The organism is Acidovorax sp. SDU_ACID1 (assembly GCF_045291395.1).
GTDB lineage: Bacteria > Pseudomonadota > Gammaproteobacteria > Burkholderiales > Burkholderiaceae_C > MR-S7.
In genome coordinates this window covers 4,982,501-5,038,055 of the sequence record NZ_CP152342.1, presented here as the reverse complement: position 1 = coordinate 5,038,055, position 55,555 = coordinate 4,982,501, and the positions used below count along the sequence as shown (strand labels likewise).

The window sequence follows — 55,555 nt, the reverse complement described above, 5'->3', positions numbered from 1 at the left end:
TCACCGGCGCCGTCAACCTGAGCGGCGCACGCACACCGCTGCTGTGCGCCGGCGCCGCTGCCGAAGAGGCCGCGCGTCTGTTGGCGGCGTGCGGCGCACCCGTGCAGGTGGTGGGCGAGCGCCCCGGCGACGCCGCCGAGCTGAAGCTGCTGCGCAGCATCTTCACCAAGGGCCTGGAAGCGCTGTCGGTGGAATGCCTGGTGACCGCCGAGCGCAAGGGCCTGCGCGAGACGCTGTTCCGCGTGCTCGCGGACATCGACCAGGGCTCCCTGCGCGAGACGATGGAATCCATGGTCCGCACGCACATCGTCCACGCCGGTCGGCGCCGCAACGAAGTCGTGGAAGCCCAGCGGCAGATGGCGCAGGCGGGCGTGCCCGCCATCGTGCTCGCGGGTGTGCAGCAGCGCTTCGAGCACACGCTGGCGCAGCAGCAGGCCACGCCCTACGCAGGCCAGACGACGGCCGATGCACTCGCCTGGCTCGGCGGCCCCGCGCGGCCCTGACCCGTCCTTTCCTTCCCTTTCCCCTACCGGAGACATCACCCATGCGCATTTCACGCCGCCTCATCCTGGGCGCCAGCCTGCTCGCGGCCTGCACGGCCACCCTGGCGCAGGACTATCCCAACAAGCCGATCCGCTTCATCGTGCCCTTCCCGCCCGGTGGCGGCACCGACAGTCTGACGCGGCTGGTGGCGAACAAGCTCACCGAGACCCTGAAGTGGAATTTCGTCGTCGAGAACAAGCCCGGCGCCGGCGGCAACGTGGCGCTGGACACCACGGCCAAGGCCCCGCCCGACGGCTACACGCTGGTAATGGCGCAGACCGACAACGTGGTGCTGAACCCACTGCTCTACTCCAAGCTCACCTACGACCCGGTCAAGGACCTGGTGCCCGTGGGCCTCGTCGCCAGCGGCCCCGCCGTGCTCGTGGTGCGCGCCGACTCGCCCTACAAGACGCTGGCCGACGTGGTGGCCGCCGCCAAGGCCGAGCCCGGCAAGCTCACCTTCGCCTCGCCCGGCCTGGGCACGGTGTCGCATCTCATCAGCGAGCTGTGGCAGAAAAGCTCGGGCATGAAGCTCACGCACGTGCCCTACCGCGGCCTGTCGCAGGCGCTGCCCGACGTGCTGAGCGGCCAGGTGGACATGTACATGGGCTCCATTCCCACGCTGCAGGGCCACATCAAGGGCGGCAAGGTGCGCGCGCTGGCCGTCACCACCGCCAAGCGCTCGCCCGTGCTGCCGCAGGTGCCGACCTATACCGAGTCGGGCATCCCCGGCGTGGAGCTGGCCAGCGTCTGGGGCGTGATGGCGCCCGCCGGCACGCCGGATGCGGTGATCCAGCGCATCAACACCGAGCTCAACAAGGCGCTGCAGCAGCCCGACATGCGCGAAAAGATCCTCGCCAGCGGTGCCGGCGTGCTCGGCGGCACGCCGCAGGAGATGGGCGCGCTCTACGCCAGCGACCGGCAGCGCCTGGCGCCTGTGGTGCGCGACTCCGGCACCAAGCTCGACTGATCACACTACCTGGAGACAACCATGCTGAAAGTACGCACCTTCTTCACCGGCGCCTTGTTCGCGGTCCTGTCGGCAGGCGCCGCGGCGCAGGATTTCAAGAGCCCCATCAAGATCGTGGTTCCCTTCGCCCCGGGCGGAGCGACCGATGCGCTGGCCCGGCTACTGGCCCCGCGCCTGGGCAAGGAGCTGTCGCAATCCGTGATCATCGACAACCGGCCCGGCGCCAGCGGGCAGATCGGCACCGCAGCCGTCAAGGCCGCCGTGCCGGATGGCTCGACCTTCCTGCTGGCACTCGACCACTCGGTGGTGATCGTCCCGCTCATCACGCCGAGCGCCGGCTACGACGCCGTGAGGGACTTCGTCCCCGTGGGGCAGGTGGCCCGCTTCCAGTGGACTTTCGCCGTGCCGCTGAGCAGCCCGGCCAAGACGCTGCCCGAGTTCGTCGAGACAGTGCGCAAGGATCCCCGGCTGGGCAACTACGGCGTGCCGCTCATCGGCGGCGTTCCTGACATCATCGGCGCGGCCATCAGCCGCAAGGCCAACGTGACGATGGAGCCCATCGCCTTCGGAGGCTCCGGGCAGATGATGCCGCAGCTGATCGGCGGGCAACTGGCTTCGGGCGTGACCGGAGAGCCCGAGGGCGTCACCATGCACCGGGGAGGCAAGGTGCGCATCCTGGCCATCTCGGGCGGCAAGCGCTCGGTCCTGCTGCCTGACGTTCCCACTTTCGAGGAGTTGGGCTTCACCGGTGTGAACGTCAACAGCTTCAATGCCTTCTTCGCGCCCAAGGGGCTGCCGCGCCCGCTGGCCGAGAAGTTCAACGGGGCGTTGCGAACCGTCCTGAAAGACCCGGAGGTGCAGGAGCGGATCAAGGACATGTCCCTGGAGCTCGCGCCCACGGACCTGGACCAGGCAGCGGCCGAGCTTTCCAAGTCCTATAACTTCTGGCACACCCCTCGGAAGAAGTGATGACGGCCGCGCCGCACTCCACCGGGACAGAAGGTCCGCAGTTCGAAGTGCCTCCTGGTGCGTGCGATTGCCACATGCACCTGTTCGACCCGGCGCTGCCCTTCGCACCCGGCCCGGTCTTGCGCCATGCCGAAGCCAGTGTGGCGCAGTACCGGCAGCTCCAGCACCGCCTGCGAACGGAGCGCTGCGTGCTCGTGCAGCCTTCGAGCTATGGAAGAGACCACCGCGTTCTTCTCGCCGGCTTGCAGCACCTGGGCAACCGTGCGCGAGGCATTGCCGTCATCGACCCATCGTCATCTGCGCAGGAGCTCGAGGAACTGCAGGCCCATGGCGTCGTGGGCGTGCGGTTCAACCTGGTGCAGGCGGGCGCGACGCACGAAGGAATGCTCGAACAGGTCGCCCGCCTGATCCAGCCCTTCGGCTGGCACGTGCAATTGCATGCCCACCCTGCCGATCTGGTGGCCCTGGCGGATCGTCTCCTCGCGCTGCCCGTCCCGGTGGTTCTCGACCACTTTGCGCGCGTTCATTGCGATCCGGCGATGTCCCGGCAGGTTGTTGGCACCGTCTCGCGACTGCTTTCCAGCGGCAAGGCATCGCTGAAGCTGTCCGCGCCCTACATCGCCAATCCGGGTTCGCAAGCCCAAGATGGACTGGATGGCTTCGTTCGCGGGCTGGTGAGCGAACTCCCGGATCAACTGGTCTGGGGCTCGGACTGGCCCCACGTCACCGAGTCGGCCAAGCCCGACGATGCCGCGCTCATGAACCTGCTCGCCCGCTGGCTGACTGCCGGCGAACTGCACCGCGTGCTGGTGGAAAACCCTGCCCGGCTGTACCGCTTTCCCTTCAGCGACTGAGTCGCTTCCTCTCATCCCACCCAGGAGTTCCGCACCATGATCGGCCTTCAAATCCTCCGGCGCCAGCGTGCCGTCAGCCTCGACCTCGCACGCCAGTTCCTCGATGTTCCTGTCGCCAACGTCAGCGACTGCATGTCCCGCATGACCGCCGGCGGCGCGCGCCTGCGCCCCATGCACGGCGGCGGCCGCATGGCGGGCCCCGCCCTCACCGTGAAGACCCGCCCCGGCGACAACCTCATGGTGCACAAGGCACTGCAGCTCGCCGTGCCCGGCGACGTGATCGTGGTGGACGCGGGCGGCGACCTCACCAACGCCATCATCGGCGAGATCATGGTGGGCGACGCCGTGCTGCGCCAGTTCGGCGGCATCGTCATCAACGGCGCGATCCGCGACGCGGGGGCGCTGCGCGCGGGCGACTTCCCGGTGTTCGCAGCAGGCGTGACGCACCGCGGCCCCTACAAGGACGGACCGGGCGAGATCAACGTGCCCATCGCCATCGACGGCATGGTGATCGAGCCGGGCGACCTCGTCATCGGCGATGAAGACGGCCTGCTGTGCGTGCCCTACGCGGAGGCCGCGAACCTGCTGGCCGCGGCCCAGGCCAAACAGGAGGTCGAGGCGCGCATGGTGGCCGGCATCGCCGACGGCAGCTACGACCGCAGTTGGATCGACGCTACGCTCAAGCGCCTGAACTGCCAGATGCCGGAATGACCTCGGCGGGCCGCACCCGCTGCATCTCGAAACGCAGGAACGACGCGCGCAGGTGGAAGGCCATCGCCTGCTCGGCCATGCGCCGGTCGCGCCGGCGGATGGCCGCCACCACCTGCCGGTGCTGGCTCACGCTGTCGAGCATGTCCTGCTGGCTGTAGAAATAGAACGAGCCGATCATGATCGGCATGTCGAGGAAGTTCTGCAGCAGGCCCGTGAGGCGGCCCGAATGCGCCGCCTCCACCAGCAGGTGGTGGAAGCGGTTGTTCACTGCCTGCACGCGCGCCGCGCGCTCTTCGGCCTCGGCCAGCGCACAGGCTTGCATCTCGTCATTGAGCACGTCCATCTCGTCGATCTGCCCGGGTGTGGCGCGCTCGGCCGCGAGCCCGGCCGCGTGCGGCTCAAGCAGGATGCGCAGCTCGAACGCCTCGGCGATGTCCCACTGCGTCCAGCCCGCCACCGTCGCACCGCGCGCGGCGGCGACGAGCAGGCCGTCTTCCACCAGGCGCTGCAGGGCCGCGCGCACGGGCGTGCGGCTGACCTGCATTTCCTGCGCGACGGATTCCTCGCGCAGCCGCTCGCCGGGCGCGTAGCGGCCGGACATGATGCGCCGGCGCAGCTCGGCATAGAGGGAATCGGAAATCTTGGCCATGGTGACAGGTAGCGATTGTCTCCCAGAGCTACACCGCCAGCGGCAGCTCGGTGGTCGACAGCACACTGCGCAGCACCATGAACGAGCGCACCTGGCGCACGCCGGGCAGGTAGAGCAGTTGCTCGGCATGCAGGCGGTTGAAGCTCTCGCCGTTCTGCGTGCGGATGAGCATGAAGTAGTCGAACTCGCCCGTCACCACGTGGCACTCCATGCAGCCCGAGATCTTGGCCGCCGCCTTTTCGAAGGCCGCGAACGATTCGGGCGTGGAGCGGTCCAGCACCACGCCGATCATTACCAGCATGCCCGCACCCACCGCCTGCGGGTTCAGGCGTGCGACCACGCCGTCTATGAAGCCCAGGCGCTTGAGCCGCTCCACGCGCCGCAGGCAGGCCGGCGGGCTCAGGTGCACCTTGGCCGCGAGCGCCACGTTGGACAGTGATGCATCGCGCTGCAACTGCCGCAGGATGGCCCGGTCGGTGCGGTCGATGTCGGCCGGCTCGGCAATGGCATTCTTTGCACGAACTTTTGTTGCACTCATGGCTTTATCTACAAAATTTCAATAACAAGAATAAACATATTGCCAGTTATTTGTCTGCTATTCACGAATTTTTCACAACCCTGTTAATGGTCCATTTTCCTACGATGGCATGGCATCCACCACCCATCGGAGTCGTTCATGAACCTGCAGAAATTCCCCCGCCACCCGCTCACCTTCGGCCCCACGCCGATCCAGCCCCTTGCGCGCCTGTCGGCCCACCTGGGCGGCAAGGTGGAGCTGTACGCCAAGCGCGAGGACTGCAACTCGGGCCTGGCCTTCGGCGGCAACAAGACGCGCAAGATGGAGTACCTGATCCCCGAGGCGATCGCGGGCGGCTACGACACGCTGGTGTCCATCGGCGGCATCCAGTCGAACCAGACGCGCCAGGTGGCCGCCGTGGCCGCGCACCTGGGCATGAAGTGCGTGCTGGTGCAGGAGAACTGGGTCAACTATTCCGACGCGGTGTACGACCGCGTGGGCAACATCGAGATGAGCCGCATCATGGGCGCCGACGTGCGCCTGGACGCCGCGGGCTTCGACATCGGCATCCGCCCGAGCTGGGAGCAGGCCATGGACGACGTACGCAAGGCCGGCGGCAAGCCCTTCCCGATCCCGGCGGGCTGCTCCGAGCACCCGTATGGCGGCCTGGGCTTCGTGGCCTTTGCCGACGAAGTGCGCCAGCAGGAAAAGGCGCTGGGCTTCCAGTTCGACTACATCGTGGTCTGCTCGGTCACGGGCAGCACGCAGGCCGGCATGGTGGTGGGCTTCGCGGCCGATGGGCGTGCCGACCGCGTGATCGGCATCGACGCCTCGGCCAAGCCGGAGCAGACACGCGCGCAGATCCTGCGCATCGCGCAGAACACCGCGCAGTTGGTGGAGCTGGGCCGCGACATCACCGAGGCCGACGTGGTCCTCGACACCCGCTACGGCGGCCCCGAGTACGGCCTGCCCAACGAGGGCACGCTGGAGGCCATTCGCCTGTGCGCGCGCCAGGAGGGCGTGCTCACCGATCCCGTGTACGAGGGCAAGTCCATGCACGGAATGATCGACAAGGTCCGCAAGGGCGAATTCCCCGCAGGATCGAAGGTGCTGTATGCGCATCTGGGCGGCGTGCCTGCCCTGAACGCATACAGCTTTCTTTTCGCAACGGATGAAGCCGGCCTGTCGCGGTTCCTGTCCCAGGCATTGATCTGAAAGGTTGCACCAAATGACCCAGCACATGACGCGCAGAAACGCAGGCGCCATCCTCGTCATGGCGGCCATCGCCGCCACGGGTTCGTTGCACACGGCCCACGCGCAAGCCTATCCCGCCAAGCCGGTCCAGCTCATCGTCCCGTTTCCGCCCGGCGGCGCGGTGGACATCGTGGGCCGGCTGGTCGGCAAGAAGCTGGGCGACCGCCTGGGCCAGCCCGTCGTGATCGAGAACAAGGCCGGGGCGGGCACCATCGTCGGCGCCAGCTTCGTCGCCAACGCGCCGGCCGACGGGTACACGCTGCTGATCAGCTCGGGATCGACGTTCACCGCCAATCCCGCGCTCAACGCCAGGCTGCCCTACGACCCGGTCAAGAGCTTCGACCCCATCGGCATGGTGGCGCGTGTGCCGCTGGTCCTGCTGGCCAACGGCGAGGTGCCCGTGAACAATCTGCGCCAGCTGATCTCCGCCGTGCAGGCCACGCCAGGCAAGTATGTCTACGGGTCGTTCGGCAGCGGCACCACGGGGCACTTCGCCGCGGAGCTGGTGTGGGCCGCCACCGGCATCAAGCTGCTGCACGTGCCCTACCGGGGCAGCGCGCCGGCCATGAGCGACCTGATCGGCGGGCAGATTCCCTTCACCATCGACACCGTGGCGGCGGCGCTGCCCCAGTTGAAGGCCGGGAAGATCAAGGCTATCGCCGTCACGGGCGAGTCGCGCGCGACGCAGTTGCCGAATGTGCCCACGGTGGCGGAGAGCGGCTTCCCCGGCTTCTCGGCCGACTCCTGGCTGGCCATCGTGGGCCCGCGCGGGCTGCCGGCCGATGCCAAGGCCGCGCTGCAGAAAGCGCTGGCCGAGGTCGCGGCCGATGGAGAGACACGTGACAAGCTCGTCGCCAGCGGCCTGCAGGCGGCCTGGGAGCCCGCCAACGCCGTGGCCGCGCGCATCGACGACGAACTGCCGCGCATGCGCGCCAACATCAAGGCGCAGTGACCATGGCGCACGACCCCAGCCTGCCCGAGCGTTCCGCCGTCGAGCTGCGGCAACTGATCCAGACCCGGCAGATCTCGCCGGTGGAGCTGCTCGACGCCTGCATCGCCCGCATCGAGGCGGTGAACCCCTTCGTCAATGCCGTCACGGCGACCTGCTTCGAGCGCGCGCGCCGCGAGGCCCGGGCCGCCGAACGCGCCGTGCTGGACGGCGGCCCGCTGGGGCTGCTGCACGGGCTGCCCATGGGCGTGAAGGACCTGGAGGCGACCGAGGGCCTGCTGACCACCCTGGGCTCGCCGCTCTACCGCAACCACGTGCCCACGCAGGACAACGTGCTCGTGGCGCGGCTGCGCGCGGCCGGCGCCATCGTGGCGGGCAAGACCAACGTGCCGGAGCTGGGCGCGGGCGCCAATACGCGCAACGCCGTCTGGGGTGCCACGGGCAATCCGTTCGACCCCCGGCTCAACGCCGGCGGCTCGTCGGGTGGCTCGGCCACGGCGCTGGCGTGCGACCTGCTGCCCGTCTGTACCGGCTCGGACACGGGCGGCTCGCTGCGCATTCCCGCGGCGCTGTGCGGCGTGGTGGGCTTCCGCCCCTCGCCGGGCCTGGTGCCCAGTTCGCGCAAGCTGCTCGGGTGGACGCCCATCTCGGTCGTCGGCCCCATGGGGCGCACCGTGGCCGATACCTGCCTGCAACTGGCCGCCTCGGTGGGCGCGAGCGTGGGCGACCCGCTCAGCTATCCGGTCGATCAGGACGGCTGGCTGGAGCCGCCGCCGGTAGACCTCGGCCGCCTGCGCATCGCTTGGACGGAGGACTTCGGCGTGTGCGACGTCGATCCGATGATCCGCGCTGCCTTCCGCCGCAAGATCGCGGCGATGCGGCACCTGTTCGCCCGCTGCGACGAGGTGCGCTTCGACCTGGGCGACGCGCACCGCTGCTTCGACGTGCTGCGCGCCGAGGCCTTCGTCGCCGCCACGCGCGATGCCTACGAGCGCGACCCCGCAAGCCTGGGGCCGAACACGCGCGCCAATTTCGAGCTGGGCGCGGCCATGAGCCTGCTCGACAGCGCCTGGGCGCAGGCGGAGCAGACGCGCATCCTCGCGCGCTTCGACGCAGCCATGGCCGGCTACGACCTCATCCTGGCCCCCACCACGCCCGTGTCGCCCTTCCCCTGGACGACGCTGTACGCCGACACCATCGACGGCAAGCCCCAGGCCAACTACTACCGCTGGTTGGCGCTGACCTACGTGGTCACGCTGACCACGCTGCCGGCCATCAGCCTGCCCTGCGGCACCGACGCTGCGGGCATGCCGTTCGGACTGCAGGTGGTGGGCCGCTTCCGCGCCGACCGCCATGTGTTGGGGACAGCGGCGGCGCTGGAGCAGGCGTTCTCAGGCGTGGACGAGCTGCGCAGGCCCCGCCCCGCACTCGGCCGCCTGCGGCCCGTGGAGCCGGCGCTAACCTCCATCATCACCACGCCGTCAGGCGAGCCTGGAGCCGATGAGGGCACACCCATCCCTACGTCGGCAGCCTAGGGGCCTAGCCACGGGCTGGCGCCCGGCTGGAGGCAGCCTTGCTTCTGCTTTTGGCCGCAGCCTTGGGTTTGGCAGCCGCGGTGTTGGATGTACCGGCGCTTCTGCTCTTCCCCCTGGCCACCGATGCACCGTTACCTTGTTTCGATGCGGATTCACGGGCATCGCGCGCCTCCAGCTGGGCGACGCGGGCTTCGAAACGCCCCAGCACTTCCTGCAGGATGTCGGCCTTGCGCTGCGTGCGCTCGTTGTCGGAGCCCACAGGAGAGCGGCCTTTGCTATTCGGGGCCGAACGCACGGCCACCGTCTGGCGCCGATACAGGTCGCGGTACTTGTCGCGCAGCGTGCGTGCGCGAGTGACCTTGCCGCGCAAGCGGGACAGTGTCAGGGCCTTGATGGGCTCTGTGCGGCTTTGGTCGAACAGCTCCAATTCTGCAGCGGTGAGAAGGGGGCGGGCCTGGGTGATGGTGTATGCCATGGTCAGTCTCCTTTGCGGTGCGTTGGCAAAGCTGCACCGTAACCCGCCCCACGGCGCGCGGGTGTGGGACAGAGGGCCGTCCCGCGGTCGGTCCCCTCGCTCCCGCTGCGGTGGACGGCCTCAAGCGGCCAGCAGCGCCTGCACGCGTTCGCGCAGCAACGGGGGCTGCACGTCGTGCGCCGCCACGGGCGCGCCCACGTTCAGCCCCACGCGGTTCCAGATGCCGCGCCGGAAGGGCCGCACCATCGCGCCGCCCTGTTCGATGCGGCTGAAGAACGAGCCCCAGAGATTGGTCAGTGCCATCGGCACCACGGGCGCCTCCACGCCGTCGGCGCGGGCGCGCTCGATGATCTTCATGATGCCGCCCTTGAAGGGCTGCAGTTGCCCGTCGCGCGTGATGCCGCCCTCGGGGAAGATGGCGAGCAGGTCGCCTTCGCGCAGCACCTGCGCCGCGCGGGCGAACGCAGCCTCGTAGGTGGCGGCGTCTTCCTTCTGCGGCGCGATGGGGATGGCCTTGGCCAGGCGGAACAGCGCGCCCAGCACGGGGATGCGGAAGATGCGGTGGTCCATCACGAAGTAGATGGGCCGGGGGCTGGCGGCCATGAGCAGCACCGCATCGACGAAGCTGACGTGGTTGCACGCGAGGATGGCCGCGCCCGTGGTGGGGATGTGTTCGTCGCCGCGCACCTTGAAGCGGTAGATGCAGCGCGAGAGCACCCAGGCCACGAAGCGCAGCAGGTATTCGGGCACCAGCAGGAAGATGTAGAACGCCACCAGCGCGTTGGCGATGCCCGTGAACAAAAAGATCTGCGGCACCGTGAAGCCCGCCGAGAGCAGCGCGCCCGCGAGCACGGAGCTGGCGATCATGAACAGCGCGTTGAGGATGTTGTTGGCCGCGATGATGCGCGCGCGGTGGGTGGGCTGGCTGCGCATCTGAATCAGCGCGTACATGGGCACGCTGTAGAGGCCCGCGAACAGCGAGAGCAGCAGTAGATCCAGCATCACGCGCCAGTGCGCGGGCTGGGCGACGAAGGCCGCGAGGGTCAGGCCGTCGGCGGGCGGCAGCGCGCGCGAGGCGAAGTACAGGTCGATGGCGAACACGCTCATGCCGATGGCGCCCAGCGGCACCAGGCCGATCTCCACGTGCCGGCGCGAGAGCACCTCGCACAGCAGCGAGCCGATGCCGATGCCGACCGAGAACACCACCAGCAGCAGCGATGCCACCTGCTCGTTGCCGTGCAGCACGTCCTTGGCGAAGCTGGGGAACTGGCTGAGGAACACCGCGCCGAAGAACCACATCCACGAGATGCCGAGCAGCGAGCGGAACACGACGGGGTTGCCGTGCGCCAGCTTCAGGTTGCGCCACGTCTCGCTCACCGGGTTCCAGTTGACGGTGAGGCCCGGGTCGGTGGCGGGCGCGCTCGGGATGAACTGCGCCACCAGTCGCCCGGCCAGCGCCAGCAGCACACAGGCTGCCGCCACCGAGGTGTGGCCGATGCCTGGCAGCGCTACCAGCAGCCCGCCCGCCACGTTACCCAGCAGGATGGCGACGAAGGTGCCCATCTCCACCATGCCGTTGCCGCCCGTGAGCTCGCGCTCGCTCAGGGCCTGCGGCAGGTAGGCGAACTTCACCGGCCCGAACAGCGTGGAATGCAGCCCCATGAGGAACACGCAGGCCAGCAGCACGGCCGCGCTGCCCGCGATGAAGCCGGCGGCCGCCACCAGCATGATGGCGACCTCCAGGTTCTTCACGAAACGGATGATGCGCGTCTTCTCATACTTGTCGGTGAGCTGCCCCGCGGTGGCCGAGAACAGCAGGAACGGCAAGATGAACAGCGCCCCGATCACGAGGCCCGCCATCGCCGGGGGCATCCACGACACGCTGAGCTGGTAGGTCACCATCACGGTGAACGCGAACTTGAACAGGTTGTCGTTCGCCGCTCCGGCGAACTGCGTCCAGAAAAACGGTGCGAAGCGGCGCTGGCGCAGCAGGGCGAATTGGTTGGGGTGTGGCTCACTCATACGCGGGCTGAAGGGTGGAGAGGTGCCGCGCATTGTGCGCACAAACCCGCAAGCGGGCGGCGGTGCCACGCGACGTGTGGCGCAGGCACACTGGCGGTATCGCCAACAGATACTCTGCCGCCATGAGCACCACCGCCGACCTCGTCACCGCGCTGAAAAAGGAACTGAAGGCCGCCCAGATGACCTATGCCGACCTGGCGCAGGCCATCGGCATGGCCGAGTCGAGCGTCAAGCGCATGCTGGCCAGGGGCGACATGCCGCTGTCGCGCATCGACGCCATCTGCCGCGCGCTGCGGCTGGACTTCGCCGACCTGGCCCGCCGCGTGGCCGACAGCCAGCCGCTCGTTACCGAGCTGACGCTGGAGCAGGAAAAAGCCGTGGTGGCCGACAAGAAGCTGCTGCTGATGGCGATCTGCGTGCTGAGCCAGTGGACGCTGGAGCAGGTCGTGGCCGCCTACCGGCTGAGCGAGGCCGAGGGCATCCGCTACCTGGTGCAGCTCGACCGCATCGGCATCATCGAACTCAAGCCCCTCAACCGCTACCGCCTCAAGCTGGCCAAGACCTTCCGCTGGCGCCCGCACGGGCCGGTGATGCACTACTTCCGCGACCACGCGCTGCTGGACTATTTCTCAGGCGGCTTCGACGGCGCGGGCGAAGGCGTGCTGCTGGTGCACGGCTCCATCAGCCGCGCGCTCGCCCCTGCCTTCATCGAGCGCATGCAGCGCGTGGCGCAGGACTTCGCGCAGCAGCACCTGGCCGACCAACGCCTGCCCGAGGCCCAGCGCGAGGGCTACACGCTGCTGCTGGCCATGCGCAGCTGGGAGTTCGAAGCCTTCGGCGCCATGCGCCGCGCGGCGCCCGGCACCCACTCCTGAATCGATAGCTACTGGCGCTTTACGGGTAAGCGCTGGAGCCGTTTTCGGCTTGAATTCCCGCCGCCGACACACCTGTTCACAACACTTTGCCAAACGGCCACCAATGCCCTCCAAGCGTTGACCAGCGCACCCCACCATGGGCACCAGACGACACGGCTCCCGCCATATCGCCACCCACCAGGAGAACACCATGGCCCGCACCCTCTTCACCGCCGCCAGCCTGGCCGCACTAACGCTCGCGGCCGCGGGCGCCGCCCATGCCGCCACGAACGCGACCGTCGTGATCCAGTCCGGCATGCCCCATTACCAGGTGCAGTCCACCTACCCGCTGCCTCCGCCTCCGCCGCGCTACGAGCGCGTGCCCCCGCCGCGCCGCGGCATGGTGTGGTCGCAAGGCCACTGGGAATGGCACGGCAACCGCCATGTGTGGGTGCCCGGCCAATGGGTGCGCGTGCGCCAGGGCTACCACTACCGCCAGCCGCACTGGGAGCAGCGCGGCAACCAGTGGCACTACGCGCGCGGCGGCTGGGACCGCGACGGCGACGGCGTGCCCAACCGCTACGACCGCCGGCCGGACAACCCCTACCGCCGCTGACGGCCCCGTTCCCGCGGCGCGCTTTCGCTGGTACGATGCGCGCCGCAGGAGAGCGAACGGCAGCGCGCCGTTCCACCGAAGGCGCAAACTCCCATACACGCTCAGGTTCCGTACTGCACACCAACACAGCCGTCTGGAGAGCCGCCCTGCCATGCAGGGCGCACCGAAGGAGCAAGCACCGCGCGAGGACCGCGCGGCGTGAATCTCTCAGGTACCGAGGACAGGGGGAGCGGCAGCCAGACACTGGCGCCCGCTCGCTCCCAAAAGAGTAGCTGCTCGCGCGCGCCCGGTCTGCGCAAACCTTGAAAAAGGCTTGTAAAACCATGCGCGTGATCGTTCTCGGCGCCGGCGTCGTCGGCACCACTTCCGCCTATTTCCTCCAGCAACTCGGCCACGAGGTGACCGTCATCGACCGCCAGGCCGCGCCCGGTGCAGAGACCAGTTTCGCCAACGGCGGCCAGATCTCGGTGAGCCATGCCGAGCCCTGGGCCAATCCCGGCGCGCCGCTCAAGGTGCTGCAGTGGCTGGGCAAGGAGGATGCACCGCTGCTTTTTCGCCTGCGCGCCGACATGCGCCAATGGCTCTGGGGCCTGCAGTTCCTGCGCGAATGCACGCCCGCGCGCACACGCCACAACATCGAGCAGATCGTCAGCCTGGGCAGCTACAGCCGCAGCACGCTGCAGCAGCTGCGCGAGGACACGGGCCTGCAGTACGACCAGCGCACGCAGGGCATCCTGCACTTCTACACCAGCGCCAAGGAGTTCGACGCAGCCCTGGCTCCCGCAGAGCAGATGCGCGCGCTGGGCTGCCACCGCCGCGTGGTGAGCGCCGACGAGGCGGTGCGCCTCGAACCCGCGCTCGCGCACATCCGCCCGCTGCTGGCCGGCGCCACCTACACGGCCGAGGACGAGTCGGGCGACGCCAACCTTTTCACGCGCGAACTGGCCCGCGTGGCGCGGGCGGCGGGCGTGCAGTTCCGCCTGGGCTGCCACATCACCGCGCTGCACCAGGCGGGTGGCGCCATCGACCACGTGGAGATCACCGACGAGAACGGCCGCTACGAGCGCGTGCAGGGCGACGCCTACGTGCTCGCGCTGGGCTCGTTCAGCCCGCTGCTGGCGCAGCCGCTGGGCCTGCGCCTGCCCATCTACCCGGCCAAGGGCTATTCGGTGACGCTGCCTGTGCGCGATGCGGCCGCGGCCTATGAGGTGAGCCTGACGGACGACGAATACAAGCTGGTCTTCTCGCGCTACACCAGCGCACAGGGCGACCGCCTGCGCATCGCAGGCACGGCCGAACTGAACGGCTACGAACGCGCGCTGAACACCGTGCGCTGCGAGGCCATCGTGCACCGCGTCGAGCAGCTCTTTCCCGGCGCGGGCGATGCGAGCCAGGCCCAGTTCTGGAGCGGCCTGCGCCCGGCCACGCCGAGCAACGTGCCGCTGATCGGCAGGACGAAGTACGGCAACCTGTTCCTCAACACCGGCCACGGCACGCTGGGCTGGACGCATGCCTGCGGCTCGGGCAAGTCGCTCGCGCGCATCGTGAGCGGGCTGGTGCCGGAGCTGGACTTCGCCTTCTGCGGCATGCCCCGGTCCGCAGCCGCCACGCGGCCAGCGGCGCTGACCACCTGACTGCCAGGCAATGCTGCTTTTTTGATAGCTGGCAGCGCTTTACCAGCAAGCGCCAGAGGCCAAAAAGGCTTGAAACTAAGCGGTAGCGCCCGTGAACACGGTGAGCACCCCCGTGTAGCCGTACAGGCGGTGCGCGGCGATCTCGCCGCCTGCGAAGAAGCCGGTAAGCGGCACGTCGCCCAGCGCGTGGCGCACGATCTGCAGCTCGGCGCCCGGGCCGCCGAAATGCGGTCCGCCCCGGCCCGAGCAGCTCACGTAGACGGCGCCGGCAATGCGGCGCCCGCCCGCGGGCTCGGCCGCCGCGCCGTGCGCGGGCACGGCTTCCAGCTGAGGGGCCAGCTCCTCGCGGATCTCGGCGCAGATGCGCACCAGGTCGGCGCGCGCAGCGGCCACATGGCGCTGGCAGAACGCGAGCCGCATGCCTGCCTGCACGCGCTCGTCCAGGGCCACGCCGCGGCGCGTGGCATCCAGCCCCACGATGTGGCGCACGCGCACGTCGGCGCCGAAATGGCCGGTGCGCTGCGCATGCGGTGCATCGGGCTCCACCAGGCCGGCCAGCGTGGCGCGCACGGCATGCAGCGCGGGCTGAGGGTCGCCCTCCAGCGTCACGCCCAGGGTGTCCAGCAACACGTCGAGCGCGGGCCGGCCGTCCAGCGCCAGCACCACGTTGTCCTGCGCGGCGGTGATGGCGGCCTGCGCGCCGATGGGCTGGCAGCCCTGCGTGACGCGCGAGACCACGCCCACGTCACGTGCGAACGCCACGCCCGACAGGCCGCCGCCGAACACGCCCGGCCCCGCCGCGCCGCTGCGCGCGAACTGCACGCTGCGCGTGCGGCTGGCTGCGAGGCCGCCGAACAGGTAGCCGCTGTGCGTGCGCTCCGCCAGCTCCTCCACCAGTTCCGCCAGCTCGGGCGCATGGCCGTCGGCATGGACCAGCGCCGTGTGCGCGGTGAACGCCGCATCGCGCGGCAATGGCGCCACGCCGGAGAACACGCGGTATTGCGCGCGGGGAATGTCGCAGAGCATCACCGACAGCGAGGGCTCGTCGAAATGCTCCACGCCGTTGCCCGCCACGCCCACGCCCACCGTGCCGCTCCAGTCGGTGACGGAAGGCAGCGCGGCGGCCAGGTGGGCGAGCAGCGCCTCGGCTTCCGGGGCGTAATGGCCGGTGATGTAGAGCAGCCCCAGCGCGGGCGCAGCCGCGTGATCAGGCCCTGCCATCTGGGCGTGGAGCTGCTCCAGCACGCGCGCTGCCGCCACCCGCCATTGCGGATGCGCGGCATGCGCGTGGGGAAAGGGCTTCATCTCATCCGGAGCGCTTGGCGCGGGGCGATGCGGCGCGCGGTGCGGCCTTCTTGGCGGGCGCCTTGCGCTTGGCCGCCGGCTGCTTGGCCGCGGCGGCCTTGGGCACGCCCGGCATGCCTTGCGTTGCGAGCTTCGCGGCCATGTCGGTTGCGGTCTTGAACGCGCCGCTGGCCATGTCGCGCGTGGCCTCGAAGGCCGCCTGCGGCGGCGGGGCCTCCTGCATCGCCTTGGCCGCGATCTGCTGGAACTGGCTGGTCAGCGCGCTCCACCACTGCACCGGGTCCACCATGGGCGGCGCCGCAGGCGCCTCGCGCTGCGGCTCGGCGGACTCAGGCGCTGCTGCAGCGGCCTCGCCCGCTGCGGCAGCCGGCGCGGCCTGGGGTGGCGCAGGCTCCGCGGCCGGAGCCTGCGCGGCGAACGCCTGCGCCCCCTTGCCGAAGGCGTCCGCGATGTCTCCCATGGCCACGTTCATGCCCTGCAGGGTGGACAGCGTCATGCGCTGCACCTCGAGCGCCTGCACGGTGGCCGTGAGCGCGCGCGCGTTCTGCTCCAGCCAGAACTGCACGGCCTTGAGTTCGGCGATGCGCTTGTCGAGCTCCTCCACGCTCACCGTTGGAGCCACCCAGCCCGACAGCGAGGGCATTGCGGGCATGCCCGCGGAAGCGCCTTTCGCGAGGTTTTGCATGAAGTCGAAACCCGGGACGAAACGCCCGAAGCCGAAGGGGGATGTGTCGCTCATGGCCGCTCCTGGATATGCATGTGGGTTGATCGGTGGCCGACAGCTTACTGCCAATGCGCTGCCGCACCAATGGCGCGCAAAGGCCCTGCACGCGCGGCCCGCGCGTGGTATTTGCCACGCATCTGCGCACGCATGCAGGCCCTGCGCGGGCAACACGCTCTAGAATTCCACCGCCAGCACGTCTGGCGTGTATTCCTATTTCAAAAGAAACAACCAACATCATGGCAACTGCAAAGAAGACCACCGCTCCGGTGAAGAAGCCCGCCGCCAAGAAGGCTGCGGCACCCGCCAAGAAGGCCGCCGCGCCGGCGAAGAAGGCTGCTGCTGCGCCCGTAGCGCTCAAGCCCGTGAAGGAAGCCTTCACGAAGACCTCGCTGGTCGCCCACCTGGCCGCGCAATCCGGCGTCGAGCCCAAGGCTGCCAAGGCCGTGCTGGCCGCGCTGGAGACGGCCATCCTGGGCTCCGTGCACAAGAAGGGCTCGGGCGAATTCACGCTGCCCGGCCTGCTGAAGATCGGCCTGCTGCAAGTGCCCGCCAAGAAGAAGCGTTTCGGCAAGGACCCGTTCACGGGCGAGGAGCGCTGGTTCCCGGCCAAGCCCGCATCGGTCAAGATCAAGACCCGCGCGCTCAAGAAGCTCAAGGACGCGACGCTCTGATCGCTGTGCAGCCTCTCGAAAAAAGCAGCCTCCGGGCTGCTTTTTTTCATGGACGCCGCTCAGAACGTGTGAATGAATCCGGCGTGGCCGAGCAGCGCGTCAAAACGCGGCTGCACTAGGCGCAAAGCGCAGCCATAGCGCGGGCTATGGCGAGCATTTGCAACGACGGGCAGGCGTGTTTTGGCGTGATGAGCGGGCATGGCGGATTCGTTCACACGTTCTCAGCCCGCAGGTGCTTGCAGGTACAGCGCATGCAGGCGCTCGCGCGCGGCCGCGTGCAGGCCCAGGCGCTGCTCCAGATAGCGCTCGACGCCGCCATGGTCGCGCTCCACCGCATGCAGCGCTGCCTGCAGGAAGTCCTCCTGCACGCGCCAGATCACATCCAGCACTTCGCTGGGCGCCGTATTCGCCAGCTCCACAGGCCTGCGGTAGAGGCCGTTGGTGAGCAGGTAGTCCTGCATCACCACTTCGCGCGACACGCCCAGCGCCAGCAGGATCAGCGCGGCCGCGAAGCCCGTGCGGTCCTTGCCTGCCGTGCAGTGAAAGACCAGCGGCGTGTCTTCATCGAGCAGGTGAGCGAACAGCGCGGCGAACTGCTGCGTGTTGTCGGAGACGAAGGCGCGGTAGGTGTCCTGCATCAGTCCCACGGCGATCGGCGCCGTCATCCGCTGCCCTGCCGCCGCCATCTCCTTGGCGCGCTGCACGACGGTGGGCTCGATGGGCAGCGCGTGGTAGCGCACGGCGGGCAGCGCGTAGGCCAGGGCCGAGCTTTCCGCCTGCCCGCGAAAGTCCACGGCGCGCGCCAGGCCCAGGCCCTGCAGCACATGCGCGTCCTGCGGCGTCAGCCGCGCCAGGTGGTCGGAGCGGAAGATCCGGCGCCAGCGCACCACGCGGCCATCCTGCCCTGCATAGCCGCCCAGATCACGGAAATTGGAGGCACCCGACAAAGAAAGGGAACGAGAGAAATCATCCATGCCGGTCACTGTATGCGAAAGCATCCCTACATTGCGTCACAGAAAGGCGGCGTGGGGCCATTGCCGCGCGCGGCATCGTCCGACGAGACATGCGGGGCGATGGGCGTACAAACAGCCCAGGAGGTTCCACCATGCCCACCCCGCCACCGCCCCCCGTTCCGCCAACGCCTGTGGATCCGGGCGACATGTCGCCCCCCAAACCCATCCCCATCGATCCGCCCGCCCACACGCCGCCCGTGGATCTGCCAGGCAATCCCATGCAGGAGCCTGTCTGAGAGCGGCCTGGAGACAACCATGACCCGCCGAGAAGATCCGCCCATCGAAGATACCGATCCGCCCATCCATCCACGCAAGGTTCCCGCTTCGCTGGACCGGCGTCGCGCAGGCTGGATCATCGTGGCGGCAGTCGTGATCTCATTGCTGATCGGCGGCTTGGCGCGGTTGCTGACGCCCGACGCCGATCCGTATCTTCCGGAAAGCAGAACCGCCACAGGAGCCGAAGCGCCAGCGATCCCGGTGCCGCCACCGCGTGGGGCCACCAAGTAGTGCCGCTCTGCCGGTGAAAGACCTGCAACGCCCCCCGCCGAGCAAGGCTTGGATGAATCAACGGGGGTGCTAGAGTGTTCGAGGTCGATCAACAGGCGTCTGCTACTCGCATCGCGCCTAACCAAAACATTCATGAACACCGAAGCACTGAGCCAGTTCGCTTACTACAGCCATCTGGCCGATGGCCACAAAGCCAATTGCGTAGGAACCATCATCAAGTCCGCGCGAGTTTTCAATGCCTCGCACGGCATCACAGGCGTGCTTCTGTTCGACGGAGAGCGCTTTTGCCAATACATCGAGGGAGCATCCGCAACGCTTGACGCGCTGGTGGAGCGCATACGGCAAGACGATCGCCACCAGACAGTGATCACCCTGCTCCACGGCCCGCTGCCGGGTGGCAGGCGCTATCCCGACTGGTCCATGGCCTTCTCGGATGTAGACGGCGATGCGATCATCGATGAAATGATCTCCAGCACGCCCCATGAGGCGCTGGCCCTGCTCAAGGACAGGCACCTGACGCTGGATATCGGCTGAGCCCAGCCTCTCCAACACCCACTTCCAAATACCCAGAACGCTTCGGGCGCTACTTGCGTTGTCCGGAGGGCCCGTCTTTTGTGACCCAGGGCACGACCGCGAGCACCATGAGGGCCAACACCGTGCAAATGAGTGCGGCAGACTCCTTGCCTACGCCCACGGCGACCCCGATAGCCGCAGTGAACCAGATGCCGGCAGCGGTGGTAAGCCCTTGGATGTGCTCATGGCCGTCCTTCGAGGACTTCAGTATGGCTCCAGCTCCCAGGAAGCCTACCCCTGCCACTACCCCTTGAATCACGCGGCTGAGTTCATTGGCCTGGGCCCCCATCAGCTGAGAGATCATCACGAACATCGCTGCTCCCATAGCCACCAGCATGTGCGTACGGATGCCCGCAGCCTTGCCGCTGGCCTCTCGCTCGAATCCCAGCGCCCCTCCGAACAAAGCCGCGAGAAAAAGCCGGGTGGCGACCCTGGTCGCCTGCTCGATGTCCGACAGGTCCGCGAATTCCTGGGCAATGGTCCGAAAAACCGTATCAGCGGCTGAGGCCTGGTCGCTCATGGGGATCAGCAGAAGTGTTCACGGCATCGTCTGCCCGTTGCACATGCCCGGCAGAGGAACCGCCGGCGCGGTTGCCATAGCTGGACACATCGCCACCTGCTCCGAACCTCCGCGCATTTTCGCCGTTGCCCGGGTTCTCCCCTTCCACTGCACCGCCGCCTCGGGGGTCGTCACGCATTCCATACTGGCTGAAATGGCCGCGATCGCGGGCACGCTCTCGCTGCGCTGCGACAAGCTTTTCGGCCACAGAATCCTTTCCAAACACCGCTTCGTCTGACATGGTCTACTCCTGAAGAGAAGCTTAAAATGCTAGGTAGACGGGTGTGCGGCCGGCGTAGGACTGCGCTGTATTCCCTGCACTGGGAATAAAAAAAGCGCCGCAGCTTGATTGCTGCGGCGCTTTTGTTTGACTGGTGGCTGCATCGCCCCCAGGTCGAACGCGCCCAGCGCCTGCACCTGCGGCCGCGCATCGAACTCCGGCAGTTGCTCGGCCATCGCCTTGAGCCCATCGAGGATGAACGCCCAGCGCGCGGCCGCTATCTCAGCGCGCATGGCCGGCGAGCTGGCAGGCCGCCCCAGCGCATCCTCGTGGATGCTGTCGCTGCGCGGCGCATGCGCGGCCAGCGCCATGGCCCGCGCCAGCTGCTCCCCGCCTTCCTGCAACGCCCGATAGCCCTCGGCCTGCGCGTGCGCGACGTAGGCGCGCTCATACGTGCCCGCATAGTCGCGCGCCTGTGTGCTGGCCTCGGCCGCCAGCGCCTGCAGCTCCTTGGCGCCCCTGGCCAGCGCCGCGCGCAGCGCCTCGGCCATGGCCTGCGCATCGTTCTTGCGGTTGAGCTGGGCGCGCGTGGCCTCGTCGCGCTCGAAGCCCGCGGCCGAGAACGCCGCCTGGAACGCCGCATCGGCCGCGGCCGCCTCGCCCTCGGCCGCCTCGATCTTGGCGGCCAGCGTCGCCTGCGCGGCCTTGGCCTGGGCGAACCGCGGGCCGGCGCCGGTTTCGTAGGCGCTGCGCGCCCGCTCCAGCTCGGCCAGCGCAACGTGCAGCGCGGCCTGGGCGCTGCGGGCGTGTTCGTGGATATCGAATGCCATGCTCTGCTCTCCTTTTCAGCAATCGGCCTGGGCCTGGGGTGGAAGGGCATCGACGGCCTGCAGCCCGGCGCATGCGCTGCTGAACAGCAGGCTCAGCGCCGGGTCGGTGCCGACGGCCTGCCCGGTGATGCGGTGCAGCTGCGCGCGGGCGGTCTGGTACGTGGCCAGGGCCGCCTGCAGTTCGCCGCGGGCGGCGTTGAATGCCTTGCGGGCTTCGGTTTCAGTCATGGGTTGCTCCTTGGGACTGGGTTAAGGACTGGGTTAAAAAAACACGTGGGAAGACAGGCGCGATGGCGCGGCAAGGGCCTCGGCCGGCGGCGGCCGCTCCAGCCACTGCCCCGCCCCGCAGCCCTGCAAGTGCCTGCGCGCCACCTGCTGCGCAGCCGGACTCAGCTGGGGCAGCAGGGTGCGCACCGCCTCGCGCAGCTGCTGCAGCTCGCCCTCGCCTGCCTGCATCGCCTCGATGCGCGCCTGCAGCGCCGCGGCCGTGCGCGTGGCCTTGTCCAGCTGGGCGGCCAGGCGCTGCGCCTGGGCAGCGCCCTCGCGCTCCTGCGCCGTGGCGGGCACCACGGCGCGCAGCGCCTGCAGCTCGGCCCGGCGCTTGTCGCGGTGCCGGCGCTGGCGCTCGGCGCCGGTCATAGGGGTGGCTTTGCTGCGCATGGTCAGTACGGCAAGGCGCAGAACAGGTGGCAGCGCTGCAGCGCATCCTTGGGCGGCAGGTACCACGCGGGCACGCCCGGCAGGCGAGCCTGCGCGGCCATGGCGCAGTTGCCCCTGTGCTGCAGGTGGTAGCAGTCGCGGCAGCGGTGGCGGTCATCGGCCAGCACGTCCGCGGCCGGGGCCGACAGCAGCGCCAGCAGGCCCGCCTTGTGCTGCGCGATGGCCTCGCGCGTGGGCCCATCGAGCCATTCGGCGGGCCACGCCTGCAGCGTGCCCGCGGGCGTGGCCGACAGGTGCAGGCCCCTGCATTGCAGGCGCTCCAGCAGCGCGGCGGCGTCGGTTCTTGTGTCGCTCATGCTGCGCCCTTCAGAACACGGCCACATCGCCGGGCGCAGGCATCGGCCGCTGGCCCGCCGCCTGGCGCACCGCCCAGTGCAGCAGCCCGGCGCGGTGCCCGATGCGCACGAAGCGCTTACCGTCCACGATGCGCCCCTGCATGCGCTCGATCCAGCGGCCCAGCATGCGCGAATTGATCTTGCCGGCCTGCCCCGCGATGTCGTCCATCGCCATGGCCAGCAGCGCGTCGGTGTCGCCGCGCCGGATGGCGCCGCCCACGGTGGCCTGCTCCGGCCCAAACGCTGCAAACCACGCTTCGGCCAGCGCGCGCAGCTTGGTGGTTTCCGGGTCCTGCTCGAAGGCGCGCGCGGCCGCTTCCATGGGGTCAGCCAGCGTGGGCAGCCCTGCCCCTTCGGGTGTGCCAGCGATCGCGGCCACCTGCTGCGCCAGCCAGCAGATGGGCTGGCGCACCAGGTCGTCCCAATGCTCGAAGCTCGCCGTGCGCCCCTTGGCCATCTTGGGCCGCCCCGCGGCGATGTACGCCCGCACGATGGTCAGCGCCGCCACCACGTAGGCCAGGCGGTCGGCCTGCACCATCTGCGCGGGGTCGAACGCGAAGTCGCGCGTGTAGGGCGTCTCGCTCTGCGCGTCGATGCGCGCCGTGAGCACCCTGCGGCAGGTGTCGGACGTCATGCGCAGGTTGTTGCCCGTGGCGATGAACAAGGCCCGGTTGGGCAGGGTGACGGTTTCGCTGCTGCCCAGCACCCGGTCGGAGAACGTAGGGGCCGTGAGAAACGCATCGAGCGAGGCCGAGCCCAGCGGCTCGCGCACGTTGTCCCACAGGACCACGCGCTGGCCTTCGCGCAGCACGGCGAACAGGCGCTTGCGCGTTTCCTCGTCGGTGTCGGCCGGGGGAAGAATGGACGGCTCCGAGCCCATCGCCAGGATGCCGATGCAGCGCGCCAGCAGGGTCTTGCCGCTGCCCGCGGCCGGGGCGTCGAAACCCACGCCGGGGGCCGTGGGCAGGCTGGCGCGCAGCGCGGCCGACAGCAGGCCGTGCAGCGCCACGCCATTGGCCACGGCATCGACCAGCGGGAACAGCGCCAGCGGCGCCCACAGGAAGCGCAGCGCGGCCAGGGCGTCCTGCACGGTCGGCTTAACCGGCACGCGCGGCGGGTTCGGGTGCTCGCAGTAGAACAGCAGGCCCGAGGCCTCGTCGTGGCCGGGGCGGTCGAGGATGCTGCCGTCCATGCGCAGGGTGGGCGCGGTGACCACGGCCACCAGCTTCTTGAACCCACGTTCGCCATGCTTGGCCAGGATGGCGCGGGCCACCGAGAGGGGCGCATCCTCGGGGCCTTCTTCGGGCGCCTCCTCCCCGTCGGCCTTGCGGCGGTGGCGCACCGAGTAGAACTCGCACACGCGGCCCATGTGGTCGGCGAGCCAGTCGGGCGTGACAGGCCGCGCCTTGCCGTCGCTCACATAGGCCACGGCGCCCTCGCCGTAGTCGAACAGCTCGCCGCGTTCCTGCAGCACGGCCAGCACCGCATCGGTGGTGGCCACGCGCATGCCGCGCCCTACCTGGATGCGCGCGCTCTGGCGCAGCAGCTCGAAGCGCATGCCGCCATGGCGGTGGGTGAACAGGTACGGCCGCTGGCCGCTCTTGAGGTTGACCACGGCCACGCGGGTGTCGCCGTCGGGGTCCAGCGGGTCGGCGAACTGCGCGTTGTGCCAGCGCCCGGGGCGGTCGAGGATCTCGCCCACGGACACGGGCTTGCCCTGTTCGCTGGTGAGCACGAAGTCGCCCATCAGCACCCGCTGGGCGCTGGCGCGCTGCAGCACGTCGCGGGCCTTGTCCAGGGTGATGCCGCGGCGCTTGGCCAGGCCCGGGGCCTGCTGCGCCGCCCAGCGCTCGCGCTGCGCCGCGCACTGGCCGGCAAGCTGCTGGCGGGCGGCCTTCTTGAGCGCCTGGGCCTGCTTGTGCGTGTCGGCATCGTGCGGGATCAGCGCCAGGTCGAACAGGGCCAGCGGGTCGCCAAAGAGGCGCGGCGCGGCGTGCGGCCGCTGCAGGCTCTTGCCCAAGAGGGGCGGCGCGCAGAAGTCCAGGCGCTCGGGCTGCCACACGCTGGCGTCGATCAGGGTGCGCTCCAGCGCCTGGCCCGCGCGGCCTACGTCGAACCAGCCATGGCCTGCGGCCCACAGCAGCTGCGCCAGCGCCCTGCCCGCCTCGGGAATGCGCGAGGCATCGCGCACGGGAATGTAGAGGCGGTGGCGCGTGAGGGCCGACAGCGCGCGGCCATCGGCCGTGCACACGCCGGCCGAGCAGCTCGGGCGCCAGAGCATGGGCGCATCGGCCAGGGCTGGGCAGGCCTCGGCCAGGCGCTGGCGGAACACGTCTGCCGTCAGCTCGCCATCGGGCGCACCGTCGTGGTCGAGCATCAGCACGCCGGGGCCTGCGGGGTAGGCGAAGTGCCTGCGCGTGCGGGAGATGGCGCCGGGGATGCCGGCCGCTTCGCGCTCGGGCACGATGGGCACGCCCTGGCCTGCGGGTGCGTCGCACACGCCCCAGCTCGTGGCCTGCGCGGGGCCGAGCGCTTCGAGCATGTCCGCGAGTTCCTGCAGGCCGTGGACCACGGTGCGCACCGCCGTGCCCCGCAGCATGTTGGCGGCGCTTTCCTTGTGCAGCGTGCCGTCGGGAGCCAGGGTGAGCACCTTGGTCAGCCGCTCTGGCACGGTGGCGGTGAAGACGGTGAACTGCAGTGCGGGGTTTGCCGCGCCCGAGCCTGGTGCGCTGGCCTTCTTGGTTGCCATGGTGGGGTCTTCTCTAAAGCCGGGTGGCGGTGAATCGGGGCGTGCCGGCCAGGTCGGCCGCCATCGCGTAGACCTGCAGTCCGCAGGCGCAGGCCTTGCGGGCCAGCTCGGCGGCGCCCTGCCATTGCGCGGGGTCGCTGGCGTCCGCGAACACATGCAAGTGGCGCAAGCCGCGGGGCCAGCGCGCATGCGCCAGGGCCTGCGCATCGGGCACCGCCCACACGGGCATGCGGGCGGCCTGGGCGATGCGCAGGGCCTGCACGATGCCTACGGCGATGCCCAGCGCGCCGCGCGTGCCGTCCACCGGGGCCAGCCGGGCGCAGGCGCCCAGCGCGGGGCCGGCCGTGCCGGTGAGCTTCACGGGGGCCGGCACTGCGGCCGGCGCGCCGTCGGTGGCAAGGTAGATGCGCTGCAGCGCTACCGCATGGGCTTCGGGCGCGCAGCGCACTCCGTGCGGGTAGGTGTCCAGCTCGAACAGGGCCAGCAGCGCGGGGAAGCTGCCCAGGCAGGCGGGCGTGCCGCCGCGCTGCTGCCAGTAGCCCAGCGCAGGGTGCAGGCGCAAGGCGGCCGGCCGTGTGCCGTGCGCCACGCCGCTGCGCGCGAGGAAGCACGCTGCAGCGTCGCCGGGCGACAGCGGCCGCGCCTCGGCCCACAGGCCGGCGATGCGGGCGCGGTTGGCCTCGTAGGCGTGCCTTGCGCCTGCTGCGCTCATGCTGCTGTGCCTTCCTGCACGGGCGCTGCCGTCAGCGCTGCATGCAGCGCGTCGAGCATGTCGTCCATGGCTGCGGCGCGCCCGTGCATCGCGTCGGCCATCAGGCGCAGGGCGGCGGCCAGGTTCTCGCCGGTGAGGGTGTCGGCCGCGTAGGGCACCATGCAGGCGACGGCCTGCCATGCGAGCTGCACCTGGCGCAGGATGGCGAGCTGGTCGCAGGCATCGAGCGCCAGGCTGATGTCCTGGCCGCGCTCCGGGCGGCGGGCCAGCGTGGCGCGGATGGTTTCAATGAGGGTGTGGATGGCGTCCAGGCGCTGCTCCATGGCCTCGCTGTGCAGGTGCAGCAGCTCGCCCAGCCCATCCATGCCGACGGCCGCGCCGGGGTTGCTGGCCCCTGCGGCCAGTGAGGCCACGGCGTGGCAGGCGCGCAGCACGGTGCGCAGGGATTCGGTGTGGTCCTGGCATTGCAGGACGTGCTGCGCCAGGCAAGGCTCCGCCTGCGCTGCCTCACGGGCAGCGTTGTGGGTGGTCGCGTGCATGGCTTACCCCTCCAGGCTCAAGGCAACGTCCAGGCCGCGCAGGGCGGCCAGGGCCTGGGCCACCTTGCGGCGGGCGTGGCCCACGTCGAGCTGCGGCTGGCGCAGGTGGTGCAGCGCCGTGTTCAGGGCGTTGTGCGCCTGGGCGTGCAGCCGGATGGGGTCGGGGGTGCCCGTGGCGGGCGACGAGGTGGGCGAGACGGTGCGCGCGGCAAGTGCGCGTGCGGGGATGCGGTCAGCCATGATGGCCTCCAAGAGGTGCGGTTTGCTACAACCGACGTCATCGCTGTCAAACGATGGCGGCGGCTCGAACGGGTTGACAGACCGGGCACCTCTTGCGAGAACCGGCGAGCCTTGCGGCTCCCCGTCCGAGCCACCAAAAAATGGAGGCGCGAACAAACAAGCCGCAGGTGCTCTGCGGAAGAGGCTGCGGCTTGCGTCGCAGAGGTGCATCGGGCTGTCAAACCCGATCACGCCTTTTTTTGACGTGACGGCGCAGTGTAGCGCGCTGCCGGCCTGGGGGGCAAGTGGGGCCATGGCGGGGGTCCTCAAGTCGCCGCGCCTGCATGCGCGCGCAGGTGCTTGTCGGCTCGCGCCAGCACGTTCGCAAGCGCCTGCGGCGACTGCGGCAGGTTGATGGCCGGGTCGGGCTTGCCCGAGGGCGAGAGCGTGCGCACCGCTTCGGCATGCACGACGAAGCTGTAGCCGCATTCCGGATCGTCGCACTGGTAGATCAGCTCGCGCAGCGTGGCCGACAGCCCGCGGCTGTTGCGCGTCTTGGTCTTGCCCTTGCAGTGCGGGCAAAAGAAGGTCAGGCGCGGGTAGCCGCCGCTCATGCCGCACCCCCTGCTGCCGGGCGCGCCTCGATCCAGGCGTTCACGTCGGCTTCGCGCCAGGCCACGCAGGTGCCGTGCAGCTGCACCGGCCGGGGAAAGCTGTTGGCCTTGATCCTGGCGTAGACGGTGCTGCGCCCCAGGCCCGTGGCAAAGCACACGTCGGCAATGCGCAGCAGCCGCACGCGCTGGACCGGGGGCGCCGCCGGCACTGCGGCTGGCGAGTGGGTTGTCTGTAGGGATTCATGCATGTCCCTATGGTCTTGTGGGGACAGCTCAAAGCCAAGGAACCTGCGCTGTGGCTGCGCCAGCCACAGCAGGGGGTGGAAGAAATGGGCGCCAAAACGACGCGCGCGCCGTGGCTCCGCGCGGAGCGCGGTGTGGGTTAAACGTCAGGATGAGCGGTCGGTAGTACATGTGCGCCAAATGGCGCACAAAGGGAGGCGAGACTAGAGCGTGTTATGAACTTGATAGCGCGTGCGGTAGATTCGCCACATGGCAAGGCGCAAGCAGTACCCCACGGATGTCACGGATGAGGAGTGGGGCTTCGCGGCGCCGTACCTGGCACTGATCGACGAGAAGGCAGCGCAACGCCAGCACGAACTGCGCGAAGTGTTCAATGCCTTGCGCTGGATGGCCCGTGCGGGTGCGCCCTGGCGCAGGCTGCCTGGGGACTTCCCGCTGTGGGAGGCGGTCTATCAGCAAACACGCCGCTGGTTGCAAGCAGGATGCTTTGAGGCAATGGCCAACGACCTTCGCTCGGTCATTCGCGTGGCGCAAGGACGCCAGGGCCAGCCCAGTGCGGCAGTCTTGGATGGACGCACCTTGCAATCGAGCTGTGAGAGTGGTCCGCGTGCTGGCTACGATGGTTACAAGCGGCGCAACGGCTCGAAAGTGCACATGGCCGTCGATACGCTGGGGCATTTGCTGGCCGTCCATATCACACCAGCCAATGAACAGGAGCGAGCGCAAGTGGCGCCGTTGTGCGAGGCGGTGCAGGAAGCGACAGGCGAGACGGTGAGACTGGCCTGGGCCGACCAGGGCTACACGGGCGAAGAGCCCAACCGGCAGGCCAGCGAGCACGGCATTGATCTGCAAATTGTCAAGCTGCCCGAGGCCAAGAAGGGCTTTGTGCTGCTGCCCAGGCGCTGGGTGGTCGAGCGCAGCTTTGGCTGGCTGGCGCGATTCAGAAGGCTCAGCCGCGACTATGAAAGATTGCCCGAAGTGCTCGCCGGATTGCATTTCCTGATCTTCGTGATCCTCATGCTGCCAAAGGCGTTGCCTGCCTTGGGCACGGGGGTGAGTTCATAACACGCTCTAACTCGCCACAAAATTGAGCTGAGTCGAACTGCTCAAAAAAAATGAATTCGATTCAACTTAAGACTCTGGCACAGGAGGACAAGGTCGGCACCTCATCCCACAGCCAACGCCGGGGCAATAGCTGCCCGAAGTTCACGCAGAACGTTTTCAGTCCCACCTTCTTGCGCAGTGTCTTCAGGCAGATAGAAGACACGGAAACCTCGATGGCTAAATCTAAGAAGTTTCCCGAAAAGCGTCTCTTCGCATAGACAGAGAGGGGTTGAAGTGCTCCCTTCGGCGCGGAGCACTTTTACCGCGCCCGCAGCAGTGTCTTCGGCACTAATTTGATATTTTGCGAAATCGACTTGAAGATCCCAAACTTGCAGTCGAGCCCTGTCTACTCCCATCCTGCTAGCAACTTCATCTAGAATATCCTTAATCCTCTTCGTCAACTCCTTGACCTTTACAACCTCGCTGAGAGGTATCAGCACTTGATGCTCGCACACGGTCTTGGCAGGTTTTCTCTCAAGAATGGCAGCAAGGTGGCTCCTTGTTATTTCATCAACCGATGAGTCACGGTATAGCTCACGAAACTGTGCGATGAAATAGCTGTCATCAAAGTCAGCCCAGGTACCCCTCTCAAGGAGTGACCGAATAGTCTTCGGCCTACAGTCCAGCATACCTAGGGATAACAACTTCTCGATTGCGGTAGTTAATGACCATTCAAGTGCCGCAACAGTCTTGTTAAACGGCACTTGGAGATAGTCATAATATCGCGAGACGAGCAAATGATCTGCTGCCCTCGCGGCTTTTGCTGTATACGCAAATGCACCCGAACCATCCAACGTTGCTTGGCTAGTCAGGTAGTCCGTATCTACAGAGCCATAGGGCAACCCAGTGTGGTGCGCAGTTCTTTTCAAGTAATCTAGGCGGTCACAATCCAAATCCGAGCTAATTATTTCCATTAAAGTGTTTTCTGGGTCGCTCCTCTCAAAAATCCTCTCTATCTCCAAAGCATTTTTGCCATGGCGCACGAGAACTTTATTGATTTCCTCATCTTCTTTGATAATAAAAGAACCGAGAACTTCATGATTCATCGGCCCCTCCACTTCTGACAGATCAGTTGTAGCACCGTTGGCCTCATACGCATTCTTGGCGCCACCCTCACTGGCATTTTGAAATAGCTGCCTAGAATAGAAATTCTTTACCACATGTTCCGTAGCATGCGAAAACGGATAATGCCCCAAGTCATGCAACAAAGCTCCAAGTCGCAAGTCGCAAGTCGCAAGTCGCAAGTCGCAAGTCGGTACGATATTTTTCTGCCTTTTCCTTTGCGCGGCTGTCACCATTTACTGCAATAGCATCAATCATTCGTGAAGCATTGTGGCATGCACCTAACGAATGCGAAAACCGAGAGTAATTAGCTGCAGGAAAAACATAATATGCCAACCCAAGCTGCCTAACGTTATGCAATCTTTGAAAGGCTTTAGTGGCAACAATATCTGATTCCAGGGACGTCAGCTGAATAGATCCATGAACCGGGTCAGTAATACGTTTCATTTTGGCAATAAAAAAGCACCTCTTTCGAGGTGCTCATTTTGATGGATTCTTATTGCTGAAGAAGGCCGTGCCTGCGGAGACTACTTTCTCCTTGGTCGATCCAGCCTACCAAATGCTCCTTAGTCCGAGCAATTGTTTCTCTGACGCGTACCGCATCAAGGCTGCTGACTTTGTACAGATAGTGCAAGGAAGCAAGCAGTTCATACCAATGAGCTTTCGTCAATTCCACACCAGGAGGAATTTTCAAAAGCTGGCGGGCGCTCTTTAGCCTTTCCGCCAAATCACTCCGCAATGCTTTTCCAGAGCCTGCTTCCGCAGCTGATTCGGCAAGCTTGTAATAGTCCTGTGTAAGAGAAGGAGAATATGGCCCCTTCACATACCAGCTATAGCGGTAGCCTAAATCAACACCGAAAAGTTGCCCCAAATACACTGCTTTTTGCAGGCGCAACCGATTTTCAATGCCTTCAATAGAAGGTTCTTCTCCAAGCTCGCGTAAAAAGAGGTCTAAGACTTCGATTTTGGGGTCCATGGTGCCTCTCCGTAAAACTTAACAGCTCTTTGCTAAGCATCTAATTGTACCTTTTGGCAAGGCCTAGCACAACTTAGGGCATGTCGGCAAGAGGAGACAACTGTCTCCGCCTGCTTGAACACCCAATCTCGTGGAGTCGCATTGCCCAAGAGCCTCCTTCGACAGCCATCACAGCAAGCCTTGTCAGCAGGTGCAATGCCCCAACGAATCTCACGCGTGCGCCTCATGGAGGCACGCATCATCGTTGCGCCTCTCCAGCTTGGTGGGCTTGGTGGGCTTGGTGGGCTTGGTGGGTTTGGTGGGCTTGGTGGGCTTGGTGGGTTTGGTGGGCTTGGTGGGCTTGGTGGGTTTGGTGGGTTTTGAGGGGTTATTTTTGGACGAAACGCGAGCATGTGAAAACAAGCGCTCGTTTTGGCTTGGTGCCATCGGCCGCGCTGCCTGGTGGGGTTTGTAGGCTTTGAAGGGTTTGCCGACCGTCGAAGCGCGAGCAAGTGTTTTGCCCAAGACACCGGCCTGCACCCTGCTGGAACCCATACCAATTCAAATTTGAGATACCCGAAAAGAACTACCTACAAAGCCTACAAACTGGTCTTCATTGGTGGGTTTGTAGGTAGTTGATTCCAAGTATTTCTAGTTCGAAAAAGGTTCTTCCCGTTACGTCACAGGCTCCGGAGCCTCCCCGCCCAGCGCCTCAAAAGTCCGTCAATTCCCGACAGTGAAAGCGGCCCTGCAGCGCCCCGCAAGCCCGCGCCAGGCTTGGCGGTGTACCCATACGGCAACCCCGGCGAAATCAACGCACGAAGCCAGCAGGCGAGGCGGGGCTTCGGTGGCGCGCTGCGGGGTTGCGTGGTTGTACGCCTGGGGCGAGCCTGCAGGCCCGCCAGCAGGGGGCGGCGCAGCAGTGCATAGGGTGAGGACCCGGCTACCGGGCCTCGCTGTGCGGGCGTTCTGGTGCGTTCTAGAGGGGGTGCGTTTTTTCGCACTGGCACGCGTGCAGCGTGCAGCACGCACCTAGTGTGCATCGCGCCCTGACCACGTGCATCCTGGGTGCGTGGCACCCGGTCATCCCGTGTCGCAGCGGGTCATGGCAAGCCCTGGCGGGGCCTGCGCCCTGGCCAAGCCGGCACCGGGGTCACCGCGCAGGCACGTCCGCCCGCAGCTCGTCGAGGTAGTCAGCCCAGCGCTGCATCATGGCCACGCGCTCCGCGACGAACTCGGTGCGGTTGTAAGCGCGGCCGAGGCTGTCCTTTACGGAGTGCGCCAGCTGCGCCTCCACCACCGTCTCCGCGACGCCCAGGCGCTCTACCAGCATCGTGCGGGCGGTCGCCCGGAAGCCGTGGCCCGTCACCTCATCCGCGCTGAACCCCATGGCACGCAACGCAGCGTTGATGGCGGCATCGCTCATAGGCCGTGCATGGGTCCGCTCGCCGCGGAACACCATGACGCCGCGGCCGGTGACAGGCTGCAGCTCTTCCAGGATCGCGACGGCCTGGTGCGCCAGCGGCACCAGATGCGGCTTCCCATACAGCTTCCCCGCCTTCTCCCGCTTCATCCGTGCTGCAGGCACTGCCCACATGGCGCCCGCCAGATCGATCTCCGACCACTCGCCCTGCCGCAGCTCGCCGGGCCGCAGCAGCAACATCGGCAGCAGCTTGAGCGCAGCGGTTACCACGGGAGTGCCACGGTAGGAGTGGATCGCACGCAGCAACGTGCCCAAGCGCTGCGGCGATGTGATGGCAGGGAAGTGCTTCACCATCGGCCGACGCAGTGCATCTTTCAGGTCGCGCGCGGGGTCGCTCACGATTCGGCCCGTGGCCACGGCATACCGGAACACCTGGCCGCAGTTCTCCAGCGCTCGATGCGCGGTCTCCACCACGCCGCGCCCCTCCACGCGGCGCAGTACCGCCAGCACCATCGGCGGGGTGATGGAGATGATGGGCTGGGCACCGAGCCACGGGAAAACGTCTGCCTCCAGCCGGCGCATGATCTTCTGGCCGTATGACGGCGACCAGTCTTCCCGGCGGGTCTCGTACCACTCCCGCGCAATCTGCTCGAAGCTGTCCTGCGGTGGCAGCCCGGCGGCTTCGCGCGCTGCATCCGCTTCGGTGACCTGTGCCTGCGCCTTGGATGCCTTGCGCGCATCGCTCGGGTCGATCCCCTGAACGATCAGCGCCCTCGCCGCATCCCGCTTCTCGCGGGCAGCCTTCAAGGACGTTTCGGGGTATGTGCCCAGCGAGAGCCGCTTCTCTACGCCTGCAAGCCGGTACTTCAGGCGCCACCACTTGCCGCCGCTGGGGGCAACTTCCAGGTACATGCCCTGGCCATCGGTCAATTTCTGGGTTTTGGGACCAGGAAGAGCGCGACGGATTGCAGTGTCTGTCAGAGGCATTGGGGACAACTTTTGGGGGCAGCTCGCCCGAATCTAGCAGTTGCCCCCAAAGTTGCCCCCACAAGTGGCTGGCTTGCCATGGACAACCATGGACGCGCATGGACAAAAAAATCCCTAAGCGCTTGATTCGCTTAGGGATTTTTGCATCTGCTGGACGCCTGTGGACGTCTGCAGATAGGTGATTGGTGGCCTGGGACGGAATCGAACCGCCGACACAAGGATTTTCAATCCTCTGCTCTACCGACTGAGCTACCGGGCCAGAGCCTCAAATTATATGCTGAAAAACAGTCCATCCGAAATCAGGACGAAAATTTTCGTGAAATCACCCGACTTATCCGCTGCGCTTGCCGCGGCCCAGGTCCACGCCCAGCTGGCGCAGCTTGCGGTAGAGGTGCGTGCGCTCCAGGCCGGTCTTTTCGGCGACGCGGGTCATGGAGCCACCTTCACGGGCCAGGTGGAATTCGAAATAGGCCTTCTCGAATCCGTCGCGCGCCTCGCGAAGAGGGCGGTCGAGGTTGAAGCCCTGGTGCGACAGCGGTCCCGGCTCGCTCATGGCCACTACGGGCTGCACCACGGGCTCGGTGCCGACGGGGGCGGGACCCGAAGGTGACGCAGCCACAGGCGCTGGCGCCGCCTGCTGGGGGCTGGGCATGCTGCGCGCCAAGCCCTGCTCCACGGCCTTGAGGAGCTTTTGCAGGGTGATGGGCTTTTCGAGGAACGAGAACGCGCCGATGCGGGTGGCTTCGACGGCGGTGTCGATGGTGGCGTGGCCGCTCATCATGATGACGGGCATGGTGAGCGCGCCCGCGGTGGCCCACTCCTTGAGGAGGGACACGCCGTCGGTGTCGGGCATCCAGATGTCGAGCAGCACCAGGTCATACGTGCCGGCAAGGCGGGCGCTGCGTGCCTGCGTGGCATTCTCGGCGAGGTCTACGCTGTGTCCCTCGTCGTTCAGGATTTCCGACAACAGATCCCGGATACCCAGTTCGTCGTCCACCACCAGAATGTTTGCCATGTGTTCAGTGCGCTCTTGCTGCCTATGCGGCGGTGTTGTCAATGCGCAACCGCCAGCCCAGGGGCGAATGATAGCGACACTTGGGCGCCCATCACCACGCCGTTTTCAATGCGATTGGCCAGGTCGATACGGGCGCCATGCTCGTCGGCGATTTTCTTGACGACCGCCAAGCCCAGGCCTGTTCCGCGGGGCTTGGTGGTCACGTAGGGCTCGAAGGCGCGTTGCAGGATGTGCGCCGGGAATCCCTGCCCGCAATCCGAGACGGCAAGACGCACGCGCTGCGACGATCCGCTCCAGCGCGTGGCGATGCGCACAGGCCGGGGCGGCTTGCCGCCCTGTTCCGCTGCCTGCTGCGTGGCATCCTGCGCGTTCTGCAGGAGGTTGTGCACCACTTGGCGCAGTTGCTGTGCGTCGCCGGCGATGGACGGGCACTGGGGGTCGAGTTCCGCCTCGACCGGCACGGTGGCATTTTCCGCGCCATAGAGTTGCAGCACGTCGGCCACCAGGGCGTTGAGATCCAGCGGGTGCAACTCCGCCGCCGGCAGGCGCGCGTAATCGCGGAATTCGTTGACCAGGCGCTTCATGGCATCCACTTGGTCCACTATGGTCTTGACGGATTTGGCGAGCATGGCCTGCTCGGCCTCGGGCAGCTTGCCGTCGAGCTTGAATGCAAGGCGCTCGGCCGAGAGCTGGATGGGGGTGAGCGGGTTCTTGATTTCGTGCGCCAGGCGGCGTGCCACCTCGCCCCAGGCCTGGGCGCGCTGGGCGGAGACGATTTCGGAGATGTCGTCGAACACCAGCAGCCGTGCGTCGTCGGGCAGCTCGGCGCCGCGGGCCACGAGGCTGGTGCCCTGCGCCGCGACGCCGCCACCCGCGCCGTGCAGCTCGAACGGGTGTTGCCAGTGGTCGAGGCTGTGCTGGTCACGGTCGAGCTGGAAGGTGTCGAACTGCCGCTGCACCGCTGCGGCGAAGTCCGCCAGGCCCGGCACGTCCGCCAGTGCGCGGCCTTCGTAGGCGGCCAGCGGTGCGCGCAGGATGCGCGTGGCGCCTGGGTTGGAGGAGCGGATGACGCCCTGCGCGTCGAGCACGATGACGCCGGCCGTCAGGTTGTCCAGGATGGTCTGCAGGCGGCCGCGCGCGTCGTCGAGTGCGCCCATGCTTTGCAGCGCGGCAGCTCGTGCATCCGCCAGCTGCTGGGTCATGAGCGCGAACGAGCGCGTGAGGCCGCCCAGCTCGTCGCGGCTTTGCAGCGCGGCCTTCGGCGCCAGGTTGCCCGCGGCGACCTCGCGCACGCCATCGGCCAGCACCAGCAGCGGCCGCGCGATCTGGTGGCCCAGCAGCACGGCAAGCAGCACGGCGCCGAACACGGCCAGGAACAGCGCCAGGGTCAGCGTGCCGATGTACATGCGCCGCAGGCCGCCGCGTGCCAGCGCACGCTCCTGGTATTCGCGGTTGGCCTCCTGCACGGCGATGGCGTTGGCGACCAGCGCCTGCGGCAGGGGCAGCGTGGCCTGCAGGAAGCGCGGCTCGGCCAGCAGGCCCACGCCCGGACTTTGCACCACGACCAGGGCGCGCACCCGCGCGTTGTCCGCGGCCTGCGGGTCGGTGATGTCGTCCAGCCCCTCGATCTGGAACGTGGCGCGCTGCTGGCGCGCGTTGCGGAACTGCTGGATACCAGGACGTTCGGGGTTCAGGCTGAAGCGGGATTGGCCCGCGCTGGCCAGGGGCTGGCCCGACGCGCTCCAGAGCACGAGGTCGGTGGCGCCGAGCTGGTCGCGCATGCGCTCGAGCACCAGCCCCGCGGCCGCGTCCGGCACCTGGGCGAGCTGGCTGCTGGCAGTGCGTGTCTTGGAGGCGAGGTCGCCGGCGATGGTGTCCAGCGTGACACGCGCCAGGCTCACGCCCGCCGAGAGCGCGCCCTCCACCCGCACGTCGAACCAGCTTTCGATGGAGCGCGACACGAACTGGTAGGAAACCACATAGATCAGCAGCCCCGGCACTACGCCAACCAGGCCGAAGATGCCCGCCAGCTTGACGAGCAGACGACTGCCGAAGCGCCCGCGCTTGAGGCGCACGCCCAAACGCACCGCGCCCCAGACCAGCACCGTGAACAGCACCAGCGCCACCAGCACGTTCACGCCCAGCAGCCAGGTGAAGTTGCGCTCGTACAGGGCCCGGTTGTTGGTGGCCTGGGTGAGCAGGAACAGCAGCACCAGGCCGATGGCGCACATCAACCCCACGCCCATACCCAGCGCCCAGCGCACGGCACGGGTGCGGCTGGCGGCCCTGCGCGCGGAGCCGGCGGGGCGATGTTCGTCTGCGTTCATTGCGCGCCTTCCGCCGTGCGTTCCAGCGCAGGCGCGCGCATGCTGCGCGCGAGTTGCAGCGTCCAGCCGGACCGGCCTACGGCGCCGATCTGCATGGGGCGCGGCAGCTGCGACATGTCCAGCCGGAACTGGAAGTTCACCAGGTAGGACGCATCGTCGTCGAGCACCCCCTCGTCGGCGATCTTCCAGCGTGCGATGCGCTGCATGGCCGAGAGCGCCTCGGACAGCTCCTCGAAGTTCTGCCCGAGCGACACGCCAAGGCCGCTGGCGGAAAACGGCGTGGACGATTGCGCCAGCCGCCAGCGGCGCGTGAGCGGCTGGTAGCTCAGGCGCAGGTAGCGGGCCGCACGCGCCACGACCTTGTCGGACCAGTACCAGCGTTGGCGCAGCACCTCGGCCTCGGTCACGAAGTACATGGAGATGCCTTTGTAGAGCGCGTCCTCCACCAGGTTCGGCAGCTCCAGGGGCAGCGCGGCCGTGAGGAACAGGCCCTCGGCCGTGTGTTCGAGCTGCATGTCGGCAATGTCCCCATGGACTTGCGCCCGCACGGGCGGCGCCAGGAAGACCAGCAGGGCCGCCAGGCAGAGCAGCAAGGCCGGCACCCATCGGCGCCGGCGTGCGCCCCCCTCAGGCGGCCTTGTGCAGCAGTGCGTAGAAGAAACCGTCGTGCTCACCCGCAGCATTGTCCCCAAGCGCACCTGCCTTGTCCGGATTGGCGGGCAATAAATGGCCCGGAGAAGGTGCCAGGTGCGCATCGGTGTTGTGCGCAAGAAACGCCTGAACCTGCTCCTGCCCCTCGGCGCGGAACACGGAACAGGTGCAATAGAGCAGCCGCCCGCCGGGCTTGAGCAGGGGCCAGAGCGCGCCCAGCAGCCGCGCCTGCAGCACGGCGAGCTGGGCGACGTCGCTCTCGCGCCGCAGCCAGCGCACGTCCGGATGGCGGCGCACGATGCCCGAGGCGGTGCAGGGCGCATCGAGCAGGATGGCGTCGAACAGCTGGCCGTCCCACCAGTCTGCGGGCACGCCCGCGTCGGCCACGCGCACGTCGGCCTGCAGCCGCAGGCGGCGCAGGGTGTCGTGGATGCGGGCGGCACGGGCGGCGTCCATTTCGAGCGCCGTGACCTGCCAGGGCGCACCCAGGGCCTGCGCCCACTCCAGCAGATGGGCCGTCTTGCCGCCGGGCGCGGCGCAGGCGTCGAGCAGGCGCAGGGGCTGGCGCGCATCCAGCCCTTGAGCAGCAAGGGCGCGGCCATCTGCGCGGCGGCGTCTTGCACGGAGACCACGCCGTCGGCAAAGCCCGGCAGTTGCGCCACGGGCAGGGGCCGGCGCAGCACCACGCCGCTGTCGCCGGCCGGATAAGCTTCCATATTGATAGCTGCCAGCGCTTGACAGTATTGCGCTGGAGTGCTTTTTGACTTGGAAACACGCAGCGCCATGGGTGCCTGCGCGTTGTTGGCCTGCAGAATCTGCTGCCACTGCCGGGGGTGGTCGCGGCGCAGGCGGGCGATCCACCAGGCCGGGTGGTTCCATAGGGCCACTTCGTCGCGGTCGGTGGCAGCCACCAGTGCGTCGCGCTCACGCAGGAAGCGCCGCAGGCAGGCGTTGACGAAGCCGGCCTGGGCGCGGGTGGCCGGGCTGCGCTTGGCGGCCTCGACGGCTTGGCTGACCAGCGTGAACGGTGCATAGGGCGCCTGCTCCGGGTTCCAGGCCAGGGCCAGCGCAGTGCACAGAAGCGCGTCCACGCGGGCCGGGGGCTGGCGCGGCGCCAGCACTCGGCGCAGGGCCTGTGCGCGGCCCAGGTGGCGCAGCGCCTGGAACAACAGGGCCTGCACGCCGGGGCGCAGAGCGGCATCCACAGTGTCCAGTGCCGCCGTTCCGGACTGGCCGGATCGCACGGCCTGCAGGGCCGCGGCCGTGGCGTCGAGCAGCACCCACAGCGCTGGCGCTGGCGTTGGAGAGGGAGAAGCGGTCACAGCGGTTGCGCCTTCTTGAAGCCGAACAGCCACGCCAGCAGGCTGGCCGGGAACTGCGCGATGCCCTGGTTGTACTGCGCCACGGCCGTGTTGAACTGCTCCAGCGCCGTGGCGCTCTGCAGGGCCAGTTGTTCGCGCTGGCGGATCCAGGGCGCAAGGGCGTCGGGCACATCGGGAGCGGCGGCTTCGCGCACCACGGCCTGCCAGGCGGCCTCCAGTACGTGGACGCCCGCAGACAGGGCGGCGGCGGCTTCGGCATCCAGCGGCCGGGCTCGCGCCACGGCCAGCGAGGCGCCGAACTGCGTGGTGGCCGCGCCCAGGGCCGCATGCGTGTCGGCCCCCGGCGCACGCGGCCCCTCCACGGCGCCGCGCGCCGCCTGGTATTCGCCCATCAGCGCGATCAGCCGCACCATATAGGTGTCCAGGCCGCCGAAAGCCTGCAGCGCAGCCGAACGCAGGCGGATGAGCCGGTTGTAGGCGCCCACCGCCCAGAACAGCAGCAGTGCCAGCAGGAGCCAGGTGGTCACCATTTCACGAATCCAAAATAAAGAAGCTCCCGCTTCGCCGGTAGGGCGCAACGGGAGCGTTCAGGCGCCCGTACTGGCAAGCAGCACGGGTGGCATGGCAGGCTTAGTCGGCGGCCGCGTCGGCACCGCTGCCGTCGATCTCGGCCGTGGCATCGTCCGCGCCCACGCCCGCCAGTTCGGCGGCTTCGGCATCGGCGATGGCGCGGCGCTCGGCCTCGTCCATGGCGTCCTTGGCCTTGCGCGCCTGGTGGTAGGCCAGGCCCGTGCCGGCGGGGATCAGGCGGCCGACGATGACGTTCTCCTTCAGGCCGCGCAGCTCGTCGCGCTTGCCCATGATGGCAGCCTCGGTGAGCACGCGGGTCGTTTCCTGGAACGACGCGGCGGAGATGAACGAATCGGTGGACAGCGACGCCTTGGTGATGCCCAGCAGCACGTTGGAGTACGTGGCCGGGATCTTGCCCTCGGACTGCAGCGCCTCGTTGGTGTTGAGGATCTCCGAGCGCTCGACCTGCTCGCCGGCGATGTAGGTGGACTCGCCCGGGTTCTCGACCACGACGCGGCGCAGCATCTGGCGCACGATCACCTCGATGTGCTTGTCGTTGATCTTCACACCCTGCAGGCGGTACACGTCCTGCACCTCGTCGACGATGTAGCGCGAGAGCTCCTCGATGCCCAGCAGGCGCAGGATGTCCTGCGGGTCGGCCGGGCCGTCGACGATCAGCTCGCCCTTGTTGACGACCTGGCCTTCGTGCACCAGCACGTTCTTTTCCTTGGGCACGAGTTCGTCCCACACCTTGCCGTCCGGGTCGGTGATCTGCAGGCGCACCTTGCCCTTGGTCTCCTTGCCGAACGACACGGTGCCGGTGATCTCGGCCAGCATGCCCTTGTCCTTGGGGCTGCGGGCTTCGAACAGCTCGGCCACGCGCGGCAGACCGCCCGTGATGTCGCGGGTCTTCTGGCCTTCGACGGGGATGCGGGCCAGCACTTCGCCAGGGCCCACTTCCTGGCCGTCGCGCACCTGGATCAGCGCGCCCACCTGGAAGCCGATGGTCACCGAGTGGTCGGTGCCGGGGATCTTCACTTCCTGGCCCTGTGCGTCGATCAGCTTGACCTGCGGGCGCACCACCTTGGCGGAGCCGCGGCGCTTGGGGTCGATCACGACCAGCGTGGACAGACCCGTGACCTCGTCCACCTGCTTGGCGACCGTGAGGCCTTCCTCGACGTTCTCGAACTTCACCTGGCCGGCGAATTCCGTGATGATGGGTCGCGTCAGCGGGTCCCAGTTGGCGAGGATGGTGCCGGCCTTGATCTGCTGGTCGGCCTTCACCGTCAGCGTCGCGCCGTAGGGCACCTTGTGGCGCTCGCGCTCGCGGCCGTGCTCGTCGTGGATGACGATCTCGCCGGAACGCGCGATCACCACCAGCTCGCCCTTGGTGTTGGTCACGTAGCGCATCGTGGCATTGAAGCCGATGATGCCGTTGGACTTGGCTTCCACGCTCGATGCCACGGCCGCACGCGATGCCGCGCCGCCGATGTGGAACGTGCGCATGGTCAGCTGCGTGCCGGGCTCGCCGATGGACTGTGCGGCGATCACGCCCACGGCCTCGCCGAGGTTGATCAGGCCGCCGCGGCCCAGGTCGCGGCCGTAGCACTTGGCGCACAGGCCGAAGCGGGTCTCGCAGGTCAGCGCGGTGCGCACCTTGACCTCATCCACGCCGACGGCTTCCATGCCCTCGATCGTGTCCTCGTCCAGCAGCGTGCCGGCGGCCACGACCACCGAGCGGTTCTCGGGGTGCAGCACGTCCTCGGCTGCCACGCGGCCCAGGATACGGTCGCGCAGCGACTCGATCACCTCGCCGCCCTCGACGATGGCGCGCATCAGCGAGCCGTTGGAGGTGCCGCAGTCTTCCTCGGTCACGACCAGGTCCTGCGTCACGTCCACCAGGCGGCGCGTGAGGTAGCCGGAGTTCGCGGTCTTCAGCGCCGTGTCGGCCAGGCCCTTGCGGGCGCCGTGGGTGGAGATGAAGTACTGCAGCACGTTCAGCCCCTCGCGGAAGTTCGCGGTGATGGGCGTCTCGATGATGGAGCCGTCGGGCTTGGCCATCAGGCCGCGCATGCCGGCGAGCTGGCGGATCTGCGCCGCGCTACCGCGCGCGCCGGAGTCGGCCATCATGTAGATGGAGTTGAACGACTCCTGGTCCACCTGCTTGCCATGGCGGTCCTCGGTCTTCTGGACCTTGAGCTGGTCCATCATCACCTTGGACACGTCGTCGCCCGCCTTGCCCCAGATGTCCACCACCTTGTTGTAGCGCTCGCCCGACGTGACCAGGCCGGAGACGTACTGCTGCTCGATCTCCTTCACCTCGGCCTCGGCGCGGGCCAGGATCTCGGCCTTCTGCGGCGGCACCAGCATGTCGTCGATCGCCACGGAGAAGCCCGCGTGCGTTGCCAGCCGGAAGCCGTTTTGCAGCAGCTTGTCGGCGAACACCACGGTTTCCTTCAGGCCGCAGCGGCGGAAGCTGGCATTGATGAGCTTGGAGATTTCCTTCTTCTTGAGCGCCTTGTTCAGGTTCGAGAAGGCCAGCCCCTTGGGCAGGATCTCGGACAGCAGCGCGCGGCCCACGGTGGTTTCGACGAGCGCGGTCTCAGGCTCGAACTCGCCCGTGTCCTTGTCCCTGTTCCACTCGGTCAGACGCACGTTGATCTTGGCGTGCAGCTCCACCTGGCCCGCGTCGAGCGCGCGCTGGACTTCACCGATGTCGGCGAACACCATGCCCTCGCCCTTGCCGTTGATCTTGTCGCGGGTGGCGTGGTAGAGGCCCAGCACCACGTCCTGCGAAGGCACGATGGAGGGCTCGCCCGAAGCGGGGAACAGCACGTTGTTCGATGCCAGCATCAGCGTGCGCGCTTCGAGCTGCGCCTCCACCGACAGCGGCACGTGCACGGCCATCTGGTCGCCGTCGAAGTCGGCGTTGAACGCCGCGCAGACCAGCGGGTGCAGCTGGATGGCCTTGCCTTCGATCAGGATCGGCTCGAAGGCCTGGATGCCCAGGCGGTGCAGCGTGGGAGCGCGGTTCAGCATGACCGGATGCTCCTTGATGACCTCTTCGAGGATGTCCCACACCACGGGCGTGCCGGCTTCCACTTCCTTCTTGGCGGCCTTGATGGTCGTGGCGATGCCCATCTGCTCCAGGCGGGAGAAGATGAACGGCTTGAACAGCTCCAGCGCCATCAGCTTGGGCAGGCCGCACTGGTGCAGCTTGAGCGTCGGGCCCACGGTGATGACCGAGCGGCCCGAGTAGTCCACGCGCTTGCCCAGCAGGTTCTGGCGGAAGCGGCCGGACTTGCCCTTGATCATGTCGGCCAGGGACTTCAGCGCGCGCTTGTTGGCGCCCGTCATGGCCTTGCCGCGGCGGCCGTTGTCCAGCAGGCTGTCCACGGCTTCCTGCAGCATGCGCTTCTCGTTGCGCGCGATGATCTCGGGCGCCTTCAGCTCCAGCAGGCGGCGCAGGCGCGAGTTGCGGTTGATGACGCGGCGGTACAGGTCGTTGAGGTCCGACGTGGCGAAGCGCCCGCCGTCCAGCGGCACCAGCGGACGCAGGTCCGGCGGCAGCACGGGCAGCACGTCCAGGATCATCCACTCGGGCTTGATGCCGGACTTCTTGAACGCTTCGAGCACCTTCAGGCGCTTGGCATTCTTCTTGACCTTGACCTCGGAGCCGGTCAGGTCGCCGCGCAGCTTCTCGATCTCCAGCTCGATGTCGATGGACTCCAGCAGGTCCTTGATGCCCTCGGCGCCCATCTTGGCGACGAACTCGTCACCGTACTCCTTGCGCTTGGCGTCGTAGTCGTCCTCGCTCATGATGCCGAACTTCTTCAGCGGGGTCATGCCGGGGTCGGTGACCACGTAGGCCTCGAAGTACAGCACGCGCTCGATGTCGCGCAGCGTCATGTCGAGCACCAGGCCCAGGCGGGAGGGCAGCGACTTCAGGAACCAGATGTGCGCGCAGGGCGCGGCCAGGTCGATGTGGCCCATGCGCTCGCGGCGCACCTTGGTCTGCGTGACTTCCACGCCGCACTTCTCGCAGATCACGCCGCGGTGCTTCAGGCGCTTGTACTTGCCGCACAGGCACTCGTAGTCCTTGATGGGGCCAAAGATCTTGGCGCAGAACAGGCCGTCGCGTTCGGGCTTGAACGTGCGGTAGTTGATCGTCTCGGGCTTCTTCACCTCGCCGAAGGACCACGAGCGGATCTTCTCGGGCGAGGCCATGCCGATCTTGATGGCATCGAAGTGCTCGTCGGGCGTGAATTGCTTGAACAGGTCGAGTAGCGATTTCATGTGACTCTTTCCTTTTCGTCAAATTTCATAGCTGGTTGCGCTTGCCAGCATTGGTCTTGAGCGCGAAAATGCCCTCAAACCCTTGCCAGCCAAGCGCAAGCAGCTCACTTTTTTTAAGAACGCTCCAGTTCGATGTCCAGGCCCAGGGAACGGATTTCCTTGACCAGCACATTGAACGATTCCGGCATGCCGGCTTCGATGGCGTGTTCGCCCTTGACGATGTTCTCGTACACCTTGGTACGGCCCTGCACGTCGTCGGACTTCACGGTCAGCATTTCCTGCAGCACGTAGGCGGCGCCGTAGGCCTCCAGCGCCCACACTTCCATCTCGCCGAAACGCTGGCCGCCGAACTGGGCCTTGCCGCCCAGCGGCTGCTGCGTGACGAGCGAGTACGGACCCGTGGAGCGGGCGTGCATCTTGTCGTCCACCAGGTGGTGCAGCTTCAGGTAGTGCATGTAGCCGATGGTCGTCGGGCGCTCGAACTGCTCGCCCGTGCGGCCGTCGTACAGGTAGGCCTGCGTGCGCGTGGGCGTCAGGCCCTTGCGCTCGGCTATGTCGTCCGGATAGGCCAGTTTGAGCATGTCCTTGATCTCGGCCTCGGAAGCGCCGTCGAACACGGGCGATGCGAAGGGCACGCCCGTGGTCAGCTCGCGCGCCATGGCAACCACTTCCTCGTCGCTCAGCAGCGACAGGTCTTCCTTGCGGCCGCGGGAGTTGTAGACCTCTTCGAGGAACTTGCGCATCTCGGCCGCCTTGGCCTCGCGCTGCAGCATGTCGCCGATGCGCTGGCCCAGGCCCTTGCCGGCCCAGCCCAGGTGGACTTCAAGCACCTGGCCGATATTCATGCGCGAGGGCACGCCCAGCGGGTTGAGCACGATATCGGCGGGGGTGCCGTCGGCCATGTAAGGCATGTCCTCGACCGGGACGATCTTGGACACCACACCCTTATTACCGTGGCGGCCGGCCATCTTGTCGCCGGGCTGCAGGCGGCGCTTGACGGCCAGGTACACCTTGACCATCTTCAGCACGCCCGCGGGCAGCTCGTCGCCTTGCGTGAGCTTCTTGCGCTTTTCCTCGAAAGCCAGGTCGAACTCATGGCGCGTCTGCTCCATGGCGTTCTTCATGGATTCGAGCTGCGTCGCCACCTCTTCCTCAGCGGGGCGGATGTCGAACCAGTGGAACTTCTCCACGCTGGAGAGGTAGGCCTTGTCGATCTTCGTGCCCTTGGCGAGCTTCTGCGGGCCGCCGTTGGCCACGCGGCCGTTGAGCAGCTTCTCGATACGGTCGAAGGCGTCGGCCTCGACGATGCGCAGCTGGTCGTTCAGGTCCAGGCGGAAGCGCTTGAGCTCATCGTCGATGATCTGCTGAGCGCGCTTGTCGCGCTGGATGCCTTCGCGGGTGAACACCTGCACGTCGATCACGGTGCCCGACGAGCCCTGGTCCACGCGCAGCGAGGTGTCCTTCACGTCCGAAGCCTTCTCGCCGAAGATGGCGCGCAGCAGCTTCTCTTCGGGCGTGAGCGTGGTCTCGCCCTTGGGCGTGACCTTGCCGACCAGCGTGTCGCCGGGCTGCACTTCGGCGCCCACGTAGATGATGCCGGACTCGTCCAGGCGGTTCAGTTGCTGTTCTGACAGGTTCGGGATGTCGCGCGTGATTTCCTCGGCGCCCAGCTTGGTGTCGCGGGCCATCACCACCAGTTCCTCGATATGGATCGAGGTGTAGCGGTCTTCGGCCACCACGCGCTCGCTGATCAGGATCGAGTCCTCGAAGTTGTAGCCGTTCCAGGGCATGAACGCGATCAGCATGTTCTGGCCGATGGCGATCTCGCCCAGGTCGGTCGATGCGCCGTCGGCGATCACGTCGCCCTTGGCCAGCACGTCGCCCTTCTTGACGATGGGACGCTGGTGGATGTTGGTGTTCTGGTTGGAACGCTGGTACTTGATGAGGTTGTAGATGTCCACACCCACCTCGCCGGCCACAGCTTCCTTGTCGTGCACGCGCACCACGATGCGGGTCGCGTCCACGTAGTCCACCACGCCGCCGCGCTTGGCCGTCACCACGGTGCCGGAGTCCACGGCCGCCACGCGCTCGATGCCCGTGCCCACCATGGGCTTCTCGGGGCGCAGCACGGGCACGGCCTGGCGCGACATGTTGGCGCCCATCAGCGCGCGGTTCGCGTCGTCGTGCTCCAGGAAGGGCACGAGCGATGCGGCCACCGACACGATCTGCGCGGGCGACACGTCCATGTACTGCACGCGGTCGGCGGAGACGAGCGTGGAGTCGCCCTTCTCGCGTGCCGACACCAGGTCGCCCGTGAGGCGGCCCTCGGCATCCAGCGTGGCGTTGGCCTGGGCGATGATGTACTTGCCTTCCTCGATGGCCGACAGGTAGTCGATCTCCATCGTCACCTTGCCGTCCACCACGCGGCGATACGGCGTCTCGATGAAACCGTATTCGTTCAGGCGCGCGTACAGGGCCAGCGAGTTGATCAGGCCGATGTTCGGGCCTTCGGGCGTTTCGATCGGGCAGACACGGCCATAGTGCGTGACGTGCACGTCGCGCACCTCGAAGCCGGCGCGCTCGCGCGTCAGACCGCCCGGGCCCAGCGCGGAGACGCGGCGCTTGTGCGTGATCTCGGCCAGCGGGTTGGTCTGGTCCATGAACTGCGAGAGCTGGGACGCGCCGAAGAACTCCTTCAGGGCCGCGGAAATCGGCTTGGAGTTGATCAGGTCGTGCGGCATCAGCGGCTCTTGCTCGGCCTGGCCCAGGCGCTCCTTCACGGCCTTCTCGATACGTGCGAGACCGGTGCGGTACTGGTTCTCGGCCAGCTCGCCCACGCAGCGCACGCGGCGGTTGCCCAGGTGGTCAATGTCGTCCACTTCGCCGTTGCCGTTGCGCAGGTCCACCAGGATCTTGACCACGGCCAGGATGTCCTCGTTGGACAGCACCATGGGGCCGGTGGATTCGTCGCGGCCGATCTTGGCGTTGAACTTCATGCGGCCGACGCGCGACAGGTCGTAGGTGTCGGGGTTGTAGAACAGGCGCTGGAACAGGGCCTGCACCGCATCTTCGGTCGGCGGCTCGCCGGGGCGCATCATGCGGTAGATGGCCACGCGGGCGGCGAACTCGTCCACCGTTTCGTCGATGCGCAGGGTCTGCGACATGTAGGCGCCCTGGTCGAGTTCGTTGGTGTAGATGACCTGCAGGTCCTGCACGCCGGCGGCGCGCAGCTTCTTGAGCAGTGCCTCGGTCAGCTCGTCGTTGGCCTTGGCCAGGATTTCGCCCGTGTCGGAATCGACGATGTTGCGGGCCACCACGCGGCCGATGAGAAAGTCCTCGGGCACGCTGATGTGCGTGGTGCCGGACTGTTCCAGTTCGCGCGTGTGGCGGGCCGTGACGCGCTTGTCCTTGGCCACGATGACCTTGCCCGACTTGTCGGTGATGTCGAAGCGGGCCACCTCACCGCGCAGGCGCTCGGGCACGAACTCCAGCTGCGCGCCGCTGTCCATCAGGCGGAAGTTGTCGTTGACGAAGAAGTTCGCCAGGATCGACTCGGGGTTCAGGCCGATGGCCTTGAGCAAAATCGTCACCGGCATCTTGCGGCGGCGGTCGACGCGGAAGTACAGGATGTCCTTCGGGTCGAATTCGAAATCGAGCCACGAGCCGCGGTAGGGAATGATGCGGGCGCTGAACAGCAGTTTGCCCGAGCTGTGCGTCTTGCCCTTGTCGTGCTCGAAGAACACGCCGGGCGAACGGTGCAGCTGCGAGACGATCACGCGCTCGGTACCGTTGATGATGAACGAGCCCTTGTCGGTCATCAGGGGCACCTCGCCCATGTAGACCTCCTGCTCCTTCACTTCCTTGACCACCTTGGATTGCGAGGTCGAGGACTCACGGTCGTAGATGATGAGCTGCACCTTGGCGCGCACGGCCGAGGCGAAGGTCAAGCCGCGCGTCTGGCACTCACGCACGTCGAACGCGGGCCTGGCCAGGTTGTACTCGACGAACTTCATCTCCACGAAGCCGTTGTGCGAGACGATGGGAAACGCGGAGTTGAAGGCGGCCTGCAGTCCCTCGATGGAACGCTTCTGGGGCGGTGTTTCAGCCTGCAGGAAGGCGGTGTAGGCATCCTTCTGCATTTGCAGCAGATAGGGAACCGTGAGCACGCTGTCGCGGCTGCCGAAACTCTTGCGGATCCGCTTGCGTTCGGTGTAGCTGTACGTGGATGTTTGGGCCATGAGATCTCCGGGCAAAGACATGACAATGGGGTCTTCGACGATTGCCCCACAAGGAAGCCACCTTGCGGGCTTGGCGGTTGGCCACTACCAACCATGGCGGACGGCGATGCGTTGCACATCGCCCGGACCAAGGCGTCTTCCGCGGTCGGAATGGGTCAGAAGACACTAGAAAACAGCCCCAAGGCCGCTTTCTGGTGTGCTCTGGAATATCGATTCCATAAGCACCAAAGGCTGGAGGCCTTTCGCAAGACCTCCAGCCCGGCAGGACCAGCCTGATTACTTGAGCTCGGCCTTGGCGCCTGCGTCCACCAGCTTCTTGACAGCGGCTTCGGCGTCGGCCTTGGGCAGGGCTTCCTTGACGTTCTTGGGAGCGCCGTCCACCAGGTCCTTGGCTTCCTTGAGGCCCAGGCCGGTGATTTCGCGCACTGCCTTGATGACGGCAACCTTGTTGGCGCCGGCTTCGGTCAGCACCACGTTGAATTCGGTCTTTTCTTCGGCAGCAGCAGCGCCGCCGCCGGCAGCGCCGCCAGCAGCGGGAGCGGCCATGGCGGCAGCGCTCACACCAAACTTCTCTTCAATGGCCTTCACCAGGTCATTGAGTTCCAGGACCGTCATGCTGTCCAGTGCGGTCAAGAATGCGTCTTTATCGAATGCCATTTTGATTTCCTAACAATTGGTTTTAAGAGGGGACGTCTGCGTGCGCTATTTAAGCGGCAGCAGGTTCGCCTTCGCCTTTCTTGGTCGCCAGGGCGCCCAGCACCACGGCGGTGCGGGAGATCGGCGACATCAGCAAGCCACACAGCTGAGCCAGCAGCACTTCCTTGGAAGGGATGTTGGCCAGTTGCTTCACGCCGTTCACGTCCAGGGCCTTGCCGCCGAAAGCGCCGCCGCGAATCACCAGCTTGTCGTTGGTCTTCGCGAAATCGGCCACCACCTTGGCGGCGGCCACAGCGTCTTCGGAGAAGCCGTAGATCAGAGGACCGGTCATCTGGTCGGCCACCACGTCGAACTGGCTACCTGCCACAGCACGGCGCGCCAGGGTGTTCTTCAGAACACTCAGGCTCACACCCTTGCTGCGTGCATCCACGCGCAGTTTGGTCATGTCGGCCACCGTGATGCCACGGTATTCCGCGATCACGAGCGTTTGAGCTTTAGCGGCGAGGCTGGTCACTTCATTGATGACCGCTTCTTTCTCACTGCGATTAAGACTCAAGGTCTACTCCTTCATATGCGCTACCCCAGGACAAGTCCTTTCGTGCGCGCTCTTGGTTTGCAGCGACCAACTGTTTCGGAACTTCCATTCCATCAGCAGCGGGATCGCCATCTGCGTTGGCTCCAGCGGATTTAAGGACACTCCTCCTGCCCGCCAACGGTCTTGGATGGCCCGGCGCATCGCTGCGCCGGCCCACCACCGAAGCACCCTTATGGGTACTTCAAGATCTCATGCCATCACGCCGAGATGGATTGGGTGTCCACGCGCACGCCCAGGCCCATGGTCGACGACACCGCCACCTTGCGCAGGTACACACCCTTGCTGGTCGCGGGCTTTGCCTTGTTCAGCGCTTCGATCAGTGCCGCCAGGTTGCCCTGCAGCTTGTCGTTGTCGAACGAGCGGCGGCCGATCGTGCTGTGGATGATGCCGGCCTTGTCCACGCGGAACTGCACCTGACCTGCCTTGGCGTTCTTCACGGCCGTCGCCACGTCGGGCGTCACGGTGCCAACCTTGGGGTTGGGCATCAGGCCGCGCGGGCCCAGGATCTGGCCCAGCGTGCCCACCACGCGCATGGCATCCGGCGCGGCGATAACCACATCGAAAGGCATGTCGCCAGCCTTCACCTGGGCAGCCAGGTCATCCATGCCAACCACGTCTGCACCAGCAGCCTTGGCTTCTTCAGCCTTGGCACCTTGAGCGAACACAGCGACGCGGGTGGTCTTGCCGGTGCCATTGGGCAGCACCACAGCGCCACGCACCACTTGGTCGGACTTCTTGGCGTCCACGCCGAGCTGCACCGCCACGTCGATGGACTCGTCGAACTTGGCCGTCGCAGCTTCCTTCACCAGGGCCAGTGCCTCGGGGAAGGGATACAGCTTGGTGCTGTCGACCTTGCCCTGCAGGGCCTTTTGCTTCTTGGTCAGCTTAGCCATTTACAGACCCTCCACCGTCACGCCCATGGAACGGGCGGAGCCGGCCAGCGTGCGCACTGCGGCGTCCACGCTGGCAGCGTTCATGTCCTTCATCTTGGTCTTGGCGATTTCCTCCAGCTGGGCACGGGAGATCTTGCCGACCTTGGTGCTCATCGCATTGGACGAGCCCTTCTCCAGCTTGATGGCCTTCTTGATCAGCGTCGTCGCAGGCGGCGTCTTGATGATGAAGGTGAAGCTCTTGTCCGCGAAAGCCGTGATGACCACGGGCAGCGGCAGGCCAGGTTCCACACCCTGGGTCTGGGCGTTGAAAGCCTTGCAGAACTCCATGATGTTGAGGCCACGCTGGCCCAGTGCCGGACCGATCGGGGGGACGGATTGGCCTTACCAGCTGGCACTTGCAGCTTGATGAAGCCGACGATTTTCTTCGCCATGGTTGCTCCTTACGGGTACAGCGCCCAGCCTTGCAGCCAAGCTCCCCGGGGTTTATCGACTCTTGATAATTCAGCGCCGCACCGAGCCGGACAAGTGCGGGCGCAAATTTTGCAGTAGAGGCTCAGGTCTTCTCGACCTGGCTGAATTCAAGCTCCACCGGGGTGGAACGGCCAAAGATCATGACCGACACACGCAGGCGGCTCTTCTCGTAGTTGACTTCTTCCACGGAGCCATTGAAATCCGTGAATGGGCCTTCCTTGACACGCACGAGCTCGCCTACCATGAACTCCACCTTGTGGCGCGGCTTGTCGGTGCCCTGTTCCATCTGGCTCACGATCTTCTGGACTTCCTCTTCGGAAATCGGAGCCGGACGGTTCTTGGCACCGCCCACGAAGCCGGTCACCTTGCTGGTGTGCTTGACCAAGTGCCATGTGTCGTCGTCCATCACCATTTCGACGAACACATAGCCCGGGAAAAGTCTGCGCTCCGTGGTCTTGCGCTGGCCATTCTTCATCTCTACGACCTCTTCGGTCGGTACGAGAATGCGCCCAAACTTCGCCTGCATGCCCGCGCGAGCGATCCGCTCCTGGATGTTGCGCTCCACCGCCTTTTCCATGCCGGAGTAGGCGTGGACGATGTACCAGCGCATATCGGATGCACCCGCCACATCGGCCGGGGGCAGTGCGCTATTCATTTCTACTCCGTCCACCATTACTTCCTCCAGCCCAGAATGAGGTCATACAACACCCATTCCAGCGTTTTGTCCGTCAGCCAGAGAAAGAGCGCCATCACCACCACGAACGCAAACACATACCCCGTCATCTGCAGGGTTTCCTTGCGCGTAGGCCAGACGACCTTCTTCACTTCACGCCATGCATCACGGGCAAAGCCGATGAACTGGCGCCCCTGCTCCGACACCAGGAACACGGCTGCAGCAGCCACCAAGCCGACGATCAACGCCGACCATTGCACCAGCACCCCCTGCTTGCTCAGCAGGTAGAAGCCGGCGACGGATGCAAGAACGAGCGCCACGGCAGCAAACAGCTTTGCCTTGTCCGCGCCGGTGGAAACCGTTTCAACCTGAGAAGTGGCCATATGACGAGAAATCCTGACTTCGATCAGCGCCGCACAAGACGCCGAAGCCCGCCAGAGGCTGGCGGGCTTGCTGTACCACGCTATGTGGCAGGGGCAGTAGGAATCGAACCTACAACCTTCGGTTTTGGAGACCGACGCTCTGCCAATTGAGCTATACCCCTAGATCCCTTGATTACGCAATGATCTTAGCCACGACGCCGGCGCCGACGGTACGGCCGCCTTCACGGATGGCGAAGCGCAGGCCTTCTTCCATGGCGATGGGGTTGATCAGCTTGACGGTGATCGACACGTTGTCGCCGGGCATCACCATTTCCTTGTCCGCGGGCAGCTCGATGGAGCCGGTCACGTCGGTGGTGCGGAAGTAGAACTGGGGACGGTAGTTGTTGAAGAAGGGGGTGTGGCGCCCGCCCTCGTCCTTGGACAGAACGTACACCTCGGCGGTGAAGTGCGTGTGCGGCTTGATGGAGCCGGGCTTGCACAGCACCTGGCCGCGCTCGACGTCTTCGCGCTTGGTGCCGCGCAGCAGCAGGCCCACGTTGTCGCCGGCCTGGCCCTGGTCGAGCAGCTTGCGGAACATTTCCACGCCGGTGACGGTGGTCTTTTGCGTGTCGCGGATGCCGACGATTTCGATTTCTTCGCCGACCTTGATGATGCCGCGCTCGACACGGCCCGTGACCACGGTGCCGCGGCCGGAGATGGAGAACACGTCTTCCACGGGCATCAGGAAGGCGCCGTCGACGGCGCGCTCAGGCGTGGGGATGTAGGTGTCCAGGGCTTCGGCCAGGCGCAGGATGGCGGGTTCGCCCTTGTCGGACTGGTCGCCTTCGAGGGCCAGCTTGGCGGAGCCGCGGATGATGGGGGTGTCGTCGCCGGGGAAGTCGTACTTGTCCAGCAGTTCGCGCACTTCCATTTCGACGAGTTCGAGCAGCTCTTCGTCATCGACCATGTCGCACTTGTTCAGGAACACGATGATGTAGGGCACGCCCACCTGGCGGGCCAGCAGGATGTGCTCGCGCGTCTGGGGCATCGGGCCATCGGCGGCCGAGCACACCAGGATGGCGCCGTCCATCTGGGCGGCACCGGTGATCATGTTCTTGACGTAGTCGGCGTGGCCGGGGCAGTCCACGTGGGCGTAGTGGCGCGAGGCGGTCTCGTACTCGACGTGCGAGGTGTTGATGGTGATGCCGCGGGCCTTTTCTTCGGGGGCGTTGTCGATCTGGTCGTAGCCCTTGGCTTCGCCGCCGAACTTCTTGGCCAGCACCGTGGCGATGGCTGCCGTCAGCGTTGTCTTGCCATGGTCCACGTGACCGATCGTGCCCACGTTCACGTGGGGCTTGGTACGTTCGAACTTACCTTTTGCCATCTTTTCGACTCCGAAAAAATCTACACCAACACGACAAATATTGATGCACCCCTAACGGAGACGCACCCTTGAAATTTGGTGCCCATGGCGGGAATCGGACCCGCGACCTCTCCCTTACCAAGGGAGTGCTCTACCACTGAGCCACATGGGCATGCGGAGCAAAGCTCCTCAATACGCAACAACAAAATTGTGGAGCGGGAGACGGGAATCGAACCCGCGTCATTAGCTTGGAAGGCTAGGGTTCTACCATTGAACTACTCCCGCGAAACCGATGCCTGCGCAAGCGTGATCCAACGCCTTCATCGCTCACAATTCTGGTGGAGGGGACTGGATTCGAACCAGTGTAGGCGTAAGCCAACAGATTTACAGTCTGCCCCCTTTAGCCACTCGGGCACCCCTCCGAAGAATTCATGAGTATAGCAGCTTTTCAGCGCATAAGGAAGAGCTAGCCAACTTTCTTTGCAGTACAAGTCACGCGTCCCCCTGACCCGGCGCGTTCGGGCTGCAGGAGGCCCATGTCCTCGTAAAAGCGCATGGCGCGCGTGGTGAGGTCGAACTCTTTGGCGAGGTCGCTGATGGAGTAGGTGGCCATGGGAGCGGAGCGGGAGGGCATGGAAGGCGTATTGACGTGGACGTCAACGCCGATGCTACAGCACCGATACGCCCCGTAAAGCAAAACGCCCCCCTGCACGTAGGTACAGGGGGGCGGTTTGGGCTGTAAGAGCCTGACGATGACCTACTTTCACACGGGAACCCGCACTATCATCGGCGCGAAGTCGTTTCACTGTCCTGTTCGGGATGGGAAGGAGTGGTACCAACTTGCTATGGTCATCAGGCATAACTTGGTGCTGCTGCGGCGCGATGCCACAGCGGCGAATTCATAGAGTCGACTCTTTAACTTGATTGCGTGCTTGGCATAACTAGTCATGAACTGCGCCTGTGGATGGGCAGTCAAAGTTATAGGGTCAAGCCGCACGGGCAATTAGTACTGGTTAGCTCAAGCGCTTGCACGCCTTCCACACCCAGCCTATCAACGTCGTGGTCTACAACGACCCTTCAGGGGGCTCGAGGCCCCGGCAGATCTCATCTTGAAACGAGTTTCCCGCTTAGATGCTTTCAGCGGTTATCTCTTCCACACTTAGCTACTCGGCGATGCCACTGGCGTGACAACCGATACACCAGAGGTGTGTCCACTCCGGTCCTCTCGTACTAGGAGCAGGCTTCCTCAAATCTGCAGCGCCCACGGAAGATAGGGACCAAACTGTCTCACGACGTTTTAAACCCAGCTCACGTACCTCTTTAAATGGCGAACAGCCATACCCTTGGGACCGACTACAGCCCCAGGATGAGATGAGCCGACATCGAGGTGCCAAACACCGCCGTCGATATGAACTCTTGGGCGGTATCAGCCTGTTATCCCCAGAGTACCTTTTATCCGTTGAGCGATGGCCCTTCCATACAGAACCACCGGATCACTATGTCCTGCTTTCGCATCTGCTCGACTTGTCAGTCTCGCAGTTAAGCACGCTTATGCCATTGCACTATCGTCACGATGTCCGACCGTAACTAGCGTACCTTCGAACTCCTCCGTTACACTTTGGGAGGAGACCGCCCCAGTCAAACTGCCTACCATGCACTGTCCCCGATCCAGCTAATGGACCTAGGTTAGAACCTCAAACGCACCAGGGTGGTATTTCAACGTTGGCTCCATGAGATCTAGCGACCTCACTTCAAAGCCTCCCACCTATCCTACACAGATCCGTTCAAAGTCCAATACAAAGCTACAGTAAAGGTTCATGGGGTCTTTCCGTCTTTCCGCGGGGAGATTGCATCATCACAAACATTTCAACTTCGCTGAGTCTCAGGAGGAGACAGTGTGGCCATCGTTACGCCATTCGTGCAGGTCGGAACTTACCCGACAAGGAATTTCGCTACCTTAGGACCGTTATAGTTACGGCCGCCGTTTACTGGGACTTCAATCAAGAGCTTGCACCCCATCATTTAATCTTCCAGCACCGGGCAGGCGTCACACCCTATACGTCCACTTTCGTGTTTGCAGAGTGCTGTGTTTTTATTAAACAGTCGCAGCCACCGATTTTTTGCAACCGCTTTGGGCTCCCTTTGTACAAGTTCACCTACTTGCGGCATACCTTCTCCCGAAGTTACGGTATCAATTTGCCGAGTTCCTTCTCCTGAGTTCTCTCAAGCGCCTTAGAATACTCATCTCGCGCACCAGTGTCGGTTTGCGGTACGGTCGTCAATAGCTGAAGCTTAGTGGCTTTTCCTGGAAGCAGGGTATCACTCACTTCGTGTGCAAGCACACTCGTTATCACCCCTCATCTCAGCCCGGCGGATTTGCCTACCGGGCACGACTACAGGCTTGAACCAACATATCCAACAGTTGGCTGAGCTAACCTTCTCCGTCCCCACATCGCACTATTGATCGGTACAGGAATATTGACCTGTTTCCCATCAGCTACGCATCTCTGCCTCGCCTTAGGGGCCGACTCACCCTACGCCGATGAACGTTGCGTAGGAAACCTTGCGCTTACGGCGAGCGGGCTTTTCACCCGCTTTAACGCTACTCATGTCAGCATTCGCACTTCTGATACCTCCAGCATCCATTACCAGACACCTTCACAGGCTTACAGAACGCTCTCCTACCACGCACAGTAAACTGTGCATCCGCAGCTTCGGTAACTGGCTTAGCCCCGTTACATCTTCCGCGCAGGACGACTCGATCAGTGAGCTATTACGCTTTCTTTAAATGATGGCTGCTTCTAAGCCAACATCCTGACTGTTTTAGCCTTCCCACTTCGTTTCCCACTTAGCCAATTTTAGGGACCTTAGCTGGCGGTCTGGGTTGTTTCCCTCTTGAGTCCGGACGTTAGCACCCGGTGCTCTGTCTCCCAAGCTGTACTCTGCAGTATTCGGAGTTTGCCTTGGTTTGGTAAGTCGCCATGACCCCCTAGCCAAAACAGTGCTCTACCCCCGCAGGTAATACTTGAGGCACTACCTAAATAGTTTTCGGAGAGAACCAGCTATTTCCAAGTTTGTTTAGCCTTTCACCCCTATCCACAGCTCATCCGCTAGTTTTGCAACACTAGTCGGTTCGGACCTCCAGTACCTGTTACGGCACCTTCATCCTGGCCATGGATAGATCACTTGGTTTCGGGTCTACACCCAGCGACTGAACGCCCTATTCGGACTCGATTTCTCTACGCCTCCCCTATTCGGTTAAGCTCGCCACTGAATGTAAGTCGCTGACCCATTATACAAAAGGTACGCCGTCACCCCTAAGGGCTCCGACTTTTTGTAAGCATGCGGTTTCAGGATCTATTTCACTCCCCTCCCGGGGTTCTTTTCGCCTTTCCCTCACGGTACTGGTTCACTATCGGTCGATGATGAGTATTTAGCCTTGGAGGATGGTCCCCCCATGTTCAGACAGGGTTTCTCGTGCCCCGCCCTACTTTTCTCTAGCTCAG

The 55,555-nt window shown here is 65.9% G+C and carries 51 protein-coding genes, 5 tRNA genes, 2 rRNA genes, 3 pseudogenes and 1 riboswitch (2 of these 62 cut by a window edge); of the genes and pseudogenes, 15 read left to right on the top strand and 46 right to left on the bottom strand.

Annotated features, from left to right (window positions below; translation table 11 throughout):
• The 5 genes from AAG689_RS24455 to AAG689_RS24435 all read left to right on the top strand — a co-directional run.
• Nucleotides 1-503, top strand: partial view of an NAD(P)-binding domain-containing protein gene (locus AAG689_RS24455; protein WP_406624166.1) — the 3' portion only. The gene continues 355 nt to the left of window position 1, outside the view; the window shows 503 of its 858 coding nt (coding positions 356-858); its start codon lies off the left edge, out of view; the stop codon is at nt 501-503.
• 41 nt (nt 504-544) lie between these two features.
• Nucleotides 545-1,513 (top strand): Bug family tripartite tricarboxylate transporter substrate binding protein, encoded by a 969-nt coding sequence (locus AAG689_RS24450; protein WP_406624165.1) that lies wholly within the window; start codon nt 545-547, stop codon nt 1,511-1,513.
• Nucleotides 1,514-1,534: 21 nt separating this feature from the next.
• Nucleotides 1,535-2,482 (top strand): Bug family tripartite tricarboxylate transporter substrate binding protein, encoded by a 948-nt coding sequence (locus tag AAG689_RS24445; protein ID WP_406624164.1) that lies wholly within the window; start codon nt 1,535-1,537, stop codon nt 2,480-2,482.
• Nucleotides 2,483-2,556: 74 nt separating this feature from the next.
• Nucleotides 2,557-3,336 carry an amidohydrolase family protein gene (locus tag AAG689_RS24440; protein ID WP_406624163.1) on the top strand — a complete coding sequence of 260 codons (780 nt, stop codon included), beginning with the start codon at nt 2,557-2,559 and terminating at the stop codon, nt 3,334-3,336.
• A 36-nt stretch (nt 3,337-3,372) separates the two neighbouring features.
• Nucleotides 3,373-4,047 (top strand): RraA family protein, encoded by a 675-nt coding sequence (locus tag AAG689_RS24435; protein WP_406624162.1) that lies wholly within the window; start codon nt 3,373-3,375, stop codon nt 4,045-4,047.
• Here the strand turns inward: AAG689_RS24435 and AAG689_RS24430 are convergent.
• Both AAG689_RS24430 and AAG689_RS24425 read right to left on the bottom strand, forming a co-directional pair.
• Nucleotides 4,016-4,696, bottom strand: coding sequence for a GntR family transcriptional regulator (locus AAG689_RS24430; RefSeq protein ID WP_020229867.1), 681 nt, complete (start codon nt 4,694-4,696; stop codon nt 4,016-4,018). The genes AAG689_RS24435 and AAG689_RS24430 overlap by 32 nt on opposite strands.
• 28 nt (nt 4,697-4,724) lie before the next feature.
• Nucleotides 4,725-5,234, bottom strand: coding sequence for an Lrp/AsnC family transcriptional regulator (locus tag AAG689_RS24425; protein WP_406624160.1), 510 nt, complete (start codon nt 5,232-5,234; stop codon nt 4,725-4,727).
• A gap of 138 nt (nt 5,235-5,372) precedes the next feature.
• On the opposite strand from AAG689_RS24425, the gene AAG689_RS24420 reads away from it, so the two are divergent.
• Genes AAG689_RS24420 through AAG689_RS24410 form a run of 3 tightly spaced genes read left to right on the top strand, consistent with a single transcriptional unit; the run spans nt 5,373 to nt 8,951 of the window.
• A complete protein-coding gene (locus tag AAG689_RS24420; RefSeq protein ID WP_406624159.1) occupies nt 5,373-6,428 on the top strand; it encodes a 1-aminocyclopropane-1-carboxylate deaminase in 1,056 nt (351 codons plus the stop codon).
• A 13-nt stretch (nt 6,429-6,441) separates the two neighbouring features.
• Nucleotides 6,442-7,419: a Bug family tripartite tricarboxylate transporter substrate binding protein gene (locus AAG689_RS24415; protein ID WP_406624158.1), complete on the top strand. Its 978-nt coding sequence runs from the start codon at nt 6,442-6,444 to the stop codon at nt 7,417-7,419.
• A 2-nt stretch (nt 7,420-7,421) separates the two neighbouring features.
• Entirely contained in the window at nt 7,422-8,951 is a 1,530-nt protein-coding gene (locus tag AAG689_RS24410) for an amidase (protein WP_406624157.1), read from the top strand.
• Between the two features lie 4 nt (nt 8,952-8,955).
• Here AAG689_RS24410 and AAG689_RS24405 read toward each other — a convergent pair whose 3' ends face one another.
• Together AAG689_RS24405 and AAG689_RS24400 are read right to left on the bottom strand one after the other, a co-directional pair.
• The gene (locus AAG689_RS24405) at nt 8,956-9,426 is read right to left on the bottom strand and encodes a hypothetical protein (protein ID WP_406624156.1); all 471 of its coding nucleotides are present in this window, start codon (nt 9,424-9,426) and stop codon (nt 8,956-8,958) included.
• A gap of 120 nt (nt 9,427-9,546) precedes the next feature.
• Nucleotides 9,547-11,448, bottom strand: a complete 1,902-nt coding sequence (locus AAG689_RS24400) for an MFS transporter (RefSeq protein ID WP_406624155.1) — start codon at nt 11,446-11,448, stop codon at nt 9,547-9,549.
• 122 nt (nt 11,449-11,570) lie between these two features.
• On the opposite strand from AAG689_RS24400, the gene AAG689_RS24395 reads away from it, so the two are divergent.
• The 3 genes from AAG689_RS24395 (at nt 11,571) to AAG689_RS24385 (ending at nt 14,552) form a co-directional block, all read left to right on the top strand.
• Nucleotides 11,571-12,323: a helix-turn-helix domain-containing protein gene (locus tag AAG689_RS24395; protein ID WP_406624154.1), complete on the top strand. Its 753-nt coding sequence runs from the start codon at nt 11,571-11,573 to the stop codon at nt 12,321-12,323.
• 190 nt (nt 12,324-12,513) lie between these two features.
• Nucleotides 12,514-12,918, top strand: a complete 405-nt coding sequence (locus tag AAG689_RS24390; protein WP_406624153.1) for a hypothetical protein — start codon at nt 12,514-12,516, stop codon at nt 12,916-12,918.
• Between the two features lie 123 nt (nt 12,919-13,041).
• A riboswitch (glycine riboswitch) is annotated at nt 13,042-13,152 on the top strand.
• Nucleotides 13,153-13,241: 89 nt separating this feature from the next.
• Entirely contained in the window at nt 13,242-14,552 is a 1,311-nt protein-coding gene (locus AAG689_RS24385; protein WP_406624152.1) for a D-amino acid dehydrogenase, read from the top strand.
• A 75-nt stretch (nt 14,553-14,627) separates the two neighbouring features.
• Here AAG689_RS24385 and AAG689_RS24380 read toward each other — a convergent pair whose 3' ends face one another.
• Both AAG689_RS24380 and AAG689_RS24375 read right to left on the bottom strand, forming a co-directional pair.
• Nucleotides 14,628-15,857 carry an FIST N-terminal domain-containing protein gene (locus tag AAG689_RS24380; RefSeq protein ID WP_406624151.1) on the bottom strand — a complete coding sequence of 410 codons (1,230 nt, stop codon included), beginning with the start codon at nt 15,855-15,857 and terminating at the stop codon, nt 14,628-14,630.
• Nucleotide 15,858: 1 nt separating this feature from the next.
• Nucleotides 15,859-16,596 (bottom strand): PhaM family polyhydroxyalkanoate granule multifunctional regulatory protein, encoded by a 738-nt coding sequence (locus AAG689_RS24375; RefSeq protein WP_406624150.1) that lies wholly within the window; start codon nt 16,594-16,596, stop codon nt 15,859-15,861.
• 221 nt (nt 16,597-16,817) lie between these two features.
• Between AAG689_RS24375 and AAG689_RS24370 the strand changes: the two genes are divergently transcribed.
• The gene (locus AAG689_RS24370) at nt 16,818-17,252 is read left to right on the top strand and encodes an HU family DNA-binding protein (RefSeq protein WP_406624149.1); all 435 of its coding nucleotides are present in this window, start codon (nt 16,818-16,820) and stop codon (nt 17,250-17,252) included.
• A gap of 221 nt (nt 17,253-17,473) precedes the next feature.
• On the opposite strand, the gene AAG689_RS24365 is transcribed toward AAG689_RS24370, so the two are convergent.
• Nucleotides 17,474-18,226 carry a tyrosine-protein phosphatase gene (locus AAG689_RS24365; RefSeq protein ID WP_406624148.1) on the bottom strand — a complete coding sequence of 251 codons (753 nt, stop codon included), beginning with the start codon at nt 18,224-18,226 and terminating at the stop codon, nt 17,474-17,476.
• Between the two features lie 294 nt (nt 18,227-18,520).
• Here AAG689_RS24365 and AAG689_RS24360 point away from each other — a divergent pair, with 294 nt between their 5' ends.
• Nucleotides 18,521-18,772, top strand: a complete 252-nt coding sequence (locus AAG689_RS24360) for a hypothetical protein (protein ID WP_406624147.1) — start codon at nt 18,521-18,523, stop codon at nt 18,770-18,772.
• Nucleotides 18,773-18,904: 132 nt separating this feature from the next.
• Nucleotides 18,905-19,306 carry a BLUF domain-containing protein gene (locus AAG689_RS24355; protein WP_406624146.1) on the top strand — a complete coding sequence of 134 codons (402 nt, stop codon included), beginning with the start codon at nt 18,905-18,907 and terminating at the stop codon, nt 19,304-19,306.
• Between the two features lie 49 nt (nt 19,307-19,355).
• On the opposite strand, the gene AAG689_RS24350 is transcribed toward AAG689_RS24355, so the two are convergent.
• The 12 genes from AAG689_RS24350 to AAG689_RS24295 form a co-directional block, all read right to left on the bottom strand.
• On the bottom strand, nt 19,356-19,865 hold the full coding sequence (locus AAG689_RS24350; RefSeq protein ID WP_406624145.1) for an MgtC/SapB family protein: 510 nt from the start codon (nt 19,863-19,865) through the stop codon (nt 19,356-19,358).
• Nucleotides 19,840-20,145 (bottom strand): hypothetical protein, encoded by a 306-nt coding sequence (locus tag AAG689_RS24345; protein ID WP_406624144.1) that lies wholly within the window; start codon nt 20,143-20,145, stop codon nt 19,840-19,842. Before AAG689_RS24345 ends, AAG689_RS24350 begins: the two co-directional genes overlap by 26 nt.
• 29 nt (nt 20,146-20,174) lie before the next feature.
• A complete protein-coding gene (locus AAG689_RS24340; protein WP_406624143.1) occupies nt 20,175-20,954 on the bottom strand; it encodes a hypothetical protein in 780 nt (259 codons plus the stop codon).
• A gap of 15 nt (nt 20,955-20,969) precedes the next feature.
• Nucleotides 20,970-21,182, bottom strand: coding sequence for a hypothetical protein (locus AAG689_RS24335; protein ID WP_406624142.1), 213 nt, complete (start codon nt 21,180-21,182; stop codon nt 20,970-20,972).
• 33 nt (nt 21,183-21,215) lie between these two features.
• On the bottom strand, nt 21,216-21,614 hold the full coding sequence (locus AAG689_RS24330) for a hypothetical protein (protein WP_406624141.1): 399 nt from the start codon (nt 21,612-21,614) through the stop codon (nt 21,216-21,218).
• A gap of 2 nt (nt 21,615-21,616) precedes the next feature.
• Nucleotides 21,617-21,970: a hypothetical protein gene (locus tag AAG689_RS24325; protein WP_406624140.1), complete on the bottom strand. Its 354-nt coding sequence runs from the start codon at nt 21,968-21,970 to the stop codon at nt 21,617-21,619.
• Nucleotides 21,971-21,980: 10 nt separating this feature from the next.
• A complete protein-coding gene (locus AAG689_RS24320) occupies nt 21,981-24,758 on the bottom strand; it encodes a hypothetical protein (protein WP_406624139.1) in 2,778 nt (925 codons plus the stop codon).
• Between the two features lie 13 nt (nt 24,759-24,771).
• Nucleotides 24,772-25,470 carry a toprim domain-containing protein gene (locus tag AAG689_RS24315; protein ID WP_406624138.1) on the bottom strand — a complete coding sequence of 233 codons (699 nt, stop codon included), beginning with the start codon at nt 25,468-25,470 and terminating at the stop codon, nt 24,772-24,774.
• Nucleotides 25,467-26,009: a hypothetical protein gene (locus AAG689_RS24310; RefSeq protein ID WP_406624137.1), complete on the bottom strand. Its 543-nt coding sequence runs from the start codon at nt 26,007-26,009 to the stop codon at nt 25,467-25,469. Before AAG689_RS24310 ends, AAG689_RS24315 begins: the two co-directional genes overlap by 4 nt.
• Before the next feature lie 3 nt (nt 26,010-26,012).
• On the bottom strand, nt 26,013-26,249 hold the full coding sequence (locus tag AAG689_RS24305) for a hypothetical protein (protein WP_406624136.1): 237 nt from the start codon (nt 26,247-26,249) through the stop codon (nt 26,013-26,015).
• A gap of 305 nt (nt 26,250-26,554) precedes the next feature.
• Nucleotides 26,555-26,842 carry an ogr/Delta-like zinc finger family protein gene (locus AAG689_RS24300; RefSeq protein WP_406624135.1) on the bottom strand — a complete coding sequence of 96 codons (288 nt, stop codon included), beginning with the start codon at nt 26,840-26,842 and terminating at the stop codon, nt 26,555-26,557.
• Nucleotides 26,839-27,090 (bottom strand): AlpA family transcriptional regulator, encoded by a 252-nt coding sequence (locus AAG689_RS24295; RefSeq protein ID WP_144425092.1) that lies wholly within the window; start codon nt 27,088-27,090, stop codon nt 26,839-26,841. The genes AAG689_RS24300 and AAG689_RS24295 overlap by 4 nt, the downstream gene beginning before the upstream one ends.
• A gap of 244 nt (nt 27,091-27,334) precedes the next feature.
• On the opposite strand from AAG689_RS24295, the gene AAG689_RS24290 reads away from it, so the two are divergent.
• Nucleotides 27,335-28,150 carry an IS5 family transposase gene (locus tag AAG689_RS24290; protein WP_406624134.1) on the top strand — a complete coding sequence of 272 codons (816 nt, stop codon included), beginning with the start codon at nt 27,335-27,337 and terminating at the stop codon, nt 28,148-28,150.
• 101 nt (nt 28,151-28,251) lie between these two features.
• On the opposite strand, the gene AAG689_RS24285 is transcribed toward AAG689_RS24290, so the two are convergent.
• The 27 genes and pseudogenes from AAG689_RS24285 to AAG689_RS24155 form a co-directional block, all read right to left on the bottom strand.
• Nucleotides 28,252-29,394, bottom strand: a complete 1,143-nt coding sequence (locus tag AAG689_RS24285; RefSeq protein WP_406624133.1) for a hypothetical protein — start codon at nt 29,392-29,394, stop codon at nt 28,252-28,254.
• Nucleotides 29,387-29,698, bottom strand: a complete 312-nt coding sequence (locus AAG689_RS24280; protein ID WP_406624132.1) for a hypothetical protein — start codon at nt 29,696-29,698, stop codon at nt 29,387-29,389. The genes AAG689_RS24285 and AAG689_RS24280 overlap by 8 nt, the downstream gene beginning before the upstream one ends.
• 49 nt (nt 29,699-29,747) lie before the next feature.
• A complete protein-coding gene (locus AAG689_RS24275; protein WP_406624131.1) occupies nt 29,748-30,227 on the bottom strand; it encodes a hypothetical protein in 480 nt (159 codons plus the stop codon).
• Between the two features lie 210 nt (nt 30,228-30,437).
• Entirely contained in the window at nt 30,438-30,731 is a 294-nt protein-coding gene (locus AAG689_RS24270) for a hypothetical protein (protein ID WP_406624130.1), read from the bottom strand.
• A 628-nt stretch (nt 30,732-31,359) separates the two neighbouring features.
• Nucleotides 31,360-32,616, bottom strand: coding sequence for a tyrosine-type recombinase/integrase (locus tag AAG689_RS24265; protein WP_406624129.1), 1,257 nt, complete (start codon nt 32,614-32,616; stop codon nt 31,360-31,362).
• Nucleotides 32,617-32,799: 183 nt separating this feature from the next.
• Nucleotides 32,800-32,875, bottom strand: a tRNA-Phe gene (locus tag AAG689_RS24260).
• 72 nt (nt 32,876-32,947) lie between these two features.
• Nucleotides 32,948-33,631, bottom strand: coding sequence for a response regulator (locus tag AAG689_RS24255; RefSeq protein WP_406624128.1), 684 nt, complete (start codon nt 33,629-33,631; stop codon nt 32,948-32,950).
• 38 nt (nt 33,632-33,669) lie between these two features.
• Nucleotides 33,670-35,958: an ATP-binding protein gene (locus tag AAG689_RS24250; protein WP_406624127.1), complete on the bottom strand. Its 2,289-nt coding sequence runs from the start codon at nt 35,956-35,958 to the stop codon at nt 33,670-33,672.
• Nucleotides 35,955-36,551 carry a DUF4390 domain-containing protein gene (locus AAG689_RS24245; RefSeq protein WP_406626401.1) on the bottom strand — a complete coding sequence of 199 codons (597 nt, stop codon included), beginning with the start codon at nt 36,549-36,551 and terminating at the stop codon, nt 35,955-35,957. Before AAG689_RS24245 ends, AAG689_RS24250 begins: the two co-directional genes overlap by 4 nt.
• 34 nt (nt 36,552-36,585) lie before the next feature.
• A pseudogene (gene rsmB, locus AAG689_RS24240) lies at nt 36,586-37,931 on the bottom strand (16S rRNA (cytosine(967)-C(5))-methyltransferase RsmB).
• Nucleotides 37,928-38,461 carry a LemA family protein gene (locus AAG689_RS24235; RefSeq protein ID WP_406624126.1) on the bottom strand — a complete coding sequence of 178 codons (534 nt, stop codon included), beginning with the start codon at nt 38,459-38,461 and terminating at the stop codon, nt 37,928-37,930. Before AAG689_RS24235 ends, rsmB begins: the two are co-directional and overlap by 4 nt.
• A gap of 100 nt (nt 38,462-38,561) precedes the next feature.
• Nucleotides 38,562-42,797, bottom strand: coding sequence for a DNA-directed RNA polymerase subunit beta' (gene rpoC / locus AAG689_RS24230; protein ID WP_406624125.1), 4,236 nt, complete (start codon nt 42,795-42,797; stop codon nt 38,562-38,564).
• Nucleotides 42,798-42,910: 113 nt separating this feature from the next.
• Nucleotides 42,911-47,035, bottom strand: a complete 4,125-nt coding sequence (gene rpoB / locus AAG689_RS24225) for a DNA-directed RNA polymerase subunit beta (protein WP_406624124.1) — start codon at nt 47,033-47,035, stop codon at nt 42,911-42,913.
• A 276-nt stretch (nt 47,036-47,311) separates the two neighbouring features.
• Nucleotides 47,312-47,692, bottom strand: a complete 381-nt coding sequence (rplL, locus tag AAG689_RS24220; RefSeq protein ID WP_020228525.1) for a 50S ribosomal protein L7/L12 — start codon at nt 47,690-47,692, stop codon at nt 47,312-47,314.
• A gap of 49 nt (nt 47,693-47,741) precedes the next feature.
• Entirely contained in the window at nt 47,742-48,248 is a 507-nt protein-coding gene (gene rplJ, locus AAG689_RS24215; protein ID WP_024001406.1) for a 50S ribosomal protein L10, read from the bottom strand.
• A gap of 236 nt (nt 48,249-48,484) precedes the next feature.
• Nucleotides 48,485-49,180 (bottom strand): 50S ribosomal protein L1, encoded by a 696-nt coding sequence (gene rplA / locus AAG689_RS24210; RefSeq protein WP_020228523.1) that lies wholly within the window; start codon nt 49,178-49,180, stop codon nt 48,485-48,487.
• Nucleotides 49,181-49,611: pseudogene (gene rplK, locus AAG689_RS24205) on the bottom strand (50S ribosomal protein L11).
• 122 nt (nt 49,612-49,733) lie between these two features.
• Nucleotides 49,734-50,324 (bottom strand): transcription termination/antitermination protein NusG, encoded by a 591-nt coding sequence (gene nusG / locus AAG689_RS24200; protein ID WP_406624123.1) that lies wholly within the window; start codon nt 50,322-50,324, stop codon nt 49,734-49,736.
• A complete protein-coding gene (secE, locus tag AAG689_RS24195; protein ID WP_020228520.1) occupies nt 50,324-50,707 on the bottom strand; it encodes a preprotein translocase subunit SecE in 384 nt (127 codons plus the stop codon). Before secE ends, nusG begins: the two co-directional genes overlap by 1 nt.
• A gap of 85 nt (nt 50,708-50,792) precedes the next feature.
• Nucleotides 50,793-50,868: transfer RNA gene (locus AAG689_RS24190), tRNA-Trp, on the bottom strand.
• An 11-nt stretch (nt 50,869-50,879) separates the two neighbouring features.
• Nucleotides 50,880-52,070: an elongation factor Tu gene (gene tuf, locus AAG689_RS24185; protein WP_020229922.1), complete on the bottom strand. Its 1,191-nt coding sequence runs from the start codon at nt 52,068-52,070 to the stop codon at nt 50,880-50,882.
• Between the two features lie 76 nt (nt 52,071-52,146).
• Nucleotides 52,147-52,221: transfer RNA gene (locus AAG689_RS24180), tRNA-Thr, on the bottom strand.
• Nucleotides 52,222-52,260: 39 nt separating this feature from the next.
• Nucleotides 52,261-52,334: transfer RNA gene (locus AAG689_RS24175), tRNA-Gly, on the bottom strand.
• Between the two features lie 51 nt (nt 52,335-52,385).
• Nucleotides 52,386-52,471: transfer RNA gene (locus AAG689_RS24170), tRNA-Tyr, on the bottom strand.
• Nucleotides 52,472-52,545: 74 nt separating this feature from the next.
• A pseudogene (locus tag AAG689_RS24165) lies at nt 52,546-52,662 on the bottom strand (MerR family DNA-binding transcriptional regulator); the annotation flags it as partial.
• Nucleotides 52,663-52,793: 131 nt separating this feature from the next.
• A 5S ribosomal RNA gene (gene rrf, locus AAG689_RS24160) occupies nt 52,794-52,906 on the bottom strand.
• A gap of 125 nt (nt 52,907-53,031) precedes the next feature.
• A 23S ribosomal RNA gene (locus AAG689_RS24155) occupies nt 53,032-55,555 on the bottom strand; it runs 352 nt beyond the window's last position.

Bases quoted from the DNA above. Each gene is read 5' to 3' on its own strand.
- AAG689_RS24350 (WP_406624145.1), bottom strand. From the start codon at position 19,865: ATGAGCGACCAGGCCTCAGCCGCTGATACGGTTTTTCGGACCATTGCC.
- AAG689_RS24335 (WP_406624142.1), bottom strand. From the start codon at position 21,182: ATGACTGAAACCGAAGCCCGCAAGGCATTCAACGCCGCCCGCGGCGAA.
- tuf (WP_020229922.1), bottom strand. From the start codon at position 52,070: ATGGCAAAAGGTAAGTTCGAACGTACCAAGCCCCACGTGAACGTGGGC.
- AAG689_RS24250 (WP_406624127.1), bottom strand. From the start codon at position 35,958: ATGAACGCAGACGAACATCGCCCCGCCGGCTCCGCGCGCAGGGCCGCC.
- AAG689_RS24330 (WP_406624141.1), bottom strand. From the start codon at position 21,614: ATGCGCAGCAAAGCCACCCCTATGACCGGCGCCGAGCGCCAGCGCCGG.
- AAG689_RS24265 (WP_406624129.1), bottom strand. From the start codon at position 32,616: ATGCCTCTGACAGACACTGCAATCCGTCGCGCTCTTCCTGGTCCCAAA.
- AAG689_RS24235 (WP_406624126.1), bottom strand. From the start codon at position 38,461: ATGGTGACCACCTGGCTCCTGCTGGCACTGCTGCTGTTCTGGGCGGTG.
- AAG689_RS24290 (WP_406624134.1), top strand. From the start codon at position 27,335: ATGGCAAGGCGCAAGCAGTACCCCACGGATGTCACGGATGAGGAGTGG.
- AAG689_RS24390 (WP_406624153.1), top strand. From the start codon at position 12,514: ATGGCCCGCACCCTCTTCACCGCCGCCAGCCTGGCCGCACTAACGCTC.
- AAG689_RS24345 (WP_406624144.1), bottom strand. From the start codon at position 20,145: ATGTCAGACGAAGCGGTGTTTGGAAAGGATTCTGTGGCCGAAAAGCTT.
- AAG689_RS24255 (WP_406624128.1), bottom strand. From the start codon at position 33,631: ATGGCAAACATTCTGGTGGTGGACGACGAACTGGGTATCCGGGATCTG.
- AAG689_RS24420 (WP_406624159.1), top strand. From the start codon at position 5,373: ATGAACCTGCAGAAATTCCCCCGCCACCCGCTCACCTTCGGCCCCACG.
- AAG689_RS24405 (WP_406624156.1), bottom strand. From the start codon at position 9,426: ATGGCATACACCATCACCCAGGCCCGCCCCCTTCTCACCGCTGCAGAA.
- AAG689_RS24375 (WP_406624150.1), bottom strand. From the start codon at position 16,596: ATGAGCGACACATCCCCCTTCGGCTTCGGGCGTTTCGTCCCGGGTTTC.
- AAG689_RS24365 (WP_406624148.1), bottom strand. From the start codon at position 18,226: ATGGATGATTTCTCTCGTTCCCTTTCTTTGTCGGGTGCCTCCAATTTC.
- AAG689_RS24310 (WP_406624137.1), bottom strand. From the start codon at position 26,009: ATGCACGCGACCACCCACAACGCTGCCCGTGAGGCAGCGCAGGCGGAG.
- AAG689_RS24295 (WP_144425092.1), bottom strand. From the start codon at position 27,090: ATGCATGAATCCCTACAGACAACCCACTCGCCAGCCGCAGTGCCGGCG.
- AAG689_RS24300 (WP_406624135.1), bottom strand. From the start codon at position 26,842: ATGAGCGGCGGCTACCCGCGCCTGACCTTCTTTTGCCCGCACTGCAAG.
- AAG689_RS24325 (WP_406624140.1), bottom strand. From the start codon at position 21,970: ATGAGCGACACAAGAACCGACGCCGCCGCGCTGCTGGAGCGCCTGCAA.
- AAG689_RS24340 (WP_406624143.1), bottom strand. From the start codon at position 20,954: ATGGCATTCGATATCCACGAACACGCCCGCAGCGCCCAGGCCGCGCTG.
- AAG689_RS24445 (WP_406624164.1), top strand. From the start codon at position 1,535: ATGCTGAAAGTACGCACCTTCTTCACCGGCGCCTTGTTCGCGGTCCTG.
- rpoC (WP_406624125.1), bottom strand. From the start codon at position 42,797: ATGAAATCGCTACTCGACCTGTTCAAGCAATTCACGCCCGACGAGCAC.
- AAG689_RS24320 (WP_406624139.1), bottom strand. From the start codon at position 24,758: ATGGCAACCAAGAAGGCCAGCGCACCAGGCTCGGGCGCGGCAAACCCC.
- AAG689_RS24450 (WP_406624165.1), top strand. From the start codon at position 545: ATGCGCATTTCACGCCGCCTCATCCTGGGCGCCAGCCTGCTCGCGGCC.
- AAG689_RS24280 (WP_406624132.1), bottom strand. From the start codon at position 29,698: ATGAAACGTATTACTGACCCGGTTCATGGATCTATTCAGCTGACGTCC.
- nusG (WP_406624123.1), bottom strand. From the start codon at position 50,324: ATGGTGGACGGAGTAGAAATGAATAGCGCACTGCCCCCGGCCGATGTG.
- AAG689_RS24315 (WP_406624138.1), bottom strand. From the start codon at position 25,470: ATGAGCGCAGCAGGCGCAAGGCACGCCTACGAGGCCAACCGCGCCCGC.
- AAG689_RS24440 (WP_406624163.1), top strand. From the start codon at position 2,557: ATGCACCTGTTCGACCCGGCGCTGCCCTTCGCACCCGGCCCGGTCTTG.
- AAG689_RS24360 (WP_406624147.1), top strand. From the start codon at position 18,521: ATGACCCGCCGAGAAGATCCGCCCATCGAAGATACCGATCCGCCCATC.
- AAG689_RS24355 (WP_406624146.1), top strand. From the start codon at position 18,905: ATGAACACCGAAGCACTGAGCCAGTTCGCTTACTACAGCCATCTGGCC.
- secE (WP_020228520.1), bottom strand. From the start codon at position 50,707: ATGGCCACTTCTCAGGTTGAAACGGTTTCCACCGGCGCGGACAAGGCA.
- rplA (WP_020228523.1), bottom strand. From the start codon at position 49,180: ATGGCTAAGCTGACCAAGAAGCAAAAGGCCCTGCAGGGCAAGGTCGAC.
- AAG689_RS24385 (WP_406624152.1), top strand. From the start codon at position 13,242: ATGCGCGTGATCGTTCTCGGCGCCGGCGTCGTCGGCACCACTTCCGCC.
- AAG689_RS24275 (WP_406624131.1), bottom strand. From the start codon at position 30,227: ATGGACCCCAAAATCGAAGTCTTAGACCTCTTTTTACGCGAGCTTGGA.
- AAG689_RS24305 (WP_406624136.1), bottom strand. From the start codon at position 26,249: ATGGCTGACCGCATCCCCGCACGCGCACTTGCCGCGCGCACCGTCTCG.
- AAG689_RS24370 (WP_406624149.1), top strand. From the start codon at position 16,818: ATGGCAACTGCAAAGAAGACCACCGCTCCGGTGAAGAAGCCCGCCGCC.
- AAG689_RS24395 (WP_406624154.1), top strand. From the start codon at position 11,571: ATGAGCACCACCGCCGACCTCGTCACCGCGCTGAAAAAGGAACTGAAG.
- AAG689_RS24430 (WP_020229867.1), bottom strand. From the start codon at position 4,696: ATGGCCAAGATTTCCGATTCCCTCTATGCCGAGCTGCGCCGGCGCATC.
- AAG689_RS24410 (WP_406624157.1), top strand. From the start codon at position 7,422: ATGGCGCACGACCCCAGCCTGCCCGAGCGTTCCGCCGTCGAGCTGCGG.
- AAG689_RS24435 (WP_406624162.1), top strand. From the start codon at position 3,373: ATGATCGGCCTTCAAATCCTCCGGCGCCAGCGTGCCGTCAGCCTCGAC.
- AAG689_RS24400 (WP_406624155.1), bottom strand. From the start codon at position 11,448: ATGAGTGAGCCACACCCCAACCAATTCGCCCTGCTGCGCCAGCGCCGC.
- rpoB (WP_406624124.1), bottom strand. From the start codon at position 47,035: ATGGCCCAAACATCCACGTACAGCTACACCGAACGCAAGCGGATCCGC.
- AAG689_RS24425 (WP_406624160.1), bottom strand. From the start codon at position 5,234: ATGAGTGCAACAAAAGTTCGTGCAAAGAATGCCATTGCCGAGCCGGCC.
- rplL (WP_020228525.1), bottom strand. From the start codon at position 47,692: ATGGCATTCGATAAAGACGCATTCTTGACCGCACTGGACAGCATGACG.
- AAG689_RS24415 (WP_406624158.1), top strand. From the start codon at position 6,442: ATGACCCAGCACATGACGCGCAGAAACGCAGGCGCCATCCTCGTCATG.
- AAG689_RS24380 (WP_406624151.1), bottom strand. From the start codon at position 15,857: ATGAAGCCCTTTCCCCACGCGCATGCCGCGCATCCGCAATGGCGGGTG.